The following is a 55097-nucleotide window of genomic DNA, read 5'->3' as shown; positions in this document are numbered from 1 at the left end:
CGCGACCGGAGCAGGTACCGGCCGCCCACCCGGCGGCCGGCGCCCGGCTCCCCCACGGCCGTCCCCGGACCCACGGCCGTCCCCGGGCCCATCACCGGCCCCGGCCCAGCGGCCGCCCCCGGACCCGCCGCCATCCCCGGCCCCCCGACCGGTCCCGTCCCGCCGGGTGCCACGTCGGCGGCCGCGCCGGGCGCGACGGCCATCGCGGCCGGGTCCTGGGTCACCGGCGGCGCCGCCGGGTCCGCGTACGGGTTCGGCCAGGCCGGGGCCGGCGGCCGCAGGTCGTAACTGGTGGGCTGCTGCGCCCTTCCCCCGTCGTTGGTCATGCCCCCATCATCGGCCACGCGCGCCGGGCCCCGTAATCGCCTGTGTTTTACCCCCCGGCACCCTCTCGGGGGCACCCCCGCCCTCCCCGGCGCACCCTCACCGTCCTCCCTCCGCCCGGGGACCACGCGCCCCCGAGCCCCGCGCCCCACCCGCCCCTACCGTCCCGAACAGGGGTTCCGCCCGGCCGGACCGCCGTATTAGCGTGAGGGGCCGGGCGCGGGACGCGGGCCTGGAACGACGGAACGGCCGCCACCGGCCGGAAGCCGGCGAGCAGTTCACGAGCGCGACGGAACACACGAGTACAACGGACCGACGGAACGACGGAAAAAACCGCAAAGGACCCAGCCGTGCCCCACCCGCAAGCCGTGCCTCCCCCGCAACCCGTGCCCCATCCGGCCGGAAGACTGCTCGCCGTCAGCGACCTCCACATCGCCCACGCCGAGAACCGCGCCCTCACCGAGACCCTGCGTCCCACCCACGACGACGACTGGCTGATCGTCGCCGGCGACGTCGCCGAGCGGTACGACGACGTCGAGTGGGCGCTGCGGCTGCTCGCCGGCCGCTTCGCCAAGGTGATCTGGGCACCCGGCAACCACGAGCTGTGGACCCCGCCCAAGGACCCCTGCGACCTGCGCGGCGAGAAGCGCTACCTGCGCCTGGTGGAGCTCTGCCGCGAACTCGGCGTCGCCACGCCCGAGGACCCCTACCCGGTGTGGGAGGGCGACGGCGGCCCGGTGGCCGTCGCGCCGCTGTTCACCCTCTACGACTACACCTTCCGCGTGCCCGGCGCCGCCACCAAGGAGGAGTCGCTGCGCCGGGCCTACGAGGCGGGCGTCGTCTGCACCGACGAGCACTTCCTGCACCCCGACCCGTACGCCACCCGCGACGACTGGTGCCGGGCGCGCGTCGCCTATACCGAGCGCCGGCTGGCGGAGCTCGACCCGGGCATGCGGACGGTCCTCGTCAGCCACTGGCCGCTGGTCCGCGAACCCACCCGGATCCTGCGCTACCCGGACTTCGCCCAGTGGTGCGGCACCGAGCTCACCGCCGACTGGCACGTCCGCTTCCGGGCCGCCGCCGCGGTCTACGGGCACCTGCACATCCCGCGCGTGACCCGGTACGACGGCGTCCGCTTCGAGGAGGTGTCGGTCGGCTACCCGCGCGAATGGCGGCCCCGGCCGCCCCGCGAGCCGCTCCGGCAGATCCTGCCCCAGCCCGTGGACGAGCCGGGAGCCGTCTGGTGATCGCCGCACTTCTGCCCTCCTGGGCCGTCACCGAACACGCCTTCACCGACGCCCCGGACGACCCGGTGAGCCTCCTCTTCCCCGAGGAGGCCGCCCATGTCGCCCGCGCCGTCCCCAAGCGCTTGCACGAGTTCGCCACCGTCCGGGTGTGCGCCCGCGCCGCCCTCGGCCGGCTGGGCCTCCCGCCCGGTCCGCTGCTGCCCGGCAAGCGGGGCGCGCCGGCCTGGCCGGACGGGGTGGTCGGGAGCATGACGCACTGTCAGGGCTTCCGGGGCGCCGCGGTCGCGCGGGCCGCCGACGCCGCGTCGCTCGGGATAGACGCCGAGCCGAACGGGCCGCTCCCGGACGGCGTCCTCGGCATGGTCTCGCTGCCGTCCGAGCGCGAGTGGCTCGCCGGCCTGGCGGCCCGCCGGCCGGACGTGCACTGGGAACGGCTGCTGTTCAGCGCCAAGGAGAGCGTCTTCAAGGCGTGGTACCCGCTGACCGGCCTGGAGCTGGACTTCGACGAGGCCGAGCTGGCCGTCGATCCGGACGCCGGGACGTTCACGGCCCGGCTGCTGGTGCCGGGACCGGTGGTCGGCGGCCGCCGGCTGGACGGCTTCGAGGGGCGCTGGGCGGCGGGCGAGGGCCTCGTCGTCACGGCCATCGCCGTCCCGGCACCGGCCGGTGCCGCGGCGGGAGGGACCACAGAGGAAAGCAGGGACGACCGGACCACCGTCCCCTAAAACAGCGTGGCGCCCGCCGACCGTGTCGGGGGCGCCACGAACGGGCGCCGGCCCCGCGGGCCCTCCGCCGTGCGGAGCGGAGACCCGGCGCGGACGCGCCCGATGTCGTCGGGTGCGGTGCGTCAGTCGGCGACGCAGACGTTGCCGCTGGTCGGGTTGAGCAGCCCGACGATGTCGATGGTGTTGCCACAGAGGTTGATGGGGAGGTGGATCGGGACCTGGATGACGTTGCCCGAGACGACACCCGGGGAGCCGACGGCCGCCCCCTTGGCGTTCGAGTCGGCGAGGGCGGTGCCGGAGACGCCGGCCAGCGCCGTGCCCACGGTGGCGGTGAGGGCCGCTGCCTTGGCGATTCGTGACATGGGGTGACACCTTCGTTCGGTCTGACAGGGTCGAGCTCACGGCCGCTGACGGCCGGGAGCCCGGATCAACGTCCGATCACCCCGAAGGTTTCGATTCGTGCGGCGGACGGGTGACCGGCCGCCGAACGGCCCCGCCGGGCCCCGGAAGGTGCCATGACGTCCGTGCGACGTCTGTACAGCCGCGCCCCGTACCGCGTACAACGCGTACAAGGGACGGACGGACGACCGGTGGGGAGGGGCGGGCCATGCGCGGGATCGCGATCGTCGGGGCGGGTCAGGCCGGACTGCATCTGGCGCTGGGGCTGCAGGGGGCCGGGGGCGGCTCTTCCGGTTACCGGGTGCTCCTGGTGTCCGACCGGACGCCCGGCGAGATCCGCGCCGGACGGGTCGTCTCGACACAGCAGATGTTCGCCCCGGCGCGGGCCCTGGAACGGGCGGCGGGGCTGAACCTGTGGGACGGCGAGGCGCCCTGGATCACCGGCGCCGGGCTGACCACCGCCGGCCCGGCGGGCACGGTCCTCCGCGCGTTCGGCGCCGCGCTGGACGAGCCGGCGCAGTCGGTGGACCTGCGGCTGAAGACCGCCCGCTGGCTGGAGCTGTTCGAGGAGCGCGGCGGGCGCGTCGAGTACCGCCCGGTGACCGCCGACGACCTGCCGGACCTCGCCGCCGCCCACGACCTGACCGTGCTCGCCTCCGGCCGCGGCGGGCTCGGGTCCGTCCTCGGCCGCGACCCCCGGCACAGCCCCCACGACCGGCCGCGGCGCGCCCTCGCCGTCGTCTACCTGCACGGCGTCCACCCACACCCGGAGGCGCCCGGCCGGCTGCGGATGACGTCCGTGCGGGGCGTCGGCGAGTTGTTCGTGATACCGGCCCTCACCCTCTCCGGCCCCTGCTCGATCCTGATGTGGGAGGCCGTGCCGGACGGCCCGTTCGACCGCTGGCGGGACTCGCCGGGCCCGGCGGAGCTCCTCGCCCGTTCGCTGGAGCTGATGCGGGAGTACGTCCCGTGGGAGTACGAGCTGTGCGCGGACGCCGAGCCGACGGACGCCGGTGCCGCCCTGACCGGGGCGGTCACCCCCGTCGTCCGGCACCCGGTGGCGGAAGTGGCCCCCGGGACACACGTGTTGGGCATGGCGGACGCCGTGGTGCTCAACGACCCGCTGGCCGGGCAGGGCTGCAACAGCGCGGCCCGCTGCGCCGACCGGTACCTGCGGGCGATCGTCGAGCGCGGCGACCGGCCGTTCGACCACGCCTGGATGTACGGGACGTTCGCGTCCTGGTGGGAGCACGCCCGGCACGCCGTCGCCTTCAGCGACCTGCTGCTCGGCCCGCCCCCGGACCATGTGCGGCGCGTCGCGCTCGCGGCGGCGGACCACCCGGAGGTCGCCCACCGCTACGTCAACGGCTTCGCCGACCCGGCCGGCTACCGCGACTGGCTGCTGGACGCCGACCGGGCGGACGCGTACCTGACGGCGGTCACGGGCCGGCCGGCCGCAGACTGACGGATGGGATCCGACGGGCGGTCCCCGGCGGGTGCGGCCTCACGGGCACGGCCCGGCGGGTGGCCGCTCGGCCCGTGCGTTAGCGTGACCGGGTGAGCACGACACCGGCCGCCCCGGCCACCGCACGGCACCGGCCCGCCCAGGGGCCCGTCGTAGCCGCGGTGTCCGTCGGCGGCGGGCTGGGCGCGGCGGCCCGCTACGGGGCCGGTCTGCTGTGGCCGACGCCGGACGGCGCCTTCCCCTGGACGACCTTCCTGGTCAACGCGACCGGCTGCGCCCTGATCGGCGTCCTGCTGGCGACTATCGCCGAGCGGGGTTCCCCCCACCGGCTGCTGCGCCCCTTCCTCGGCACCGGCGTGCTCGGCGGGTACACGACGTTCTCCACCTACGCCGTCGACGTCCGGCACTTCCTGGCGGACGGCCGGACGGCGACCGGGCTGCTGTACCTGGCCGCGACGCCGCTCGCCGCGCTGGCCGCGGTGTGGGCCGCGTCCGCCGTGACGCGCCGGCTGGTGCGGGGAGGCCGACGGTGATCCCGCGCGGCCCGGCGCTCCGGCTGACGGTGTACCTCGGCGAGTCCGACACCGCGCACGGCCGGCCGCTCGCCTCCGAGCTCGTGCACCGCGCCCACCGGGCCGGGCTGGCGGGCGCCAGCGTGTTCCGGGGCGTCGAGGGCTACGGTGCCTCGTCCCGCGTGCACACCGCGCGGCTGCTGTCGCTGAGCGAGGACCTGCCGGTGGCGGTGGTGATCGTGGACGTGCCGGAGCGGGTACGGGCGTTCCTGCCCGTCGTCGACGAGCTGCTGGACGAGGGGTCCGGCGGGCTCGTCACCCTGGACGAGGTCGAGGTCCACCGGGGGTGAACTGGCTGTTCGTCGTCGCCGGCGCCATGGTCGGCGCTCCGCTGCGCTACCTCGCCGACCGGGCCGTCCAGGCGCGGCACGACTCGGTGTTCCCCTGGGGGACGTTCACGGTCAACGTCGTCGGCTGCCTCGTGCTGGGGGTGCTGACGGCCGTCGCCCCGCAGGACGTCCGGCTGGGGCTGGGCACCGGGCTGTGCGGGGCACTGACCACGTACTCCACGTTCTCGTACGAGACGCTGCGGCTGGCGGAGGACGGGGCGCGGGGGCTGGCGGTGCTGAACGTGCTCGGGAGCGTGGCGGTGGGGCTGGGGGCGGCGTACGCGGGGGTGTGGCTCGGCGGGGCGGTCTAGCGCGGGCTGTTCTCACGGTTCCCGCCCGGCGCCGCCTGTTCATGAGTCCCGGCGCGGGCCTGTTCATGATTCCCGCCCGGCGCGGTCTCCTCACGACTCACGCCTCCCCCAAGTGCTCCAGCAGCACCCCCCACAACTCCCGTGCCGCGCGCGGCGGGGGCGCGTCCTTGCGGTGGGCCACCGCGACCGTCCGCCGCATCCGGTCGCCGTCGAACGGGGTGACGCGCAGCCCCGAGCGGGCGGCGACCATGCCGGGGACGACGGCGACGCCGAGCCCGGCGCGGACGAAGCCCAGGACGGCGTCCATCTCGCCGCCCTCCACCGTGAACGACGGCTCGAAACCGGCCGCCCGGCAGGCCGCGATGGTCATCTCCCGCAGGTCGTAGCCCCGCCGGAACATGACCATCGGCAGTCCGCGCAGGTCCTCCACCCGCATCCGGGCCCGGCGGACCGGTGGCGGGGCGGACGGGGAGGAGACGACGACCAGGTCCTCGTGGAGCAGCTCGGTGGTGGTCAGGGCGGGGGCGCCGACGCCCAGCGGGGTGATGATCACGGCCAGGTCGAGGGCGCCGGCGGCCAGGTCGCGGACCAGGTCGCGGGAGCCGCCCTCGTCGATGAACAGCTCGATCCCCGGGTAGCGCGCGTGGTAGGCGCGCAGCACGTCCGGGACCAGGCTGGCGCACAGGCTCGGCGGCGCGCCGAGCCGTACCCGGCCGCGCCGGAGCTGGGCGACCTCCTGGACCTCGCGCCGCGCGGTGTCGGTGTCGGCGAGGATGCGCCGGGCGAGGGGCAGCAGCGCCTCGCCCGCGTCGGTCAGCGTGATGTTGCCGCGCGCCCGGTGGAACAGGTCGGCACCCAGCTCCCGTTCCAGCGCCCGGATCTGCTGGGAGAGCGACGGCTGGGCGACGTGGAGGGTCTCTGCGGCGCGGGTGAAGTGACGTACTTCGGCCACCGTCGCGAAGTAGCGGAGCTGCTGGAGTTGCACGCCGACCAGGATAGATAGGCGTTCTCTATGGAAACCAGGCCCGTCATGTCTTGGACGCATGAATCTTGCCGACCTACTGTCGGCGGCATGGCACTGGCGTCCCGGACGGCGCGATCCCCGTCCCCCACCGAGCCCCCCTCCGAGCCCCCTTCGAAGCCCGCCGCCGGGCGGTCCCCGTCCTTCCTGGGCCTCCTGTGGCGCTCGACCGTCGGCAAGAAGGCGGTCATGGCGACCACCGGACTGATCATGCTGGCGTACCTGGTCGCCCACATGCTGGGTAACCTGAAGGTCTTCTTCGGGCCCGGGGAGTTCAACCACTACGGGCACTGGATCCGCACCATCGGCGAGCCCTTCCTGCACCGCACCTGGTTCCTGTGGCTGACGCGGGTGGTGCTCACGGCGTCCGTGGTGCTGCACGGCGTGGCCGCCTACCAGTTGAGCCGCCGGGACCTGGCCGCCCGCCCGGCGAAGTACGAGCGGAAGCGGGCCCGGGCGAGCTACGCCACCCGCACCATGCGCTGGGGCGGGGTGATCCTCGGTTTGTTCATCGTCTGGCACATCCTCGACCTCACCACCCTCACGGTGAACCCCAACGCCGAGGAGGGGCACCCGTACCAGAACCTGGTGGCGTCCTTCGACCGCTGGTACGTGAGCGCCTTCTACATCGCCGCGATGCTCGCCCTCGGCCTGCACATCCGGCACGGCTTCTGGAGCGCGGCCCAGACGCTGGGCGCCAACTCCCCGCGCCGGGACCGGGCGTTCAAGGTGATCGCCAACGGGCTGGCCGTCCTGCTGACCCTCGGCTTCCTCGCCGTCCCGATCGGCGTGCTGACAGGAATCGTGAGCTGACATGTCCCACCACGACGGCCACGACGGCCATGACGACCACGACGACCACGACGACCACGACGTCCGTTGGACGACCGGCGACCCGATCGCCGACACCAAGGCCCCCGACGGCCCGATCGCCGAGCGCTGGGACCGCCGCCGGTTCGAGGCCAAGCTCGTCAACCCGGCCAACCGCCGCAAGCAGACCGTCATCGTCGTCGGCACCGGCCTGGCGGGCGGCGCGGCCGGCGCCACCCTCGCCGAACAGGGCTACCACGTCGTCCAGTTCTGCTACCAGGACTCGCCGCGCCGGGCGCACTCCATCGCCGCCCAGGGCGGCATCAACGCGGCGAAGAACTACCGCAACGACGGCGACTCCGTCCACCGCCTCTTCTACGACACCGTCAAGGGCGGCGACTTCCGGGCCCGCGAGTCCAACGTGCACCGGCTCGCCCAGGTCTCCGTCGAGATCATCGACCAGTGCGTGGCCCAGGGCGTGCCGTTCGCCCGCGAGTACGGCGGGCTGCTCGACACCCGCTCGTTCGGCGGCGTCCAGGTGTCGCGGACGTTCTACGCCCGCGGCCAGACGGGCCAGCAGCTGCTGCTCGGCGCGTACCAGGCGCTGTCGCGGCAGATCGCGGCCGGGAACGTCGAGATGCACCCGCGCACGGAGATGCTCGACCTGATCGTCGTGGACGGGCGGGCGCGCGGCATCGTCGCCCGTGACCTGATCACGGGGGCCGTCCGGACGTACGTCGCCGACGCCGTGGTGCTGGCCACCGGCGGCTACGGCAACGTCTTCTACCTCTCGACGAACGCCAAGAACTCCAACGCCACGGCCATCTGGCGGGCGCACCGGCGCGGCGCGTACTTCGCCAACCCCTGCTTCACCCAGATCCACCCCACCTGCATCCCGCGCTCCGGCGACCACCAGTCCAAGCTGACGCTGATGAGCGAGTCGCTGCGCAACGACGGCCGCATCTGGGTGCCGAAGGCGCAGGGCGACACGCGCCCGCCGGCGGAGATCCCGGAGGACGAGCGCGACTACTACCTGGAGCGGATCTACCCGTCCTTCGGCAACCTCGTCCCGCGCGACATCGCCTCGCGCGCCGCGAAGAACGTCTGCGACGAGGGGCGCGGCGTCGGCCCCGGCGGGCAGGGCGTCTATCTGGACTTCGCGGACGCGATCCGGCGGATGGGCCGGAAGGCGGTGGAGGCGAAGTACGGCAACCTCTTCGAGATGTACGAGCGGATCACCGCCGAGGACCCGTACGAGGTGCCGATGCGCATCTACCCGGCGATCCACTACACGATGGGCGGTCTGTGGGTCGACTACGACCTCCAGACGACCGTTCCGGGCCTGTTCGCGATCGGCGAGGCCAACTTCTCGGACCACGGCGCCAACCGGCTCGGCGCGTCCGCCCTGATGCAGGGCCTGGCCGACGGCTACTTCGTCCTGCCGTCGACGATCAACGACTACCTGGCCCGGCACCCGCACACCCCCGTCCCGGAGGACCACCCGGCGGTGACGGAGGCGGTCGGCGAGGCCACCGACCGCCTCGCCCGCCTCCTGTCCGTCGACGGCGACCGGACGCCCGACTCGTTCCACCGCGAGCTGGGCGAACTGCTGTGGGACGAGTGCGGCATGGCGCGGACGGAGAGCGGCCTGCGCAAGGCGCTGGACCGCATCCCGTCGCTGCGGGAGGAGTTCTGGCGCCGGATCAAGGTCCCCGGGACGGGCGAGGAGCTCAACCAGTCCCTGGAGAAGGCGAACCGGATCGTCGACTACCTGGAACTGGCCGAGCTGATGTGCCTGGACGCGCTGCACCGCGCCGAGTCCTGCGGCGGCCACTTCCGGGAGGAGAGCCAGACGCCGGAGGGCGAGGCGGCGCGCAAGGACGACGAGTTCTCGTACGCGGCCGCCTGGGAGTTCACCGGCACGGGTGCCCCGCCGGTGCTCCACAAGGAAGACCTGACCTTCGAGTACGTCCACCCCACCCAGCGGAGCTACGCGTGAACCTCACCCTGCGCATCTGGCGCCAGCGCGACCCCGGCTCGCCCGGCGCCATGACCACCTACGAGGTCAGGGGCATCAGCGAGGACATGTCCTTCCTGGAGATGCTCGACCACCTCAACGAGGAGCTGATCCTCGCCGGCGACGAGCCCGTCGCCTTCGACCACGACTGCCGCGAGGGCATCTGCGGCGCCTGCGGCATGGTCATCAACGGCCAGGCCCACGGCCCGGAGCGCACCACGACCTGCCAGCTCCACATGCGCCACTTCACGGACGGCGACACCATCGACGTCGAGCCGTGGCGGGCCGCGGCGTTCCCGGTCGTGAAGGACCTGGTCGTCGACCGCTCGGCGTTCGACCGCATCATCGGCGCCGGCGGCTACGTCTCCGTCCCCACCGGCTCCGCCCCCGAGGCCCACGCCACCCCGGTCCCCAAGCCGGCCGCCGACCTCGCCTTCGAACACGCCGAGTGCATAGGCTGCGGCGCCTGCGTAGCCGCCTGCCCCAACGGCTCCGCCATGCTCTTCACCTCCGCGAAGGTCGTCCACCTCAACGTCCTCCCCCAGGGCGGCCCGGAGCGGGAGTCCCGCGTCCTCGACATGATCGGCACCATGGACACCGAGGGCTTCGGCGGCTGCACCAACACCGGCGAATGCGCCACGGCCTGCCCGAAGGGCATCCCCCTGACGGCGATCGGGCGCATGAACCGGGAGTACTTGCGGGCTTCGGTGAAGGGGCGGGGCAAGTAGGAAGGTGCCACGAGCAGGGCTGAATGCCGAACGATCACCATACGGTGAGCGCCCGTACCGCACTCACGGCACCTCGGGAACGGGGTCCGCGAGCTGCGTTTCGGGCTCGGCGGCAACGCCCTGCGAGTGACATACTGGCTGGCTCCTGAACGCCGCATCGTGCTGCTGACCGTTTTCCGCAAGGAGCGGATGCGGGAGGACGTCGAGGTCAAACGAGCGCTGATCGCCCAGCAACGGTGTGCGGCAGAGCACCCACCGGCTCACGAGGACTACCACCGCCAGACCGCCGAGGAGGAGCGATGAACCACACACGCTGGCGGCTCGCCCGCGAGACCGAGATGCGCCACGGGCACAGTGAGCCCCCCGCCGTGATCGCCGAACGCGAGCAGATCCGGCTGGCCATGGCGCTCGGCCAACTGGTGTACGACCGCAGGACCGCGCTGGGCCTGAGCGAGGACGATCTCGCCGCACGGCTCGGTACGACGGCGGAGGAGGTCGAACACATCGAGGTCGGCGGCGTTCTCCCGATGACGTCGGACCTGCTGCTCAGGCTTGCCGCCGCTCTGGATGTCACGGTGGACGTGCATCTCGCTCCGACGGGCAGCGAGGTCACCTTCGAGACCGACGCCGCGTAGACCGACGCCGCACAGGAAGCCGAGCCTCGTCATGCAACGCGTTGCGCGGGCTCCGAACCGGGTGCGTTCGTCTCTTCGGGCGGCGGGCGGGGGCGCTTAGCATGGGGCGTATGAGTGAGCAGCTGCCGGCCTCCGGCGATGACGGGTCCGTGCGCGCCTCGCACGCCGAGCGGGACGCGGTCGTGGAGCGGTTGAACGAGGCGGCGGCCGAAGGGCGGCTGGACTTCGGCGAGTTGGACGAGCGGGTGGAGCGGGCGCTGAGTGCCCGGACGCATGGGGAGCTCGCCGCGCTCACCGCCGATCTGCCCGTCCGGCCGGGCGCGGATCCGGCCAAGCCGCTGACGCTCAAGGGCGGTATGCACGGCGCGAAGCGCGAGGGTTACTGGACGGTGCCCGCGCGGATCGTCGCCCACGGCGGCATGGGCGGCGTCGTCCTCGACTTCACCGCGGCCGAGTGCCGGCTGCCGGAGGTCGCGGTGGAGGCGGAAGGCGGCATGGGCGGTGTCGTGCTCGTCGTCCCCGAGGGCTGGGGTGTGAACACCGACGGCATGGAGGGCGGGGTCAGGGACAAGACCGCCACCACGCCCCGGCTCCCCGGCACTCCCCTGATCAGGATCAGCGGAACGCCGGGCATGGCGGGCGTCGTCGTCCGCCACCCCAAGCGGCGCGAACTGCGGCGGAGCAAGCGGCGCACGGAGCTTACGCAGGGCTGAGGTTGTCCAAGGCCAAGGTTGTCCAGGGCTGAGGCTCCTCCAAGGCTCAGGTCCTCCAAGCCATTGCCGGGCGACCGGTGGGCAACTCCGGGAACCCGGGTCCTTCCTCGCACGACTCCCTTGAAGTCAGCTGATCACCAAGGGGGTTTGGATGACTACGGCCATGCATTCGGCAGTACAGCCGTCGCGCCGCGGGGTGCTGGGGGCGGCGGCCACGGGCGCTCTCGCCGTGGGACTCGGTGGGGCGGGCGGCCCGGCCGCCGCCTCGCCGTACCGCGACGACCGGGTCGACCAGGGCGCTCGGGGTGACGGCCTACCGGTGGGCGGGAGCCCGCGCAGAACGGTCGCGATCCTGCTCTACGACGGCTTCACCGCGCTGGACGCGGTCGGCCCCTACGAGATGCTCTGCCGCCTGCCCGACGTCCGCGTCGTCACCGTCGCCCACCGCCCGGGCCCCGTGCGCACGGACACCGGGCAGCTCGCCCTGACCGCCGAGCGGGCCCTCGCGGACGTACGCCGCGCCGACGTCCTCCTCGTTCCCGGCGGCGGCAACCGCGGCACGATCGCCACCATGGAGGACCGGGCGGTCCTGAACTGGATCCGCCTACTGCACCGCCGTACGACGTGGACCACCTCCGTCTGCACCGGCTCCCTGATCCTCGGCTCCGCCGGGCTGCTGAAAGGGCTGCCCGCGACGACGTACTGGGCCTCCCGCCCCTACCTGGCGAAGCTCGGCGCCGTCTGGACGCCCGGCCGCTTCGTCGAGACGGGCCGGATCATCACGGCGGCCGGCGTCTCGGCCGGCCTCGACATGGGCCTCCACCTCGTCGCCCGCCTCTGCGACGACGTCACCGCCCGGGCGACGCAGCTCGCCGTCGAGTACGACCCGCACCCGCCGTTCGACTCCGGCAGCCCCGAGAAGGCGGACGAGACGACGCGGCGGCTCGCGCTCGAACTGATCGACGACGCGGCGGTACCGGCGGCCTGACAGGGCCTGACAGGGCCTAACCGCGTCATGGACGCCTCAGGGGCAGGTGTGACCCATGGGGCGACGGCCGATGACGGCGATGCCGTGGATCGGGTCCTTGCCCGCACAGAAGTTGACGTCAGGGCCGCCGTTACGGGTGGGGGTGCACGAGAGGCCGACCGGGGTATCCGGGTTCTGCAGGTGGACGCCGAGGGGCTGGAGGACGGACGCCACGTCGGCGTCCCGCGCGGTACCGACGCTCCGGCAGCGCATGGGCGTCGTGGAACCGTCGGCCGCGAGCGCTTGCCCGGCGGTGACGGGCGGGGACAGGACGAGAGCTGCGGCGGCCGAGAGACCGGCGAGGCAGTGGGCGGTCGTCTTCTTCACGTTCACGGGAGTCCTTCGAGCGGCGGCCGGTGGCCGGCGGTTGACGCGTTTCTCGTTCAACCGTTGCTCCGCCGGTATCGAACCAACCCGCCCGCGAACGGGAACCACCCGATGGAGGGCATCGGCGTCACCTCCCCGCATTTTCACCATAGAGCCGGGAGGGGGAGTTGCCGCAAGACCGGGTCAGCGCCGCAGAATCGGGCTCCCGGCCGTGTCCGTCGGCCGGAGCGTGTGCGAGCGACGGGGGTTGTTGCGATGCGCGTACTGCTGTCGACCATCGGGACGCGGGGCGAGGTCCAGCCGATGGTGGCCCTGGCCACCGCGCTCCGGACGCTCGGCGCGGAGGCGCGCCTGTGCGTGCCGCCGGACTTCGGGGAGTGGGTGGAGGGGCTCGGGTTCCCCGTGGTGCCCATCGGTCCCGCGTTGCGCGGCACCGCGTCCGGGAACGGTTTCCGGCCCACGCCCGAGCGGCTGCTAGAGCTGGCGGAGGGCACGGTCGTCACACAGTTCGCCACGCTGCCGGTTGCGGCCCGGGGCTGCGACGCCGTCGTGGCGGGCGGGGGCCTCCAGATCGCCGCCCGCTCGGTGGCGGAGGCGGCCGGCATCCGCTACGTCCACGTCTCGTACTGTCCGGTGACCCTCCCCTCCCCGCACCACGCCCCTCCCCCGCTGGCCCTCCAGGGCCGGCCTCTCGCCCCCGACGACGCCGACCACCGCGCCCTCTGGGCCGAGGACGCCGCCCACGTCAATGCCACCTTCCGCGCCGCCCTCAACTCCGGCCGGGCGACGGCGTTCGGCGCGTCCGGCCCGTTCGGCCTGCCGCCGGTCGATGACGTACGCGGCCACATGCTCGGCGACGTGCCGTGGCTCGCCGCCGATCCGGTGCTGGGGCCGTGGCCCGGCGGGGAGGTTCTGGGTACGACGAGCGCAAGGGGTGCGACGGGAGGGACGGGTGCGGCAGGTATGACGGGTACGGCGGGTCCGCCCTGGCAGCCGGGCGCCTGGCTGCTTCCCGACGGCACCCCGCTCTCCCCCTCCTTGGAGGACTTCCTCGCCGCCGGCGAACCACCCGTCTTCTTCGGCTTCGGCAGCGTCCGCGCCACCCCCGGCCTCCCCGAGGCGATGATCGGCGCGGCCCGCGCGGTCGGCCGGCGGGCGCTCGTGTCGCGCGGCTGGGCCGGGTTGTCCCTCGTGGACGACGCCGAGGACTGCTTCCTCGTCGGCGACGTCAACCAGCGCGCCCTGTTCCCCCGCGTCGCGGCCGCCGTCCACCACGGCGGCGCGGGGACGACCACGGCGGCCGCGTCGGCCGGGGTCCCGCAGGTCGTCGCCCCGCAGATGTACGACCAGCACTACTGGGCCCGCCGCGTCCACGAACTCGGCGTCGGCGCCGCACACCCGCCCACCCCGCCGACCGCCGACTCCCTGACCGCCGCCCTCCGGCACGCCCTCCACCCGGACACGGCCGCCCGCGCCCGTACCGTCGCCGCCACGATCCACACGGACGGCGCCCGGCGCGCGGCGGAACGTCTGGTGGCGGGGACGGGGTGAGGGGGGTGGAGTGAGGGGGCCGTGATGAGGGGGCGACGAACCTCACCGGGCTGCGTGGCAACGGCACGGACCGGTTCGTGAACGTGGGCCGCGACCGCACCGGTGGCGGCAGCCGGCCGATCGAGTGGCCGTACCGGCGGACCGGCGACGGGACGCGGGGCATCAACGACTCGTTCCACTTCCACCTACTTCCACCCGCGCTTCTGCGCGCGGAACCCGGCTCCCCGCGCACGGGGGCCGACGACCGCCGTCCCCGTGACGGACGCCGTCGGCCCCGACTCCGCCTGCCCGGGCACCTCCCGCCACAGCGCCGCGTACGCGGTGAACCGCCGTACGCCGCAACGGCAACAGGTCGCGACCCCGCTCCGGGCCACCACCCACTCTGCGGACGGGTGCCCGCATCCCGTCGCCATCACTAGTGCACCCACCGGTGGTGCCGCCCCATCGCCACGATCCACCCCTGCGCGGCGACCCGGTCGCCCTGCCGCGAGGCGGCGTAGTACGCCTCCCGAATCCGCCGGCACTCGACGCAAGGCGCGGGGCGGCGGGACGCGGGGGGCGGGGGCGGCGGGAGGGCGGCTTCGGGCATGGGGGTACCCCTTCCGGAGGTCGATCACCTGGTGTGCTCTCAGGGTTGCGCTCCGCGAGTACGCTCCGGAAGGGGAGCAACCATAACTCCGCAGGGGTTATGAACAAGAGGGGCATACAGGGCATGACCGCAGAAGACGACTCGCTACCGGACCCCACCTCGTCGATGCTCGCCTTCTTCGGCTCCGAGCTGAACCGGATCCGAAGGAAGGCGGGGAAGTCTCAGACCCAGGCCGCCGAAATGGCCCACACGACGCAGGCGATGATCAGCTACGTCGAGCGGGCCAAGCGGGTGCCGTCGGAGCCGCTGGCACGCGACCTCGATGCGGCGTTCGGGACGGACGGGCACTTCGAGCGGCTGCACCCGCTGGTGATCAAGTTCGCTTATCCGAGCTGGTTCCTGCCGTACGTGGAGATGGAACGCGAGGCCGTCTCGCTGAGCATTTTCAACAACCAGTTGATCCACGGACTGTTGCAGACCGAGGAGTACGCCAGGGCCGTGCTGGCCGGAGGGCGGCCGGATAGCCTGGAAGACCTGGTAGCGGCTCGTATGACCCGTCAAGACATCTTCGAAAAGGAGACGCCGCCGCACGCTTGGTTTGTTCTGGATGAATACGCACTCGCTCGGCCATACCCCGGCCCTGCGGCCATGAGAGAGCAGTTGCAACACTTGTTGACGGTCGGCGAGCGTCCCCGCACCGTCATCCAGATCATCCCCCGAAACGCTCCACCGCATCCTGGCGTGAACGGCTCGTTCAACATCCTGAGCTTCGAAACCGGCGCCGACGTCCTGCACGTCGATGGCATCACCCGAGGCCACATGACCGCAGACCCGGCTGAAGTACTCGTTGCCAGCCGTTCGTATGATCTGATCAGGGCGGTTGCGCTCTCGCCACGGGAATCCGCTGACGTGATCCGGACGCATCTGAAGGAGTTGAGCCCGTGATGTATACCCGCAAGTCCGTTGTGGATATGGCGATAGGCACCGATAGCCTCGTAGGCACGCCCTGGATCAAGTCCAGTTACAGCGGTACGCACGGCGGTGACTGCCTGGAGTGGGCTCCCGCCCATGCCCACACAGGCACCGTCCCCATAAGAGACAGCAAGACCCCTGACAGCCCAGCCCTCCTCCTCCCCGCCCCCGCGTGGACCGCGTTCCTGCGCATGGTCGCGACGCCGGGCAACTGACCGACATGCGGCGACGACTGCGACAACGGCGGCGCCGAACAAGCGCCGCCGCCGCGCAGCCGCAATGCCACGCGACTGCGCTCGGCTACCGAGCGCCTCCCATGAACGGATCAGGCAGGAACCACTGGTTCGCCCACTCCCATGAACTCCGCCTGCTTCAGCGAGGCGTTGTCGGCCGTGTTGCCAGGGCCTCCGGCGGTCCTGATGACCTCGCCGCCGCAGTGGGCGACGATCGAGCTGCCGCCACCGTCGGTTCATCACGCGACCGCTGTGGGGCGCCGCTCGCCACATGCACACTCACCAAAGCTTCCAGCGCTCCAAGCCTCCGCCTCGGAACCGCCCCTGCACAACCGGCCAGCCGTCCGGCCGGTGCGCGCGTCGGCATCGCGTGCCGCGGCTAGGACCCGCTCGTTCCCTGGCCGGTCCAGACGGCGAGGCCGCCTCCGGGGAGCGATACGAAGCGCCGCCCTGTCGGGCCCGTGATTTGCCACGCCTCGAAGGACGGATCGGACGGGCAGGTCAGGTGATGGCCGGTGTCGAAGACGAGACGCAGGGCGCCGGACTTGAACGCGACCGCCGACAGGACTTTCGCTCCGAAGAGATCCAGGGCCGCTGCCACGTCCTGCGTTCCCGGATTCAGCGGCACGGACGGGTTGGTACGGGCCGATCCGCGCGAAAGGCCGGCGGGTGTTTCCAGTGCGACTTCCCACTCCGAGTCGAGGGCCAGCACGAGCCGGAAGTCCACGCTGATCTTCGATACGGCCATGCCGCGAAGGTTTAGGACCCACCGGTCCGCGTATTCGGCAGGGTCCTCCTCAGTGCTCACTCATGCCGCTCTGCTTGATCGAACAGCCGGCAGCCATGGGATTTCCGGTGCCCGGACGACCGCCGGCCGGGTGCCCTCGCCCATGACGTAGCAGTACGCGGACCGCACCGGTCCGGTGACGCGCGAGGCGGGGAGTCGACGGTCCCACCCGAACGCCCGGCTGAGGAATCGATACGGCCGTTCCCGTAGGAGAGACATCACGCGTGCCGGTACGGCGAACGGGAAGCACTGCTCCGTCAGCCTCCCTTACGGAAGGCGAGCTCATGCTCCTCCCGAACGTCGGCCTTCTCCTCGCGGGTGTCGGTCACCTACTCGTTCTGGGCGTGGGCAACGTGCTGCACCTGGCCGGTGTCCACCTCCAGGAACACTCAACTCCTCAGGGACGAAGGCCCGTTTCTCAAGGAGCGGCTGCGTCCCCGAGGCGTGCCCGGGAAATCAGGTGCCCGGGGTCCCTCGGTCGGGTGGTTTGGAACCGGCCCTTCGCCATAACGTCGAGCCGACCGGAAGGATCGGTCTGCTGTCGCCGTCGCGAGGGGCATCCGGTCCGGCGGGATCAGCAAGACCAGCGGGATCAAGGGGGAGGGAATCATGATGGGAACGAAGCGGTCTGTCACTCCATGGGGCATGGCGCTGACCCTGGTCGCCTTCATGGCCGCTACCGCGGCACCGGCGGCTGCGCACAACCAGACACCCGACCGGGCCCGACCGGCTCAACGCATCACGCTCACGAACTCGGACAACGGCCGGTCCGTGACCGCGAGCACGGGTGACCGCATCGAAGTCCGGCTCACCGGCTACCCGGAAAACAAGCTCACCTGGACCTGGAGCACCCCGGCATCCAGCGACTCCGCCGTTCTCCGGCGCACCGCCGGCCGTATGGCACCGAACGGCGACGCGTCAGCGGCCTTCCACGCGGAACATCCCGGCACCGCCACCATCACCGCACAACGAAGCTGCCACCACGACGCAGACCATGTCTGTCCCATGGTGATCACGCCATGGAAGGCCACGGTCCAAGTGAAGTGACTCACGGGGGGGACGGCCTCCGGCGGCCGTCGGCCCGGCCGTCTGGCGCGGCACGGCATGGCATGGCACGAAGGGGGCCAACCCACAGGACACGACGATCAGCCCTTGGACGCCGGACGCCCCTTGCCCGTAGCCACGCTACGCCACCCGGTTCAGGGCCCTTACCGCCACGAAGGCGCCGAGCGAACCCGGCCGGAGCCGGAGGCCCGACGCCTCCCCCTGACTGACCTCACTCGACGGACGTCAGGAACCCGACCATCAGGTCCAGCCACTCCTGCGGGCGTTCGAAGAACGGCACGTGGCCGGTGGCGAGTTCGGCGAGGCGTGCGCCGGGAATGCCGTCGGCGAGCCGGCGGTGGTGGAAGGGAGTGACCAGGGCGTCCAGAGTGGTGGAAATGACGAGAGTGGGGACGGTGAGGCGCGGGAGGTCGGCGAGGACGTCGACGCGCTCGGCGAGGTCGAGGTGGTCGAGAGTGCCCGGGGGGACGGAGTCCCAGCCGGCCGCCAGCATGGCGTCGACGTCGTCCTGCGAGAACGCGTCCGCCGTGGGTGCGGCGAAGCCGAGGAGGGCGCCGAAGGCGGTGATGCCGGCCGGGTCGTCGGTCTTCTCGATCAGGTCGCGCCAGAGGCGGGTGGCAAGGGACAAGCGGGCGTTGGGGCGCGCGAAGCCGGCGGTGAGGACGAGGGCGGTGACGCGCTCGGGGTGCCGGGTGGCCGCCCGGACGGCGACGGGTGCACCCAGCGAGTAGCCGGTGATGGCGAACGTCTCCAGCCCTTCCGCGACGGCGGCTGCGACGAGTTCGTCGGCGAGGCCGTCGAGAGTGAGGGGCGCGCCGGAGCGCGGGCTGCCGCCCGTACCGGGGTAGTCGGGGCCGACGACGGTGAAGTGCTCGGCGAGACCGTCCATGATCGGGCCGTAGTTGGGCCGGATGCCGCCACCGGCGCCGTGGGCGAGGAGGAGGCCGGGGCCGCTGCCTCGGGTGGTGCGGGCGAGGGTGGGGGTGGGGAGTTCTGTGTGAGACATGACTTCTGCCCTCTCTGTGTGTGTGGTTCAGGACGTGGGGTGCGTCATCGGCCGGGTGAAGGCCGTGAGGGCGGCGGCGCCTGCGACGACGAGCCCGCCGAGCCAGGGGAGGTCACGAAGGCCCAGGCCGGAGCCGAGGGCCTGGCCGCCGAGCGCGGAGCCGGCGGCCGTGCCGAGGTTGAAGGCGGAGGCGGTGACGGCGGTGATCAAGGTGGGCGCTCCGGGGGCGGCGGCGAGGGCGCGTTCCTGGAGCAACGGGATGAGGACGGCGGTGACCAGCCCGAGAAGGGGCACGGTGAGCGCGGCGGTCGGGCGGGTGTGGCTGGTGAGGGTGAGGGATGCGAGGGCGGCTGCGAGGGCGATGAGGGTTGTGCGGAGAGCGCGTTCGGGTGCGCGGTCGGCGAGGCGTCCGCCCAAGACGTTGCCGAGCAGCGCACCCGCGCCGAAGGCGGCGAGGAGGAGGGTGACCGCGTTCGCGGAGAAGCCGCTCACGTCCCCGAGGAGCGGGGAAATGTAGGTGTGGACGGTGAAGAGGCCGGCCTGCGCGAGGACGGTGACCGCCAGGACGCGGGCCGGGCCGCGGCCGAGCAGCGCGCGGACCTCCGCGCTGGGCGCGGGGCGCGTCCCGGGGTCGGGGGGACGGACGAGGGCGGCCACCGCGAGCAGTACGAGCGCGCTGAGAATGGCGATCCCCCAGAACGTCGCCCGCCAGCCGTACCGGCCCCCGATCCAGGTGCCCAGCGGGGCGCCGAGGACGGTGGCGAGGTTCCATCCGGCGGCGACCATGGCGATCGCCCGGCCGCGGTGGGCGGCGGTTGTCGTCGAGACGGCGATGACCAGGGCGGTCGCGAAGGCGGTGCTGTGCGTGAGCGCGGTGACCACGCGGGCGGCGGCGAGCGTTCCGAGCCCGTCGGCCAGGGCGGCTGCCGCGTTGCCGGCGATGAACAGGACCAGCAGCCCGAGCAGCGCCCGCCGCCGGGGCAGCCGCAGCACGGCGACGGTGACGACCGGCCCGGCCACGGTGACGACCAGGGCGTACCAGGTGATCAATGAGCCGATGGCGGGGAGCGGTCGCCCCAAGTCGGCCGCCAGCCCGGGCAGCAGCCCGATCATGACCCACTCGCTGGTCCCTATGAGGAAGACGCAAGCGGTGAGGGTGGCGAGGACGGCGGCGGGGTGGGAGTGGCGGCTGGTGGGGGGCTGGGCTGGGGCTGGCGGTGCCGGAGTTGGGTGGTGGGCCGTCCCCGGTGGAGTGCTTGGGGCCATGTCGCGACGCTAAGGTCTGACATTGGTGTGAGAGTCAAGTGCGGGTGGAGGTGGCAGGGGACCTGTGTGTCGCCGACTTCATCGGGAACTGCGCATCGCGCGGTATGGCGGTTTCGTCGGATTCTGAGCAAGTGAGTAAAAAGCCGGGCCCGCCGGACTAAAACAACAGGTTGCGCCCTGTGGTCCCCGTGTACGCGGGGGTGGTCCCGCTGGCTGATCATCTTGTGTACCGATCACGGGGTGGTCCCCGTGTACGCGGGGGTGGTCCCCTGGTCTTTGGGATTATTCGGGCCGCCGCCGGATGGTCCCCGCGTACGCGGGGGTGGCCTCCCACCGCGCGAGGGCGCCCTCGGGCTGGAAGCGTGGTCCCCGCATGCACGGGGCCCGCAAGTCAGCGCCGCCGCCCGCCCCTCGGGCCCAGCAGGCAGGCAGCGGCGCCATGCGCGGGGGTGGGCGCGCGCCCACCCCCGCGCACCGCGACCGACTACTTCAGCGCCGCGTCAGCCGTGCTGCCGACGCCGGACGTGGCGGACTGGGCCGTGGAGTTGGCCGTGTCCTTCAGGGCGGTCACCGGGCCCGGCTCGGGGGCGGAAGGGGCGGAGGAGCCGGGGGGCGGCGGCTGCTCCTCCGACGAGGAGGAGCTGGACGAGCCGCCCTTGGGGTCGTACTTGTAGGTGTCGGTGACCTTGTGCTCCTTGGTGATCTGGCCCGGGGCCGGGGAGACGATCGCCACGGGCAGGGGGCCCAGGCCGTGGCCCTCGTGGTGGCGGCCGTGGTGGTCGTCCGCCATGGCCGTACCGGCCTGGCCCAGCACCATGCCACCGGCCAGCATGGCCAGCGCCACGCCAACCACGCGGTTGCGCATCGACATCTTCGGATCTCCTTGGGAGAGGGGGGACGGTGACGCCGCCCCCGAGACGGACGCGGCGCCGTGTGCACGGCGGGGCAATGCGGTGTTCCCGGGCCGGTCGTGGCCCGTGCCACCGGGGGTCGGATGAATGGCACGGACCACCGGCCGGGAAGGCCGCCCCTGCCGAGGCAGCAGAGAACTACCGGTGCGATCAGCAGCCCGTCAAAACATCCGACCGGAAAGCCGTGCTCGCTCGTCGAACCTCTCCACGCGTTACGGACGACCGTGCGCCGCACCGCTGTTGTCGGCGCCGCACCCCGTAGCCCGTACGTCACTTCAAACGTGTGACGCGCCCCCTGATGTGGTGGCCCGTACTCGTCCCGCCTGACGGCCGCCACCTGAACGGAGGACGACATCCCGCCATCCGTCCCACTCCCCGCAACAGCAGCGCCTGCACGTCACGGAGTTGACCGGGCTCCGGCGCGGCCCCCTCCCCGCTGGCGCCCCGGCCCCGTGGAAAGCGTCGGGGTGCGAGCGGGGAGACGTACGCGGCGAAGGAGCGTCACCGCGCCCCGAAGACCTGCGTCCACCGCGGGCCGCCCGGCGCGTTGTTGATGCCGACGCCTATCTCGTCGAACGAGCAGTTGAGTATGTTCGCCCGGTGCCCGGAGCTGTGCATCCAGGTGTCCATCACGGAGGCCGGGGTCTGCTGGCCGTACGCGATGTTCTCGCCGTACGTGCTCCACCGGTAGCCGACGGCGGTGATCCGGTCGCCGGGGCCCTTGCCGTCCGGGTTGGTGTGGTCGAAGAAGTTGCGGGCGGCCATGTCGTCGGAGTGGCCCTGGGCGGCCTGGGTGAGCAGCGAGTTGAGGCGTACGGGCGAGCAGCCGGCCTTGGCACGCTCGGCGTTGACGATGGCCGTCACCTGCTGCTGGAGCGAGCCGCCCACGTCACCCCTGGAGGGGGCGGGGGCCTTGGCGGCCGACTTGGTGGTCGTACGGGCGGAGTCGGACGTCCGCGAGCCCTGCTGCTGCGCTCCCGCCCCGGTCCCCGAGCCGGAGTCGGCGCCGGAGTCCGATGAAGATGAGGAGGGAGCGGCGGCGGAACGTTCCTGCGCTGACTTCCCCTCCTCGCCCTTCTTGCCCGCCTTGTCCTTGTCCCCCGCCTTCTCCTCGCCCTTGCCCTTCTTCTCCTTCTTGTCGTCCTTGCCGTCCTTGCCGTCCTTCGTGGCCTTCGCCGAGGCGGAGGGATGGGCGCTCGGGGAGGGGTCGGCGGTGGCCGCCCGGTCGCCGAGGGGGACTGCCGCGTCGCCGGTGGTGACGCGGGTGCTCGCTTCGGTGCCGGAGGACGAGTCGGAGAAGAACTCCGTTCCTCCGATGATCGCGCCGCCCGCCACGACCGCGAGCGCGGCCGCGCCGATGGCGACCCGCTTGCCCTTCGTGCCGTGCTTCGCCTTCGCCCTGGGGTTGTTCCGCTTCGCGTGGGTCACGCCGTGCTTGCCTTTCGTCGTTTTCACCGGGTTCGCCGGATTGCTGTGGAGCGCGGTGTTCGTGATGTCGTGAGTGGCCTGTGGTGCGTCGGGCCCGTGCCCGGCGAGGGGGTGCCCGCCGGCGTCCGGGCCGGACACGTCCCCGTACCCGCCCGGGTGCACCGCGGCCACCGCCTCCGTCCGCAGCACGGTGGCGCTGCCCCACCAGTCGAGGAGGGCCCCGGCGACGGGGACCAGACCGAAGCCGACCAGCAGCCCCTCGGCCGGGACGAGCGACGTCCACGCGCCGCCGCAGGCGCCGCACCCGCGCGCGTGGCGGGCGACGCGCTTGCGCCAGAGGGCGGAGGGGGTGCCGTCCCACGTCGCGACGAGCCCGTCGAGAGCCGGGCAGCGCGGCGAGGCGCCGAGGGCGCGGACGACGCCGCGGGCCGTGTCCAGCCGCTCCTTGATGCGTTGGACGCGGACGGCGGTGTGCTGCGGCGTGAGGCCGAGCGCGGCGGCGACCTCGGCGCGGGTCAGTTCCCCCGCGGCCTCCAGCCACCACAGGGAGAGCACCTCGCGCTCTCCCTCGTCCAGCCAGCGCGTGGCCTCGGCGACCTCCTTGCGCTGGCCTTCCAGGCCGAGCCGCTCGATGGTGACGGCGACGAAGTCGGCCGCCGGGTCGGGGACGTCGGCACCGGTCCCGGGGAGCCCGTCGAGGGGGGTCTCCGGGCGGCGCTCGCGCCAGTGGGTGCGGAGCTGGTTGGTGGTGATCGCCACCAGCCAGGAACGGAAACCGGCCGGGTCGCGCAGCCCTCCCAGCCGTTGATGACGCGCAGCATCGTCTCCTGCACGACGTCGTCGACGTCCGCGTGCCCGTTGAGGGCGCGGCCGACGATGTTGTAGACGAGCGGCAGGCAGGCGGCGACGAGTTCGTCCTGTGCCGCCGTGTCCCCGGTCCGCGCGGCCTCGACCAGCGCAGCGTTATCGGTTCCCACGCCTCACGCACCTCTCTCCGTTCGCATCCGACACCTGGGAGACGGAGTGCTCCCGGCCGGATAACAAAAATTGCAAGATTCTTGCATCACCGGGGAGGGGGGTGGGGCGGGCGGGGTCGTCCGGCGGATCGCGTCAGCGGTGACCGAGGACGTTGACCACCCGGCCGTTGGGGTCGCGGACGAAGAAGCGCCGCACGCCCCACTCCTCGTCCTGCAAGGCGTGGACGATCTCCGCGCCGCTGTCCCGCACGGCCGCGTAGGCCGCGTCCACGTCGTCCACCTCGATGCTCAAATCGGGAGCAACCGGGGCGGTCTTGTCGCGGGCCATGAAACTGACCTGCGCCGCGGCCGGGTTGGTGGGAGAGGCGAGTGTCATGATCCAGCCGTGGTTCATGACCTCCTCGAAGCCCAGCAGCCCGTAGAACTCCCGGTTCTCCTGGACGGACTCCGACTGGATGTTGGGCACGACACGACGAACGGCCATCGACGACTCCGGGTGGGGGTGGGCTGGTCTCTCCGAACTCCCAGAAGTACTACGGCTCGGCCGTCCCCGCACAGGGGGGAGCACGAGAAGTCCGGCGCGATGTATCCGAAATCGACACCACAGTGTGGGGCGCCCCCCCCACAACCCGTAACCCATGAGCCGTGACGCGAGCTCAGAGGCGCTTGTGGTCGTTGACCGCTCAAGAAGGCGTCAAAACGGATACGTTCGAGCCGCGAGTCATGCCGCCCACCTCTGGCCGTCCCTGGCGCCTCTGCCCTCCCCCTCGTTGCTCCGGCGGCTGAACGGCAGCCGCTAATTCGCATGCTGCGCAGTCGGCCCGGCTGCCATACTCCGCGCCCGTGACGACTGACACGTCCGGCCCGACCCTGACCACCGGCGAACGCGACACCGGGCTCAACGACCGGCTCACCGAGGAACTGATCGCCTTCAACACTGCCGCCACCGGGGTGGCCGACCGCGGTGCCTTCTCGGTCAAGGTCGCCGATGCGGCGGGCGGCCTGGTCGGCGGACTGGCCGCCTGGACCTGGGGCGGCCTGTGCGGCATCGAGCTCCTGTGGGTGCGCGACGACAGCCGCGAGAACGGGTGGGGCAGCCGGATCCTGCGGGCGGCCGAGGCCGAGGCACGGCGGCGGGGCTGTGATCGCGTCGCCGTGTCCTCCTTCACGTCCAGGCTCCCGGCTTCTACCGGCGCCACGGCTACGTCGAGACCGGCCGGACTCCCGGCATCCGAGGACATGCGGACGTGCACTTGTTCAAGCCGCTGACCACAACGGGTCTGGCCGGCCCGCCGTAAGCGCAACGGTCACCGCCGGGCAGGCCGCAGGGCGAGACGTTCCTTCGCTCCCGCCTCCCGTGCAGCCGGCGCCTCCCGTCCGCACAACGACGAAACGGGGGCGGACGGCCAAGCACCCGCCATGTAAACCGCCCACCGCTGCCGCCCCACCTGCCCCACCTGCCCCACCGTTCCACCCGCACCGCATCTCAGCCGCATGCCCGTCGGCCGGGCGGCGCCCATCACCGCCCCCATCCCAGCCCCCATCCCCGTCCTCGCCCCTACCGGCCGCCCTCCCCCACCGGCACCAGGAACTCCCGCAGCATTCCCGGCGTCACCGCGTTCGCGAACGCCGCCGCCTCCCCGGCCGCCATGTCGCGGATGCGGTACGCCTCCTCGCCGGCCGCGACGGCGGCCGTCGCCGTGACGACGCCGGCGCGGCGGGCGAACGGGGTGCGGGTGAAGGTCCAGGCGAGTACCGCGTCGCGGTCGAGGAGGACGGTGTCGCGGGTGAGGCTGCCGGAGCGGATGACGAGCCAGCGGCCGCGGAGGGCGTGGCCGAGGGCGCGGTAGGCGTCGGCGGCGAGGGCGCAGGCGACCGGGGTGGAGAGGAGCAGCCAGGCCGCCGCGCAGTACAGGAGCACCGGGGTGAGGAGGACGCCGAGGGCCGCGAGGACCGCCGTCGGCGGCAGGACGCACCACAGCAGGACGCGGACGACGCGGCGGCGGCGGGCGGCCGGGGGGTGGGGGCGCAGGCCGCCGGTGTCCACGTGTTCGCCGAGGACGCCGGCGCAGACGCGTTCGCCCTCGGAGCGGGGGGCGGGCGGGAGGAGGGTGCTGCGCTTGCGGTTCTCCTCGCGGTCGCCGAGTCCGCTCGCGACGGCGCGTACGGTCGCGCCGCCGCCGGTGCGGAGGAGCAGCGGTTCGCGGAGGACGACGCCGCGCAGGCGGGCGCGTTCGATGGAGACGGACCGGGTGGTGAGCAGGCCGTGGCGGACCCGGAGGGTGTCCGCGTCCGTCCGTTCCAGCCGGTACCGCCACCACGTCTCGGCGTAGAGGACGACGGACCCGATCGTGCCGAGGGCGGTGACAGTGAGGATGAGGAGGGGGACGGTGATCCAGAGGGCGCTGTTGCCGAACTCGCCAAACGCGCGCCGGACGAAGCCGATCCGCCACGGTTCGATGCCCATCCCGTCGAGTACCCGCCAGACCGCGCCGGCGGCCGCGAGGACGCCGCCGAACACCCAGAAGGTGAGCGGCGCGTACCGCAGCCAGCGGGGGTCGGCGGTGGACAGGACGGGGTCGTCGGCGTCCATCCGCCCTGACCGGGCGAGGAGTCCGGCGCGCAGCCGTTCCGCGTCGGCGCGGGACAGGGCGTCCAGCGACACCTGCCCGTGCCCGCCGGTGCCGGCCCGCAGGACGACGAGGCCGAGGACGCGCTGGACGGGGTGGGCGGTGAGGTCGACGTTGCGGACGCGGTGCAGGGGGACGGACTTGGTGCGCCGGGTGAGCAGGCCGGTGCGGAGTTCGAGCGCGTCCGCGGTGACGCGGTAGTGGGTACGAAGCCAGGAGAGGGAACCGAGGGCGGTGAGGGCCGCGAAGACGGCCGCGACGATCGCGAGGCTGATCCACACGCGGGCGCCGGGGTGGCCTCCGGTGGCGAGGACGGCGAGGACGAAGGAGCCGAGGGGGGCGCCCAGCCAGGAGCAGTGGGCGATGAGGGTGCGGGGGGCGAGGCGGTGCCAGGTGTCGGTGGAGGTGGTGGGAGTGGTGGGGCCAGTGGAGGCGATGGGAGGGTGCTCGTCGGGGGTGCGACCGGGCGGGGTGCGGCCGTCGGATGCCGGGCCGCGGTACGCCGACACGCCGGGCACGGGGCCGCCGGGCGTCGGGCCACTGGACGTCGGACCACCGGGTGCCGGACCACCGGGTGCCGGACCACCGGGCGTCGGACCGTCCGACGCACCGACGCCGAACAGGTGGCCGCCGTATGGGCGGTCGTCGGACGGCAGCCCGGCGTATGGCAGTCCGTCATATGGACGGCCATCGTACGGGCGGCCGTCGTACGGGCGATTGGCGTACGGCGGCCCCGCGTACGGGTGCTCGCCGTGTGGGCCGTCGTCGTACAGCGAACCGGCGTACGGCGCCCCGGCGTACGGACGGTCGTCCGGCAGCGCGTCGGGCTCCTCCCGCCACGGCCGCCGGTCGTGGCGGCCTGCCGTGCCGGTCATGCCGCGTCCTCCCGTACGTACCGGGCGGCCCGGCCGACGTGCTCGGCCATGCGCCGGGCGTCGGTCTCCGCCAGCCCGGAGATCTTCACTGCGCCGGCCGTGGAAGCGGTGGTGACGACGACGGTGGCGAGTCCGTAGCGGCGCTGGAGCGGCCCGATCGTCGTGTCGACGGTCTGCACGCGCGAGAGCGGCGCGATGCGGCTGCGCTGCCAGAACCAGCCGTTCGTCGTGTAGACGGCCGCCTCGCCGACCTCCCAGGCGTGGATCCGGTAGCGCCAGGCCGGCATGGCCAGCTGGTAACCGAGCGCGGGCGCGGCCAGCGCGACCGCGACGAGGGGCGCGAGCCAGGGCAGGGCGCCGGGGAAGAGGAGCGCGGACAGCACGAGCAGGGCCGCCGCTGTCAGGAGCAGCGGGCCGCTGACGGTCAGCAGTGCCTGCACCGCCCACCAACGCCGGGCCCGGGGGTCGACGCGGTGGCGGGGCGGCCGGAGGGTGACGGGCGCCCCGCCGCCTGTGCCGGTGGTGTGCATGGAGTGCCCCCTGGGGACCCGGATCTTTCCAGGTCAGTTGTATTGCTTCCGTCGTCGGTAAGGTATGGCAATACGACCGACTTGTAAAACGGAGGTGACCGTCGCGGTGCCGAAGCGCGTGGACCACGAGGAACGGCGACGCCTGATCGCCGAAGCGCTGTGGCGCATCGCGAGCTCGCGTGGCCTGGAGGGCGCGAGCCTGCGGGACGTCGCCGCCGAGGCGGGCATCTCGCTGGGGCAGTTGCAGCACTACTTCTCGGGGAAGGACGAGATGCTCGCCTTCGCCCTGGAGCACATCAGCGCTCTCGCGGAGGCGCGCATCCGCGACCGCCTCCTCGCCCTGTCGGACGCCTCCGCCGCCCCTTCCTCCCCGTCCTCCCCACCCTCCCCCCGCACGGTCCTGCGCGAGTGCGCCGCCGGCATGCTGCCCTTGGACGACGAAGCCCGCACCGGCCTCCTCGTCGGCATCGCCTACTTCGTCCGCGCCCTCTCCGACGAGCGCATGCGCCGCCACGCACAGGAGGGGCAGCCGAAGCTGCGCGCCTTCCTCGCCGATCAGTTCCGGGAGGCGGCGGCGCGGGGGGAGACCGTGGCGGGGCTGGATCCGGAGCTCGAGGCGATGCTGCTCATCGCTCTGACGGATGGGCTGACGAGTTCGGCGTTGCTGGAGGTCATCACGCCGGAGGAGGCGCTGGGGTTCGTGGAGCGGCACTTGGAGCGGTTGTTCGTGCGGTAGCGGTGGCGCGTTCGCGCTGTGAGGGGGGCGCCCCGGCCCCGCCCTTTCACCGTTTCTCGCGGGGGCGGTGCCCCCGCACCCCCGGGCCGGAATCCCGGCGGCCGGCGGATCGTTCACCCTCCGTGCCCACCAACACGCATCACCTCACCTACGAGGACATCGAGGCCGCCGGCGACCGCCTCACCGGACACGTCCGACCCGTGACCCTCGCCCCGACGGAACCGGACGTGTGGCTGGCGCTGGAATTCCTGCAGCACACCGGCTCGTTCAAGGCCCGCGGCGCCCTGAACTTCCTCCAGGCCCACCTCGACGCCGGTACCCTCCCCGACGCGGGCGTCACCATCGCCTCCGGCGGCAACGCGGGCTTGGCGTGCGCCTGGGCCGCCCGACGGCAGGGCGTGCGCGCGACGGTCTTCCTGCCCGTCACCGCGCCGGCGGTGAAGGTCGCCAGACTGCGCGGTTACGGCGCCGACGTGCGGCTGGTCGGCGACGAGTACGCCGAAGCGGCCGCCGCCTGCGAGGAGTTCGCCGCGACGACCGGGGCGCTCGCCTCGCACGCCTACGACCACCCGCTGATCGCCGCCGGAGCCGGCACCCTCCTTGAGGAGATCCACCGCCAGGTCCCCGACCTGGACACCGTGGTGGTCGCGGTGGGCGGCGGCGGCCTGTTCACCGGCGTCGCCACCGCGGCCCGGCAGCACGGCATCCGCACGGTCGCCGTGGAACCGGAGCACTCCCGCGCCTTCAACGCGGCCCTGGCGGCGGGGCACCCGGTCGACGTCCCCGTCGACTCCGTAGCCGCCGACGCCCTCGGCGCCCGCCGCGCCACCCCCTTGGCCCTGCACGCGGCCGGCCGGGGCGACGTCCACTCGGTACTCGTACCGGACACCGACATCACCCGCGCCCGCCAGGAGTTGTGGGACGCCCACCGCCTCGCCGTGGAACACGCCGGCGCTACGGCACCGGCGGCACTCCTGGCCGGGGAGGCGGACTCCACCGCTTACGGCTACCGGCCGGGGGAGGGCGAGAAGGTGTGCGTGGTCCTGTGCGGCGCGAACACGGACCCCACTACGCTCGGGGCGCCCGCGAGCTGACCACTACCGCGGGGGTTCAGCCAACTGACTCAGCAGGTGGTCACCGTGCTGTTTAAGGCGACTACCGCGTAACTTAAGTGGCGTCAGAGGAGGGGTGAGGGTGGCGGCGACACTGCCGACTACAGCCTCTGAGAGGCTGATACGCGCAGCAAATTCGCTTTGCCCGTTTCCGTGAAAGTGAGTAAAAACGCGGCTCCCCGCGCATAAACCCGCAGGTCGCGCCCTGTGGTCCCCGCGCACGCGGGGGTGGTCCCTCGCCCGTCTCGCGGAGAGCGTCGTGTAGCCGGTGGTCCCCGCGCACGCGGGGGTGGTCCCGGCCGCCCGATCGAGCCGTTCAAGGTCGGGGTGTGGTCCCCGCGCACGCGGGGGTGGTCCCCTGCCGGAAACGGCGCCCTGGGGCGTCGTCGTGTGGTCCCCGCGCACGCGGGGGTGGTCCCTTCGCGCCCGACTCCAGCGGCACCCGGCGCAGGTGGTCCCCGCACACGCAGGGATGGTCCCGCGGTCCTCGTCGTGCCACCCCAGACAGAACCGCGCTCCCCGCGCCCGCAGGGGCAGCCGTACATAGCCGTACATCCCCAGCACGGAAGCCGCTCCCAACGCCCGCCCGGCGCCCCCAAGCACAGGCCCTGGGCCCCGCATCGCAAGCGAGACAGCACAGCACTGCGGCCACCCGGCCACGCAGCCCGCAGGCCCCGGGCCAGGGGGTGGCGCGGGGCCCAGTGGCGTCACATCTCGGGGTGTACGCGATGCACGATGGCCGCCCACAGAGCTCGCGCGCTGAGTGCGGTGACGATGCGTTTGGCCATCTCCGTGCAGAGTGCCGCCGAGCGGGTCGACTTCTTGTCGCCCATACCTTCCACCTCCCTATCGGTAGAGGCGTCAGCGAGGCGTTGATGCGGCCTCGCCGGCGCCCACCCCCTCAGGTGGAAAGCGGTCACCCAGGCTACGGGTGCGGCACCGGGCCGGGAAGGAGGTCGGCCGGGAGAGCCCCGCGAAGGGTGCCCGAAGGAGCGGCCGGCCGGCGTCTCGTCGCCGGCGAGCCCGAAAGGCCCCCTCACCCCACCCTCCGAGCCGCCCGGTTCCTCCCCCCAGGCCCCGGCGACAGCGCCGCCGCCAACTCGTCCAGGGCATCCGTCAGAAGCTCCGCGCCCCGCACCGTCACCCCCGTGTCCCCCTCCGCCGCGGCCCAAGCCGCCGCCCGCAGCCTCAGCGGCGTCCAGTCCAGGGGCCGGCGTTCGCGCAGGGCCTCCACCGCGTCCGGGAGCAGTTCGCGCAGTGTCGTCGCGAAAGCGGCCGCCCCCGGGGACGGCGGAGCGTCGGGCTCCGGCAGGTGGGCTTCCATGAGCATGGTGACGCGGCCCATCGTCGCCAGGGCGGATTCCGCCGCGCGTTCGGCGCTGCGGGAGAGGCCGCGGTGGCGGACGGGTTCTTTTTGGGCGCGTTCGGCCGTGTCCTCCCATTCGCGCCTCGCCGCGCGCGCGTCGAGCAGGGCCTCGCGGACGTGGCGGGGGCTGCGGCCGGCCGGTTCCGCGTGGGCGGTGAGGACGGCGAGGGTGTACTCGCCGTTGGCGCGCAGCCATTCGGCGAGGCGGTCGCGGAGGCGGCGGGTCTCCCAGACGGGGAACAGGGCGTACGCCGCCAGCGCCAGCAGCCCGCCCAGCAGCGTCAGGGCCACGCGCGCCTGGACCGTCTGCGACCACCCCTCCCCCACCACCCCCAGCAGGAACACCACATACCCGCCGACACACGCCGACGCGACGATGTACCCCGTCCCCGTGAACAGGTACAGCAGGCCGACGCAGACCACCGCCAGTCCCGCGCACACGTACACGCCGGGGTGGAGCAGAGCCGTGACGGCCGCGCCCGCCAGGACGCCGACCACGGTGCCGACGAAGCGGGCCACGCCCCGCGAGTACGTCTGCGCGAAGTCCGGGCGCATGATCATCACGGAGGCCATGGGGGCCCAGTAGCCGTGCCCCCACGGCAGCGCCGTGCCCAGGACGTACCCGACGCTCGCCACCGCCGACAGGCGGACCGCGTGCCGGCCGATCGGCGACGACCAGCGCGCCTCCCGCCGTACCGCCCGGACGGCGAGCGGGATCAGCCGCTGGACGGTCGGGCGGAGGAGGTGGCGGTACGGCTCCGTCGGGCGGTCCGCGGGCGGGGTGTCCGTCGCGCGGCGCGCCTGCCGGACCGGCTCGTCGCTGCCCTCGACCGCGTCGCCGAGCAGGGCGATCAGCCGGTACGCGGAACGGCGCGCCGCGCCCGTGAGCATCGGGCCGGACTCCGGCACCCGGAGCACGTCCAGCGCCTCGGGCGGCAGCCGGACCGGGCCGCCCCGGCGGACCGAGCGGGCGACCGCGTCGAGGACGGTCGCGGCGGCGCCCAGCAGGTCGCGGACGCGGTCGCGTTCCGGGCCCTCGGGCGGCGCGCCGACGACCGGGTCGGCGAGCGCCGCCAGCACCGGACGGAGTCGTTCCGCGAGCCCGCGCGGGCCGCCGAGCTGGCGCGGGCGGTTCCGGGCCTGACGGGGTGTGACCGCAGCGGCGCTGCGCGCCTCCATCAGCGGCTGCGGATCGAAGTGCGCCACCGGGTCGTGCCGCAGCCGGCGCGCGTAGTCCGCCTCGGCGGCCAGCGCGTCGGCGAGCGCGTCCCGTTGCCGCCCCCACGGTCTGATCGGGAACACCACGATGAGCAGCGCCTGCACCAGGCCGCCGACCGCGATCAGCCCGGCGTGCTCGGCCGCCCCGGCGACGGACGTCGGCAGGGTGACGGTGATCAGCATCACCGCGACCGTCTGCGTGGCCACCAGCCCCGACACCGGCCCGACCGCCCACGCCATCCCCGCCAGCAGCGTCCAGGCGGCCAGCAGCAGGAGGAACAGGACGTGGCTGTAGGCCGCCAGGTAACCCAGGAACGTGCTGGCGGCCAGCCCGACCGCCACCCCCAGCGCCAGCACCGGCCGCGGCCGCCAGCTCCGCTGGAACGTCGCGAGGCCGGCGGCGAAGGCGCCGAACGCGGAGGAGACGGCGAGAGCGGGGCTGCCGAAGGTGAGCATGAGGGCCATGACGATCGCCACACCCGCCGTGCTGCGGACGGCCAGGAGGGGTTCCGGGGCCGCCCGCTCGATCGTCAGGCCGGCGCGGGCCGTGTCCTTGAGGGCGCTCAACCAGGGCATGATCTTGAGCTTACGTTCCGGCGGAGAATTCGGAAGGGCGGGTTCCGGGGGTGCGTCCGCTCCCCCGCCGACGAGCGGTGATGCCCATGGCAGCCTTGGCACCCCCAGCCCCCGAACCGCCCTCAGCTCCCCCCGCCGCCCAGCGCCTCCTCCGGCAGCACCCGCAGGGCCCGCAGCGCGGCGCCCAAGTCGACGACCGCGCGCGGATCCTGCAGCGACCGGCCGGTCAGCTCCTCCAGCCTGCGCAGCCGGTAGCGCACCGTGTTCGGGTGGCAGTACAGCCGGCGCCCGGTCTCCGCCGCCGACCCGCCCGCCGCGAACCACCGCTCCAGCGTGTCGAGGAGCCGCTCGCGCTCGTCCGCCGGCAGGGCCAGCACCTCGTCGAACACGGTCCTCGCGATGTGCCCGGCCTCCGCCGGCGCCGCCGCGACCAGCATCGCGAGCGGATCGTCGTCGAAGTGGACGACCCCGGCCCCGGCCCTGGGCAGCGCGGCCAGCGCCAGCCGCGCGTACCGCAGGGCCTGCGGGGTGTCCCGGGGCGGGCGACGCGCCCGTGGACCGCTGTTGTCCGGCCGTCCGGTTCCGCGGCGGCACGCTTTGTCCGTGGCGACAACCCGTCGGAACACCGGTGGTTCCACCGATGCGCGGACACCCACCATGACCGCATGCTCCCCGCAGTCGGACGTCCCCGGCCGCCGTCGGCACCCGCCGCTCCCGGCGCCGGTCCCACCCTCGGAGGTACGCACATGAAGCGCAGCATCGTCGGCACCTTCGTCGCGGCGGCCACCGCGGCCGCTTCCCTCGCGGCCGGTGGCGCGGCCACCGCCGTCCAGCCGGCCGCGCACCGGGCGCCGGTCGTCTTCGTCCACGGCTACCTGGGGTCGGACCCCGTCTGGGCCCCCGCGAAGGCCGCGTTCCTCGCCAACGGCTACCGGAGCGACGAGCTCTTCGGCTTCGTCTACGACTACAACACGTCCAACGAGACCAGCGCCCGCGGCCTGGCCGCCTTCGTCGAGAAGGTGAAGAAGGACACCGGGGCGCCGAAGGTCGACATCGTGAACCACTCCATGGGCGGCATGGTCTCCATGTGGTACGTCAAGGAGCTCGGCGGCTCGACGAGCGTCGGGCACCTGGCCTCGCTCGCCGGCGCCCACCACGGCACGGACGTCGCGACGCTGTGCACCGTCATGTCGCCGTCCTGCGCGGAGATGAAACCCGGTTCGGCCTTCCTCAAGAGACTGGCCTCCGGCGACGAGACGCCCGGCGACACCCGGTACCGGACCTGGTACTCGCCCTGTGACGGCGTCATCAGTCCGTTCTTCAGCACCCGGCTGAAGGGCGCGGACAACACGCTGGTCCCCTGCGTCAACCACGTCGCGTTCCTCACGGACGGCGGGGTGCTGTCCCAGGTGGTCGCCTTCACGAAGGGGGAGTGAGACCACGCGCCGTGCTCCGGGGCCGGTCCCGCACGGACCCCACGGGAACCGGCCTCCGGAAAGCGAGCGCCTCGTCCTACTTGTGGCTGGGGAACCCCAGGTCCACCCCGCCGTCCTCCGGGTCCGGCCAGCGCGTCGTCACGACCTTGCCCCGCGTGTAGAAGTGGACGCCGTCGTTCCCGTAAATGTGGTGGTCCCCGAACAGGGAGTCCTTCCAGCCGCCGAACGAGTGGTAGCCCACCGGCACGGGGATCGGCACGTTCACGCCCACCATCCCCGCCTGCACCTCCAGCTGGAAGCGGCGGGCCGCGCCGCCGTCGCGGGTGAAGACGGCGGTGCCGTTGCCCCAGGGGGAGGCGTTGATCAGGGCCACCCCCTCCTCGTACGTCTCCGCGCGCAGCACGCACAGCACCGGGCCGAAGATCTCGTCGCGGTAGGCGTCCGACTCCGGCGACACCTTGTCGAGCAGCGACAGGCCGATCCAGTGGCCCTTCTCGTACCCCTCGACCGTGAAGCCGGTGCCGTCGAGGACGACCTCCGCGCCCTGCGCCGCCGCGCCCGTCACGTACGAGGCGACGCGGTCGCGGTGCTCGGCGGTGATCAGCGGGCCCATCTCGGACGTCGGGTCGGAACCCGGCCCGATCTTGATCTTCTCGGCGCGGTCGCGGATCTTCGCGACCAGCGCGTCGCCCGTGTCGCCGACCGCCACCACGGCCGAGACGGCCATGCAGCGCTCCCCCGCCGAGCCGTACGCGGCCGACACGGCGGCGTCCGCGGCGGCGTCCAGGTCGGCGTCGGGCAGGACGAGCATGTGGTTCTTGGCACCGCCGAGCGCCTGGACGCGCTTGCCGTGCGCGGAGGCGGTGGCGTGGATGTGCCGGGCGATCGGGGTCGAGCCGACGAACGAGACGGCGGCGACGTCCGGGTGCTCCAGCAGCCGCTCCACCGCCACCCGGTCGCCGTTGACGACGTTGAGGACACCCTCCGGGAGCCCCGCCTCCGCGGCCAGTTCCGCCAGCAGCAGGGCCGCCGACGGGTCCTTCTCGCTCGGCTTGAGCACGAACGTGTTCCCGCACGCGATCGCCAGCGGGAACATCCACATCGGCACCATCGCCGGGAAGTTGAACGGCGTGATGCCCGCCACCACCCCCAGCGGCTGCCGGATCGCCGCGACGTCCACCCGGCTGGACACCTGCGTGGACAGCTCGCCCTTGAGCTGGGTGGTGATGCCGCAGGCCAGTTCCACGATCTCCAGGCCGCGCGCGACCTCGCCCAGCGCGTCGGCGTGCACCTTGCCGTGCTCGGCGGTGATCAGCCGGGCCAGGTCCTCGCGGCGCGCGTCGAGCAGCGCGCGGTAGGCGAAGAGGACGGACGTGCGGGTGGCGAGCGAGGACGTCCCCCACGAGGCGTACGCGTCCTTCGCCGCCGCCACCGCGGCGTCCACCTCCTCCGCCGACGCCAGCGCCACCCGGGTGGTCACCTCGCCCGTCGCCGGGTCGGTGACCGGCCCGTACGCGCCCGACGCGCCCTCGACGGCCCGGCCGCCGATCCAGTGGCCGACGGTCTTCGTTTCCGACGTCATCTCCACGTCCCCTTCTTCGTCTTCGGGCGTTCCTCGACGGGGCCTGCGAACAGCCTCCCGCGCACGCGCCTCACAGATGGCGGCGGCGCCCCGCGGCCCCCCGCTCGTACTCCTCCAGGGCCCGAACGGCGGCCGGGCGGGTCGCGGTGCGGGCGACGGGCACATCCCACCACGCCTGGGCGGGCGGCGCGCCCGGCACACTGTCGGGCGTCGCGGTCTCCACGTGGACACATGTGGGCCGCGTCGCCGCCCGCGCCGCCGCCAGCGCCTCCGGCAGCTCGCCGGCGGTCCGGACGCGGAGGACGTCCAGGCCGAGGGAGGCGGCGTTGGCGGCGAGGTCCACCGGGAGCGGTTCGCCGGTGTACGTGCCGTCGGGCGCCAGCCGCCGGTACGCCGTGCCGAACCCCTCGGCACCCACCGCCTCCGACAGGCCCCCGATCGACGCGTAGCCGTGGTTCTGGAGGATCACCACCTTGATGTCCAGCCCCTCCTGCACCGCCGTCACCAGCTCCGTCGGCATCATCAGGTACGTGCCGTCGCCCACCAGCGCCCACACCGGGCCGCGGCCCGCCAGCCGGACGCCGATCGCGGCCGGGATCTCGTAGCCCATGCAGGAGTAGCCGTACTCGACGTGGTAGTCGCCGCCGCGCGAGCGCCACAGCTTGTGCAGGTCGCCGGGGAGCGAGCCGGCCGCGTTGACGAGCACGTCGGACCCGTCGGCGATCCGGTCGAGCGCGCCGAGGACCTGCGCCTGCGTCGGACGGGCGGACGGGTCGGGGTGCGGCGCGAAGGCCCGTTCCACCGCCCGGTCCCATGCCTCCCTCCCCCCGGCGTACTCCCGTGCGTACTCCTCCGGCACCCGGTATCCGTCCAACTCCCCGGCCAGCGCCTCCAGCCCGGCCCGCGCGTCGGCGGCCACGGCGAGGCCGGCGAGCTTGTGGGCGTCGGCGGAGGAGAGGTTGAGGTTGACGAAGCGGACGCCGGGGGCGGCGAAGAGGGTGGACGAGGCGGTGGTGAAGTCCGTGTAGCGGGTGCCGACGCCGACGACCACGTCCGCCGTCCGGGCCAGCGCGTCGGCGACGGCCGTACCCGTGTGCCCGATCCCGCCGACGTCGGTGGGCGTCGCGTGGTGCACGGCGCCCTTGCCGGACTGGGTGAAGGCCATCGGGATGCCGGTGGCCTCGGAGAGCGAGCGCAGCGCCGCCTCCGCGCCGCTGTGCCGGACCCCGCCGCCGCAGACCAGCAGCGGCCGGCGGGCCGACCGGACGACGGCCGCCGCCTCGGCCACGGCCGCCGGGTCGGGGGCCGGGCGGCGGACGTGCCAGACGCGGTCGGCGAAGAACTCCTCCGGCCAGTCGTACGCCTCCGCCTGCACGTCCTGCGGCAGGGCGAGGGTCACGGCGCCCGTCTCCACCGGGTCAGCGAGGACGCGCATCGCCTGGAGCGCGGCCGGAACGAGCGCCTCCGGGCGGGTGATCCGGTCGAACCACCGCGACACCGGCCGCAGGCAGTCGTTGACGGACACGTCCCCGGCACCCGGGTGTTCGAGCTGCTGGAGGACGGGATCGGCCGGGCGGGTCGCGAACGTGTCGCCGGGGAGCAGCAGGACGGGCAGGTGGTTGACGGTGGCGAGGGCGGCGCCGGTGACGAGGTTGGTGGCGCCGGGGCCGATGGAGGTGGTGACGGCGTGCGTGGACAGCCGGTCGGCGGTCCGGGCGTACCCGACGGCCGCGTGGACCATGGCCTGTTCGTTGCGCCCCTGGTGGAACGGCATGCGGTCGCGGCCGGTCTCCAGCAGCGCCTGCCCGACGCCGGCGACGTTGCCGTGCCCGAAGATGCCCCAGCAGGCGGCGATCAGGCGGCGGCGCGCGCCGTCCCGTTCGGTGTACTGGTGGGCCAGGAACTCCACGAGGGCTTGGGCGACGGTCAGCCGTCGGGTCCCTGAAGTCTTCATCGGGCGTCTCCCGCCGGGTAGAACGGCAACCGGGGGTCGGCCGGCTGCCGGGGCCAGGTGGCGCGGATCCAGGCGTGGTCGGGATGGTCGCGGATCAGCCACTCCCGGGGGCCGGGACCCGCCATGACGTTGAGGTAGTACATCGGGTGGCCGGGCGCGGCGACGGACGGGCCGTGCCAGCCGTCGGGGATCAGCACCGCGTCGCCGGTGCGGACCTCCGCGAGGACATCGGTTCCCCCGGTGCGGGAGGGCGACACCCGCTGGTAGCCGAGACCGGGTTCGCCGCCGGGGCCCGGGGCGATCTCGAAGTAGTAGATCTCCTCCAGCCGGGACTCCTCCCCCGGCCGGTCCTCGTCGTGCTTGTGCGGCGGGTACGAGGACCAGTTGCCGCCGGGGGTGAGGACCTCGACGGCGATCAGCCGGTCGCAGGCGAACACCTCCGCCGCCGCGAAGTTGTTGACCTGCCGCGAACAGCCGCCCGCGCCGCGCAGTTCGACGGGAACGGCCGGGGCGGGCCCGTACCGGGCCGGGAAGCGGTGCTCGCACCGCGCCCCGGCGAGCGCGAACCGCCCGCCGGCGGGCGCCGTGACGGTGACGCGCGCGTCCCGCGGGACGTACGCGAAGTCGGTGACGGCGGTGAACACACTGTCCCGCCCGCGCAGCGTGAACGTCCCCCCGTCGAGGACGCGGACCGTACAGCCGCCCGTGAGCGGCAGCACGACCCACTCGCTGTCGGCGGTGGCGAAGGCGTGGGCGCCGCCGGGCGGGAGGGTGAGGATCCGCAGCGAGGAGCGGTCCCAGCCGGCGCGGGCGGGATCGACGTCCAGGCAGTAGGGGCCGCGGGCGGCGCTGCCGGCGGGGAGGTGGGTCATGGGCGCGGGCTCCTGCGGGGTCGGAGGCGGGGGTCTGGGGACGCGGGGCCGGGGACGGGAGAGGGCGGACCGAGGCAGGCCCGGGCGCTCCCGGCCTCCCTTCTCTCCTTCCCCTCCCTTCCCCTGGCCGCGGAGGGGAACGCGTGGGACGCCGGGCGCGTGGGTTCGCCCCTGCCCCTCCCCCGGAGGGGGCACCCCCATCCACCGTTTCGTGCAGGGGCTGCGCCCCCGCACCCCCGCAACCGCGCGGTTGTCTCAATCGCCGGACAAGCTGGGCTCTGCCCCCGCACCCTCCTCACCCGCATCCGACCAGCCTCGCCACCCGGTCCACCGCCCCCGCCACATCACCGTCCGGCGGATAGAGCAGCGCCCGTCCCGCCACCATCCCCCGTACCCCCGGCAACGCGAGCACCGCGCCCCACCGTTCGTACGCCCGCTCGGCGTCGTCGGGGCGGGCGCCCGCGTCGCCGCCGAGGAGGACGACGGGGAGGGTGGTGGCCCGCAGCACGTGCGCCATGGCGTCGGCGTCGTCGGTGACGGGGACCTTGAGCCAGGTGTAGGCGGAGGTGGCGCCGAGGCCGGAGGCGATGGTGAGGGAGGTGGTGACGGCCTCGGCGGTGAGGTCGGCGCGGAGCGGGCCGCCGGCGTCGCGGCGGCACAGGAACGGTTCGACGAAGACCGGCAGCCGGTGCGCGGCCATGGCGTCGACGGCCCGGGCGGCGGACTCCAGGGTGCGCAGCGAGCCGGGGTCGTCCGGGTCGATGCGGAGCAGCAGCTTCCCGGCGTCGAAGCCGCGTTGGGCGAGGTCCTCGGCGCTCGGACCGGTGAAACGGTCGTCGAGTTCGAAGGAGGCGCCGAAGAGGCCGCCGCGGTTCATGGACCCCATGACGACCTTGCCGTCCAGGGCGCCGAGCAACAGCAGGTCGTCGAGGATGTCGGAGCTGGCGAGCACGCCGTCCACACCCGGCCGGGAGAGCGCGACGCAGAGACGTTCCAGCAGATCGGCGCGGTCGGCCATGGCGAGGCGGCGGCCGCCGACGGAGAGGGCACCGCGCGCGGTGTGGTCGGCGGCGACGACCAGCAGCCGGCCGGACGGCCCGAGCAACGGGCGGCGCGGGCGGCGCGCGGCGGCTTCGGCGATGGCCTCGGGGTGGCGGCTGCGCACGGTGGTGAGGTCGGAGATGCGCACGCGCGGGGTCACGGCCGTTCGTCCCCTCGCGGGGCGGGCCGGGGAGCGTCGGGGAGGCGGGCGTGGGAGCGAGGGGCCTCGGGAAGAGGGGCCTCGTCCCGGGATCCCGCGGGTCCGGGCGGTTCGGCGCGGGAAGCCCCGGCCCGGGGAACCGGGGACCGGGCGGCCTCCGGACCCGCCACCCCGCCCCCGGCGGCCGCCGCCAGCAACTCCTCCACCTCCTCCGGCCGCGGCATCGCCGACGAGCAGGCGAGCCGGGAGGCGACGAGGGCGCCGGCCGCGTTGGCGAAGCGGAGGACGTCCGGCAGGGGGCGGCCGGAGAGGAGGCCGTGGCAGAGGGCGCCGCCGAACGCGTCGCCCGCGCCGAGGCCGTTGAGGACCTCGACCGGGACGGGCGGCACCTCGGCGCGGGTGCCGTCGCGGTGCAGGGCGAGGACGCCGTCGGGCCCCCGCTTCACGACGGCGAGTTCGGCGCCCGCGGCGAGCAACGCCCGCGCGGCGGCCTCGGATTCGCGTTCGCCGGTGGCGACCTCGCACTCGTCGAGGTTGCCGACCGCGACGGTCGCGTGCCGCAGGGCCGCCGCGTAGTGCGGGCGCGCGGCGGCGGCCGCGGCGGCGCCCGTCCGGCCGCCCGCGCCGGAGGCGCCGCCTTCGCCGCCCCAGAACAGCGGCCGCCAGTCGAGGTCGAAGACGGTGTGGCCGCGCCGCTCGCGGGCCGCGAGCGCGGCGAGGGTGGCGGACCGGCTGGGCTCCTCGCACAGGCCCGTTCCGGTGACCCAGAGGATCCGGGCGGCGCGGACCGCCGCCAGGTCCAGCTCCTCGGGCCGGATCTCCAGGTCGGGCGCCTTGGGCCGGCGGTAGAAGTACAGCGGGAAGTCGTCGGGCGGGAAGATCTCGCAGAAGGTGAGGGGGGTCGGGTAGGCGGGGACGGGTGTCACCCAACGGTCGTCGACGCCGAAGCCGCGGAGTTCGGTGTGCAGGTAGGCGCCGAAGGGATCGGCGCCGGTACGGCTGATCAGGGCCGTACGGCGGCCCAGCCGGGCGGCGGCGACGGCCACGTTGGCCGCCGAGCCGCCGAGGAACTTCCCGAAGGCGTCCACCTCCGCCAGCGGAACGCCGGCCCGGAGCGGATAGAGGTCCACGCCGAGCCGGCCCATGGCGATCAGGTCATGGGCCTGGGGGATCTGCGGTCCGTCCGGCTCGCTCATGGGGTCAGGTGTAACCGGGGCCGCCGAACACTGTCAAGGATTTGTCCTTACATATTGACGTCCTGCGCGGGCGCCTTGACGTTACGTCCGTATGTCCTGTCGAAGCCTTGACACCCCCTCACCGGCCCAGGAAGCTACGGACATCCCCACCGCCCGCTGGGAGGAGAGCCGCATGCTCGACCGGATCCGCGTCGGTTCGGCGCCCGACTCCTGGGGCGTCTGGTTCGCCGACGATCCCGCGCAGGTGCCCTGGCGGCGCTTCCTGGACGAGGTCGCCGACGCGGGCTACCGCTGGATCGAGCTCGGCCCGTACGGCTACCTCCCCACCGACCCGGCCCGGCTGCGCGACGAGACCGCCCGGCGCGGCCTGAGCGTCTCGGCCGGGACGGTCTTCACCGCCCTGCACCGCGGCCCGGCCGTCTGGGACGCGACGTGGGAGCAGGTTTCCCGGGTCGCCGCCCTGGCCCGCGACACCGGCGCCCGCCACCTCGTCGTCATCCCGTCCTTCTGGCGCGACGACCGCACCGCCGAACGCCTGGAGGATCCCGAACTGACGCCCGAGCAGTGGCGCCTGCTGGCCGCCGGCACGGAACGGCTCGCCCGCGAGGTCCGCGACGCGTACGGGCTGGAGATCGTCGTCCATCCGCACGCCGACACGCACATCGACACCGAGGAGCACGTCGCCCGCTTCCTCGACGCGACCGACCCGGAACTGGTGCGGCTGTGCCTGGACACCGGGCACTACGCGTACTGCGGCGGCGACAGCGTCCGGCTCATCGAGACGTACGGGGAGCGGATCGGCTACCTCCACCTGAAGCAGGTGGATCCCGGCGTGCTCGCCGACGTCGTCGCGCGGGGGACGGCGTTCGGGCCGGCGGTGCGGCAGGGGGTGATGTGCGAGCCCCCTCGCGGGGTGCCGGCGCTGCCGCCCGTCCTGGCCGCGGCTTCCCGGCTCGGCGTCGACCTGTTCGCCATCGTCGAGCAGGACATGTATCCGTGCCCGCCGGACGCGCCGTTGCCGATCGCACGGCGGACACGCGCATTCCTGCGCTCGTGCGGCGCGTAGCGCCGCGGTGTTTGAGCCCCGGTCCCTCCCCCATAAGGACCACCCCATGAGAAACCTCCGCATCGCCCTCCTGGGCGCAGGCCGCATCGGCGCCTTCCACGCCACCACCCTCGCCCACCACCTCGAAGGCGTCACCGACCTCCTGATCGCCGACGCCGACCCGTCCCGCGCCGCCGCCCTCGCCGCACGAGTCGGGGCGAAAGCGCTCGACTCACCGGAGGAGGCGTTCACGGCGGGCGGCGTCGACGCCGTCGTCATCGCCACGGCCACGGCCGCCCACGCCGACCTCATCACCCGCGCCGCCCGCGCCGGCCTCCCCGCCTTCTGCGAGAAGCCGATCGCCGTCGACCTCCCGGGCACGGCCCGCGCCCTGGCCGAGGCCGAACGAGCGGGCACTCTGCTCCAGATCGGCTTCCAGCGCCGCTTCGACGCCGGCTACCGCGCCGCCCGCGAGGCGCTGCGCGCCGGCCGCCTCGGCCGGGTGCACACCATCCGGGCCGTGACGTCCGACCCCGCGCCGCCGCCGGCGGAGTTCCTCCCCCTCTCCGGCGGCCTCTTCCGCGACTGCATGGTGCACGACTTCGACACCGTCCGGTGGCTGACGGGACGGGAGGTGACCGAGGTGTACGCCCGGGGCTCGGACGCGGGCGCGCCGGCCTTCCGGGAGCACGGCGACGTGGACACCGCCTGCGCGCTGCTCACCCTGGACGACGGCACGCTGGTGTCGGCCACGGCCACCCGCTACAACGGCGCGGGCTACGACGTCCGTACGGAGCTGTGCGGGGACCGCGACCAGTGGGCGGTGGGCCTGGACGCCCGGACGCCGCTCACCTCCGCCGAGCCGGCCGGGCCGGGGGCCCCGGAGCGCCCCTGGCCCGGGTTCCTCGAACGCTTCGAGAGCGCGTACCGCGCCGAGCTGGACGCCTTCGTGCGCGCCGTGCGCGGCGCGCTGGACAGCCCGTGCCCCGGCCGTGAGGGCCTGAACGCCCTGCTGATCGCCGAGGCGTGCGAGCTGTCCCGCCGGGAGAACCGGCCGGTGGGACCGGCCGAGCCGGCCGCGGCGGCCGGGCTCGGCTGACCGTACGGGCGCGCTGCCGCCCGAACGCCACGTCGCCACCGGGTTACGAGCGTCACGACCCGGTCAGTCTTCCTCCACAGTCGTTCCACAGCCCTGCCCGCCCGGCTCGCCCGGGCCGCTCCCCGGGCAAGGCTGCGTGATCGAGAACGGCAGCGTCGCGGACCCCCCGACGGAACCCCCTCCGTGGCCGCGGCGCATGGGAGAGGCGCGAGAGATGACCGACCGTCGACTCTGGTCCTACAAAGAGATCGCCGCACACATCGGGGTGCAGACCGATACGGTGCGGTCCTACCGCAAGCACGGTCTGCTGCCGTCGCCCGACCTCACCGAGGACGGGAAGCCGTACTGGTTCGCCGACACCATCCGGCTGTGGGTCGCCGAACGCCCCGGCAACCGGGCCCGGCGGGCGCGCCGGGGATGAAGCGCCCCGGAGCCCGTCCCGAAGCCTGGTGCTATACCCCGGGGGGGTACGATGGCGGCGCAGTCGCCAACCGGTCCACTTCACCGAGGAGCACAGCATGACGCACGGAACGACCGCCGGGACCACCACCGTCTACCAGGTGACCGGCATGACCTGCGGCCACTGCGAGAGCGCGGTCGGCAGCGAGCTCTCCGCGCTCGACGGGGTGACCTCCGTCAAGGCCGAGGCGTCCGCCGGCCGGGTCACCGTGGTCTCGGAAGGCCCGCTGGACGACGAGGCCGTCCGGGCCGCCGTGGACGAGGCGGGGTACGAGCTGGTCGGCCGCGCCTGATCCGCCCTCTTGAGCACACTCCTCTCGAGCACACCCCTCTTGAGGACGACTACGGCAAGGGCCCTGATTTCCGTTCAGGGCCCTTGCCCTTTTCCGTCCCCTTTGCCACCACCGACACCGCACGAAAACAAGAGACCTAGATCACAGCAATTCCGGGGTAACCATTCCGTGCGTGGATTGGTCTAACCAGGCAGTGCTGGATCGTCTTGGGGGACGGGCCGGCCACGCGTGGCCGGGACACGTACCCGGGGAGCTTTGAGCGGCCCTCCCGTCCGTACGTTGTCCCGGCAGATCGCGTCCGAGAGGCGGCGCACCCGGTGCGCCGCGGGAACGGTGAGCGCGCGGCGCGCATTCGGACTCCCGAGCGGATCCCGTGGGGGGAATCCGCTTCGGGGCGGAAAGCGCCCCGCTCCGACCCGTGGGGGGATCGGAGCCGGGGCGCTTTTCATTGATGCCATGTACAACTGTCCGCGTTGCCATGTACATGTGCTACGTACATCATTTTTATTAGGGGTAACCGCCGGTATCACCTTGACAGGCGGTGGCGTGCGACACGCCCCCCGTAGGCACCCATACGACCCCCGTACGCGAACGGCGCCCCCGCCGTCCCCCGAAGGGGAGGCGAGGGCGCCGTACGGGCGACCCGGGCGGGTCAGCGGGCCTCGACGGGCACGAAGTCGCGCTCGACGACGCCGGTGTAGATCTGGCGCGGGCGGCCGATGCGGGAACCCGGCTCCTTGATCATCTCGTGCCACTGGGCGATCCAGCCGGGCAGCCGGCCGAGCGCGAAGAGCACGGTGAACATCTCGGTCGGGAAGCCCATCGCCCGGTAGATGAGACCGGTGTAGAAGTCCACGTTGGGGTAGAGGTTGCGCGAGACGAAGTAGTCGTCGCTGAGCGCGTGCTCCTCCAGCTTGAGCGCGATCTCCAGCAGCTCGTCGTCCTTGCCCAGGGCGGAGAGGACGTCGTGCGCCGCGGCCTTGATGATCTTCGCCCGGGGGTCGAAGCTCTTGTAGACGCGGTGCCCGAAGCCCATCAGGCGGACGCCGTCCTCCTTGTTCTTCACCTTGCGGATGAAGGCGTCGACGTCGCCGCCGGAGTTCTTGATGGACTCCAGCATCTCCAGCACGGCCTGGTTGGCACCGCCGTGCAGGGGGCCCCACAGGGCGTTGATGCCCGCGGAGATGGACGCGAACAGGTTGGCCTGCGAGGAGCCCACCAGGCGCACGGTCGAGGTGGAGCAGTTCTGCTCGTGGTCGGCGTGCAGGATGAGCAGCTTGTCCAGGGCGCTCACCACGACCGGGTCCAGGTCGTACTCGGCGGCCGGCACCGAGAAGGTCATGCGCAGGAAGTTCTCGACGTAGCCGAGGTCGTTACGCGGGTAGACCACGGGGTGGCCGACGGACTTCTTGTACGCGTAGGCCGCGATCGTCGGCAGCTTGGCGAGGAGCCGGATCGTGGAGAGATCGCGCTGCTTCTCGTCGAAGGGGTTGTGGCTGTCCTGGTAGAACGTCGACAGGGCGCTGACCACGGACGACAGCATGGCCATCGGGTGGGCGTCGCGCGGGAAGCCGTCGTAGAACCGCTTGACGTCCTCGTGCAGCAGGGTGTGCCGGGTGATCTCGTCCTGGAAGCGCGACTGCTCGTCGGCGGTCGGCAGCTCGCCGTTGATCAGCAGGTACGCCGTCTCGAGGAACGTGCTGCGCTCGGCCAGCTGCTCGATGGGGTAGCCGCGGTAGCGCAGGATGCCCTGCTCGCCGTCCAGGTAGGTGATGGCGGACTTGTAGGCCGCCGTGTTGCCGTAACCGGAGTCCAGGGTCACCAGACCGGTCTGGGCGCGCAGCTTGCCGATGTCGAAGCCCTTGTCACCGACGGTGCTGTCGATCACCGGGTAGCTGTACTCGCCGTCCCCGTAACGCACTACTACAGAGTTGTCGCTCACGTCATCCCTCACCGACGTTGTGCCTCTTCTTCGAGGTGCCCTGACTACCCCTACCTTCCCCCATTTGGACGCGGTCCGTGCACTCGGGGTCGGCCATAGGGCCCAAGAGCGGCACTGAGTGCCGTCCAGCGTGCCATCCTGCCCCCTTCGCCCCGATTGGTAAACCGCTCAGAGACGAACACCACCTCCCACGGCGAGCCGGTGATCGAGAGCGGTGCAGCGCCGGCCCGCGCCGACCGTGCGGACGGCCTGCCCGAGGGCGCGCCGCGAGCCGACCAGGACGACCAGCCGTTTTGCCCGGGTTACCGCCGTATAGAGAAGGTTGCGCTGGAGCATCGTCCAGGCGCTCGTCGTCACCGGGATCACCACCGCCGGGTACTCGCTGCCCTGGGAGCGGTGGATCGTCACGGCGTAGGCGTGGGCGAGTTCGTCAAGTTCCGTGAAGTCGTAGCCGACCTCCTCGTCCTCGTCGGTGCGGACGGTGAGCCGCTGCTCGACCGGATCGAGACCGGTGACCACGCCGACCGTGCCGTTGAAGACGCCGTTCTCCCCCTTCTCGTAGTTGTTGCGGATCTGCGTCACCTTGTCGCCGACCCGGAAGACGCGCCCGCCGAAGCGGCGCTCGGGCAGGTCGGGGCGGGCGGGGGTGACGGCCTGCTGGAGGAGCGCGTTGAGGGCGGCGGCGCCGGCCGGGCCGCGGTGCATCGGGGCGAGCACCTGGACGTCCCGGCGCGGGTCGAGGCCGAATTTGGCGGGGATGCGGCGGGCGGCCACGTCCACGGTGAGCCGGCCGGCCTCCTCGGTGTCCTCCTCGGCGAAGAGGAAGAAGTCCGCGAGGCCCGTGGTGACGGGCGGGACGCCGGAGTTGATGCGGTGGGCGTTGGTGACCACGCCCGACTGCTGCGCCTGCCGGAAGATCCGGGTCAGGCGGACGGCGGGAACCGGGCTGCCCGGGGCCAGCAGGTCGCGCAGCACCTCGCCGGCGCCCACCGACGGGAGCTGGTCGACGTCCCCGACGAGCAGCAGGTGGGCGCCCGGGGCCACGGCCTTGGCCAGCTTGTTGGCCAGCAGCAGGTCGAGCATGGACGCCTCGTCGACGACGACCAGGTCGGCGTCGAGCGGCCGGTCCCGGTCGTACGCGGCGTCGCCGCCGGGCTTGAGCTCCAGCAGCCGGTGGACGGTGGACGCCTCGGCCCCGGTGAGCTCCGCCAGCCGCTTGGCGGCCCGGCCGGTGGGCGCGGCCAGGACCACCTTCGCCCGTTTGGCGCGGGCGAGTTCGACGACGGACCGGACGGTGAAGGACTTGCCGCAGCCGGGGCCGCCGGTGAGGACGGCGACCTTGCTGGTGAGCGCCAGCCGGACCGCCTCCCGCTGCTCCGGGGCGAGTTCGGCACCCGTCCGGCCGGCGAGCCAGGTCAGCGCGCGGTCCCAGTCGATGTCGCCGAAGGCGGCCAGCCGGTCGTCCTCGGCGCGCAGCAGCCTGGACACCTGCCCGGCGAGGGAGAGTTCGGCCCGGTGGAAGGGGACGAGGTAGACGGCGGTGACCGGCTGCCCGTCCTCCGGCCCCGGCACCGTCTCGCGCACCACGCCCTCCTCGTCGGCGGCGAGTTCGGCCAGGCACTCGATCACCAGACCGGTGTCCACCTGGAGGAGCTTCACCGCGTCGGCGATCAGCCGCTCCTCGGGGAGGAAGCAGTGCCCCTGGTCGGCGGACTGCGAAAGGGCGTACTGCAGGCCCGCCTTGACGCGCTCGGGGCTGTCGTGCGGGATGCCGACGGACTGGGCGATCCGGTCGGCGGTGAGGAAGCCGATGCCCCACACGTCGGCGGCCAGCCGGTACGGCTCCTTCTGGACGACGGAGATGGAGGCGTCGCCGTACTTCTTGTAGATGCGGACGGCGATGGAGGTGGAGACCTCGACGGTCTGGAGGAAGAGCATCACCTCCTTGATGGCCTTCTGCTCCTCCCAGGCGTCGGCGATCTTCTTCGTCCGCTTGGGGCCGAGGCCCGGGACCTCGATCAGCCGCCCGATCTCCTCCTCGATGATCCGGAGGGTGTCCGTGCCGAAGTGCTGCGTGATGCGGTCGGCGAAGACCGGGCCGATGCCTTTGACCAGGCCGGATCCCAGGTAGCGGCGGATGCCCTGGACGGTGGCGGGGAGCACCGTCGTGTAGTTCTCCACCGTGAACTGGCGGCCGTACTGCGGGTGGGAGCCCCAGCGGCCCTCCATCCGCAGCGACTCGCCCACCTGGGCGCCGAGGAGCGAGCCGACGACGGTGAGCAGGTCGCCGGCACCGCGGCCGGTGTCCACCCGGGCGACGGTGTAGCCGTTCTCCTCGTTGGCGTAGGTGATGCGTTCGAGCACCCCTTCGACCACTGCCGGTTGTGCCATGGGGTGACGGTACCGCCGGGGTCTGACAACGCCCGTCCCGCCCCGGCCCCGGGCGTGATTCGAGGGGCCCGGTCCCTGACCGAGCCCCTCGTTTCCCCCCGGCCGGCTTCCCCTTGATCCCCCCGGATACCTCCCCCGGGAAGCCGGATGCCACATACGACAGCCCTCGGGCCCGGGAGGTTGCGGCCCCTCCGAAGCGTTATCGATCCGTTACCCGAAGTGGCGGGAAGTCCGTTACGCACGGGGAAGCCGGTTCTCTGTGAAACTCGCTTTCTCCACTCTCGGTGTCCCCGGTCTCCCCCTCCCCGACGTCTCCCGGCTCGCCGCCGCGCACGGCTGGGACGGCGTCGAGCTCCGCGCCCATCCCGAGGAGCCCCTCCACCCCGGCAGCGGCCCGGCCGAACGGGCCGCCGCGGTACGGCGGTTCGCGGCGGACGGGGTGGAGATCACGGGGGTGGCCGGGTACGCCCGGGTGGCCGGGCCCGGCCCCGACGAGCCGGTGTTCGACGAGCTGGACGCGCTCGTCCGGCTCGCCGCCGACCTCGGAGCGCCGTTCGTCCGGGTGTTCCCGGGCGCCGGGGAGCAGCCGGCGGAGGAGGCGGAGGCCACGGCCGCGCGCCGGCTGGCCTGGGTCGCGCCGCTCGCCGCCGACCTGGGCGTCCGGGTGCTTCTGGAGACCCACGACTCGCACCCCCGCGCCCAGGACGCGGTCCGGGTGCTCGGCCCGGTCGGGCACCGGAACGTCGGCGCCCTCTGGGACCTCCTGCACACCTGGCGGAACGGCGAGCCCCCCGCCGTCACCCTGCCCGCCCTCGCCCCGCACCTCGGCTACGTCCAGGTCAAGGACGCCGCCTCGGCGGAGGACACCGCTCCGCTGCCGCTGGGCACGGGCGCGGTGCCGGTCGCCGCGTGCGTGGCGGAACTGGTCGCGGCCGGCTGGGACGGCTGGCTGTGCTGGGAGTACGAGAAGCTGTGGCACCCGGAGGCGCCGGACTTCGCGGGGCTCGCCGGGCCGGGACGGGAGTACCTGAGCGGCCTGCTCCGGCCCTGAGGGGACGTCTTCGGTCCCGACGGGACGTCTTCGGCCCTGGGGGGGACGCTTTCGGTCCTGACGGGACGCCTCCGGCTCTGGCGAGACGTCAGTCCGTCGCCACCGTCACGGCGATGCCCGCCAGCGCCGTCCCCGTGACGTACCGCTGCACCCGCAGCCAGCGGGGGCGGCGGCCGAGGAACGAGGCGACGGATCCGGCCGTGACGGCGATCAGGCCGTTGACGGTGAGCGCCACGGTGACCTGCGTGAGCCCGATCAGCAGGCTCTGCAGAGGGACGGACCCCCGATCCGGGTCGACGAACTGCGGCAGCACCGAGACGTAGAGGATCGCGATCTTCGGGTTGAGCAGATTGGTGACGAAGCCCATCGCGAAGAGGCGGCGGGCCGGGTCCGGGGGCAGCGGTTTGGGGTCGAACGCCGAGGTGCCGCCCGGCCGCAGGGCCTGCCACGCCAGCCAGGCGAGATAGCAGGCGCCGGCGAGCTTCACCGCCGTGTAGACGGCCGGGACCAGCGCGAAGAGGGCGGCGATCCCGGCGACCGCGGCCAGCAGGTACACGAGGAAGCCCGCGGCGACGCCCAGCAGCGAGATCAGCCCCGCGCGCCGCCCCTGGGTCACCGAACGGGACACCAGGTACATCATGTTGGGCCCCGGGGTGAGTACCATGCCCAGGGCCACCAGGGCCATGCCCGTCACCGCGTGCCAGGTGACCACGGGAAACTCCTTCTCGCGTAAGGGGGACAGGGGGTCACCGGGTGACGCTCGTACGGGCGGCGGCCGGTCCGCCCCCGCCCGTACGCACCACCCGGCGGAAGGCCGGCCGCCCGGCCCCCGCCAGGGAGGCCACCGCGATGCCGCCGACCAGCAGCACCGCCGCGCACCACCCCAGCGGGCTCACGTCCTCGTCGAGCAGCAGCGCGGCCGACGACATCCCGAAGACCGGCACGAGGAGCGAGAAGGGGGCCACGGCCGAGGCGTCGTAGGCGCGCAGCAGATGGCCCCAGAGGCCGAAGCCGAGCACCGTGCTGATCCAGGCGACGAACAGCAGCGCCCCGGCGCCGCTCCAGTCGAGGGAGCGCAGCGCCTCCGCGTCGGCGTGCGGGCCCTCCACGGCGAGGGAGAGCAGGAGCAGCGGCAGGACCGGGACGGCGCTCACCCAGACGATGAACCGGAAGGCGTCCGGTGCGGCGGCCTTGCGGGTGAGGATGTTGGAGACGCCCCAGAAGGCCGCCGCGGCGATGACGAGGGCGAAGCCGAGGAACGGCCCGGACAGCCCCTCGTCGACCGCCGCGACCACGATCCCGGCGACCGCCACGGCCAGGCCCACCGCCCGTGCCCCGCGCAGCCGTTCGCCCAGCGCGACGACGGCGAGGAGGGCGGTGAACACCGCCTGCGCCTGGAGGACCAGCGAGGACAGCCCGGCGGGCATCCCGGCGCGCATGCCGACGAACAGCAGCCCGAACTTGCCCACGCCCAGCGTCAGTCCGACCCCGATGATCCAGCGCCACTTCACCGGCGGCCGGCCGACGAGGAAGACCGCGGGCACGGCGGCGGCGAGGAAGCGCAGGGCGCCGAAGAGGAGCGGCGGGAAGTGGGCGAGTCCGACGTCGATGACGACGAAGTTGACGCCCCACAAGGCGGCGACGAAGACGGCGAGGAGGAGGTGGTGCGGACGCATGGGATCAGCATCACGGGCGCGGACCGTGCAGCACCAGTTCACCTTCCTTCACTATGGGATGGAGCAACGCTTCAACATGGAGCGATGCTTTCGACTTCGGAGGTGGGGAACGTGCTGGACCTCTCCCGGATGCGCGCCCTGCACGCCGTGTCCGTCCACGGCTCGGTGAGCGCGGCGGCGATCGCCCTGGGCTACACCCCGTCCGCCGTGTCCCAGGCCATCGCCAAGCTGGAGCGGGAGACCCGGACGCCCCTGCTGGAGCGGCGCGGCCGGGGCGTGGTCCTCACCGACGCCGCCGTACGGCTCGCGGACACCGCGCGGGAGCTGCTGGCGCTGGTCGAGCGGGCGGAGACCGAGCTGGACGAGCGCCGCGGACTGCCCACCGGGCGGCTGGCGGTCGCCGCGTTCCCCACGGCCGCCCGGGACCTGCTGCCGGGCGTCCTCGCGCGGCTGGCGCGAGAGCATCCGACGGTGGACGCCCGGATGTCGGAGGTGGACCCGCACCTGTCGGTGGGGCTGGTCGCGCAGGGGGCCATCGACCTGGCCGTCGCCCATGACTGGGACATCAACCCGCTGCCCGCGCCGGAGGGCATGGAGCGGGCGACGCTGGGCGAGGACCGGTGCGACGTGATCGTCCCCCGCGGCCACCGGCTGGCCGGCCGTGCGGTGATCAGGGCGACGGACCTGGTCCACGAACGCTGGATCTGCCAGCCGCCCGGCACCGTCTGCCACGACTGGCTGGTACGCACCCTGCGGGCGACCGGCCACGAGCCGGAACTCGCCCATCAGGTCGCCGAGTTCCAGACCCAACTGGCCCTGGTCGACGCCGGCCTGGGCATCGCCCTCGTCCCCCGGCTGGGCCGCGGGGCGCTGCCGACGGGCGTGGTGGCGCTGCGCCTCGACCCGGTGCCCGTACGACGGTTGTACGCGTACTGGCGGACCGGCGCGGCACGGCGTCCCGCGATCACCGAGACGGTCCGGCTGCTGCGCGCGGCGGCGGCCGGCGAGTAGCCCGGAACCGGGTGCCCGGCCGGGCCGTCCAAGGGCCGTGCCGCCGGCGAGTCCTCGCGGCGCGGTACCGGGGCCGTCGCACGCCGCGTCGCCCGGCCGCCCTCCCGCCGGCCGCGGCCGCGGCACGCCGCCGCCTGTGCGCGCCCTCCCGATGCACCGGCGGCGGCACCGCGGGCCTTCGGAACGCGACGGCGGGCGCCCCCTTCCCGGGAACGCCCGCCGCTCTGCGTACTCCTGCCTTACGGCCGCAGCGCGCTCTGCTTCTCGTTCTTCACGCGGTCCAGCTTGGCGTCGAACGGTGCGAGCGGCTTGGCGGCCTTCTCGTCCTTCTGGACGGCCTGGGGCGCCACGCCGGCCCACTTCAGGACCTCGGCCGTGGCCTTGGCCCGCTCGTCGGCCACCAACTGGGCGATGTTCGAACCGTGGTTGCCGCCCGGGGCGTAGAAGCGGTAGTCGTGCCGCGCCTCGGCGCCCTTGCCCAGGCGGAACGGTTCACCGCTCCACGGGTCGTTCTGCCCGTACACGAAGAGCATGTTCCGGCTGTCCTCGCGCACCCAGCGGTCGACGTCCGCCATCGCACCGGGGTGGAAGGTCATCGGGATGTCCCGGGGGACGTACGAGCGCGGCTGGTTGATGCCGGGGTACCGCAGCACGCCCTTGAGGTGCGGGTTCTTCACCGTGGGGGCGCCCAGCTGGGTGCCCGCCTGGTAGTAGTACGGGGTGAAGCGCTCCAGGCCCTGGTCCGTGTAGCCGTCGAAGCCCGAGATGTCGTCGATGAACTTGTACAGCTCGTCGGTGGACGCCTTGGTGGCCGGGACGGAGGCGCAGTCGCTCTGCAGGTGGTACTGCCAGAAGGACCACACCAGGTCCAGGACGACGTTCTCGTACGCCTTGTCGGCGCTGCCGACGACCTTGAACGTCTTGCCGTTCTCCTTCGCCCACTTCTCGTAGCGGGCGACGATCTCGTCCCGGCGGACGAGCGCCTCGCGCTGCACCGAGTTGAGCTGGGTGCGGCAGGCCTTGTCACCGACGTTCTGGAAGAACTTGTCGTACGCCGAATCTTCCTTGTCGTTGACGTCGTTGGGCGCGACGTAGGCGACCGTGCCGTTCATGTCGTTCGGGTAGAAGCGGCGGAAGTAGGTGGCCGTCATGCCGCCCTTGCTGCCGCCGGTGGCCAGCCAGTTCTTCCCGTAGACCGGCTTCAGCGCCTGGTACAGGCGGTGCTGGTCGCTCGCCGCCTGCCAGATGTCCAGCTTCGACCAGTCGGCGGGCTGCGGCCGGGACGGCGTGAAGAACCGGTACTCCATCGACACCTGGTTGCCGTCCACGATGCGCGTGGGCTCGCTGCGGCTCGGGTTCGTGGAGACGTTGTAGCCGGACGTGAAGAACACGGTCGGCCGGTCGGTGTCCTTGTGCAGCAGGGTGAAGCGCTGCTCGAAGGTCCCCTTGCCGGGGTTCCGGTGGTCCACCGGCTGCCGGTACGTCATCACGAGGTAGCGGTAGCCCTGATAGGGCTTCTCCTCGACGAACTTCATCCCGGGAATCTTCAGGATGCGGTCCTTGATGTCGGCCTGAGGGGCGGTGACGGTGCTCGCCGCCTCCGCCGTGGCGCTGCCGGCGCCGATCGCTCCTATGAGCATCGTCGCCGCCAGCAGCGATCTGAGAGCCTTGCGCATGCGCCCTCCCCTGGGTTCGCAAAGGTCGCGGTGAACTTATCCGGGGTGACATGCGTTGCGCCAGACCCTTTGTCCTCACAGTTCACAATGGCGTGGACCTTGCCCTTTACGGCCGCACGACCGGCACGGGCCGATCCGGCCCATCCAGCCACACGCGTTCGCCGCCGGCGTCCACGGTCAGCCCGAACCGCTCGAATCCGGGCCGCCCCTGGGCGTCCCACCAGCGGTAGGCCGTGCTCACCTCCTCCCACAGCTTCCGGGGCCCCGACTGGTACACCTCGAACTCCTGCCTCCCCGGCTCGAAGTCCACCGTCGCCCACGACGTGACGGCGGTGTCGCGCAGCCAGAGGGTGTAAGAGGCGTCGTCGTACGCCTCCATCCACGGGAACGCCCCGGGCACCTGCACACCGATCGCGAACATCACGTGCCAGTCGCCCACCGCTTCCGGAGACAGGTCCGTCACGCCGCGTTCGCCGTCCGCCGGCCACTTCCGGCCCCCGAGGTACTCCCGGACGTGCGTCCGCGCGATCCTCTGGGCACGGAGCCGCATGAACGCGGACGACCCGACGAACCGACCGGACGCCGTCCCGTCCCCCGCGACGGTGAGGCGGACCACCGCTTCCCCGCCGTAGACGGGCCCCCACGGAGCGACGATGACCCCGCCGGGTCTGGCCTGCGTGATCCACGGCCGGGGCAGGCTGCCGACGGAACACGTGGCGATCACCCGGTCGTACGGCGCCCGGCCGGGAAATCCCTCGGCTCCGTCCCCGACCACGGTGAGTGGCTCGTACCCCGCCGCGTGCAGCCGGGCTCGCGCTTCCCGCGCGCTGGTCTCGTCCACCTCCACGGTGACGACGTTCGCGGCGCCGACGCGGTGGGACAGTAGGGCGGCGTTCCAACCGGTCCCGGTGCCGATCTCCAGCACCCGGTGCCCTTCTTCCGCGTCCAGCGCGTCGAGCATCGAAAACACCATGGTGGGCATGGAGTTGGAGCTGGAAGGGACCTTGCCCTTGCCGGGCCCGGTGTACGCGCCCTCGTCCCACTGGGTGGTGATCGGCGCGTCCCGGTACACGGCGGCCCACCAGGCTCCGGGTTCCTCGGCACGGACCACGCGGTCGCTCTGCCGGTTCATGCCGGCGCGGCCGGGCCAGATGACGTCGGGCACGAACAGGTGCCGGGGCACCGCCTCGAAGGCGGGCAACCAATCGCTCGTCAGCGCTCCGGACGCGGTGAGCGCGGAGGCGAGCCCCTGCGGGCCCGCCTCCTCCGTTCCGTCGGCACTCACTCAGCTGCCATCCGCCGGATTCTTGCCGTCGTTGGTGTTGCCACCCTCGTCGGACCCGCCGCCGCCGTGCTTGTTGCCGCTGTCGCTGTCGTCCTGCGGGTTGCCGTCGACCATCGTCCGCCACCAGGGCACGGTTCCTCCTAGGGTGAGTGGTGCGGGTGGGGTGCCTCCCCACGCCTTCGTACGGTTACGCACCCGTCCGACCGGACGGGAACCTACGGGGGGCCTACGTGCCTCAGGGGCCCCAGTGTGCTGTGTACAAGTGCAGCCCGCGGACGGTCATCACCCGTTCGCCCTCGGCACGATCACCGGTACCGAGCGCCCGAACGAACTCGCCCTTCAACCGCTGGCACTCAGCTTGTTCTTTAACCTCCTGTGCGACATCCCGTGAGTTCCCCTGAGCGCCACTGAGTCGCTGACTTCGTGGCCGGGGCTTTCTCACCGTGGGTT

At 73.1% G+C, this 55097-nt stretch carries 54 protein-coding genes, 3 pseudogenes and 1 CRISPR repeat array (1 of these 58 running past the window's edge); of the genes and pseudogenes, 27 read left to right on the top strand and 30 right to left on the bottom strand.

Annotation, left to right across the window (positions count from 1 at the left end; all coding sequences use genetic code 11):
• Window positions 1–326 carry the beginning of a serine/threonine-protein kinase gene (locus tag ACH4PU_RS29505; protein WP_398278560.1) on the bottom strand. Its footprint begins 1468 nt before the window's first position, so 326 of the gene's 1794 nt are visible here — the first part of the coding sequence; the start codon lies at window positions 324–326; its stop codon lies off the left edge, out of view.
• A gap of 348 nt (window positions 327–674) precedes the next feature.
• Between ACH4PU_RS29505 and ACH4PU_RS29500 the strand changes: the two genes are divergently transcribed.
• Together ACH4PU_RS29500 and ACH4PU_RS29495 are read left to right on the top strand one after the other, a co-directional pair.
• Window positions 675–1571 (top strand): metallophosphoesterase family protein, encoded by an 897-nt coding sequence (locus ACH4PU_RS29500; protein WP_398278558.1) that lies wholly within the window; start codon window positions 675–677, stop codon window positions 1569–1571.
• Window positions 1568–2296: a 4'-phosphopantetheinyl transferase gene (locus tag ACH4PU_RS29495; protein ID WP_398278555.1), complete on the top strand. Its 729-nt coding sequence runs from the start codon at window positions 1568–1570 to the stop codon at window positions 2294–2296. The genes ACH4PU_RS29500 and ACH4PU_RS29495 overlap by 4 nt, the downstream gene beginning before the upstream one ends.
• A gap of 122 nt (window positions 2297–2418) precedes the next feature.
• On the opposite strand, the gene ACH4PU_RS29490 is transcribed toward ACH4PU_RS29495, so the two are convergent.
• Entirely contained in the window at window positions 2419–2658 is a 240-nt protein-coding gene (locus ACH4PU_RS29490) for a chaplin (protein WP_398278552.1), read from the bottom strand.
• A 245-nt stretch (window positions 2659–2903) separates the two neighbouring features.
• Here ACH4PU_RS29490 and ACH4PU_RS29485 point away from each other — a divergent pair, with 245 nt between their 5' ends.
• From ACH4PU_RS29485 to crcB, 4 genes are all read left to right on the top strand, one after another.
• Window positions 2904–4160: a styrene monooxygenase/indole monooxygenase family protein gene (locus ACH4PU_RS29485; RefSeq protein ID WP_398278549.1), complete on the top strand. Its 1257-nt coding sequence runs from the start codon at window positions 2904–2906 to the stop codon at window positions 4158–4160.
• A gap of 92 nt (window positions 4161–4252) precedes the next feature.
• Window positions 4253–4693 (top strand): fluoride efflux transporter FluC, encoded by a 441-nt coding sequence (locus ACH4PU_RS29480; RefSeq protein ID WP_398278546.1) that lies wholly within the window; start codon window positions 4253–4255, stop codon window positions 4691–4693.
• The gene (locus ACH4PU_RS29475) at window positions 4690–5022 is read left to right on the top strand and encodes a DUF190 domain-containing protein (RefSeq protein WP_004954959.1); all 333 of its coding nucleotides are present in this window, start codon (window positions 4690–4692) and stop codon (window positions 5020–5022) included. The genes ACH4PU_RS29480 and ACH4PU_RS29475 overlap by 4 nt, the downstream gene beginning before the upstream one ends.
• Window positions 5019–5372 carry a fluoride efflux transporter CrcB gene (gene crcB / locus ACH4PU_RS29470; RefSeq protein WP_398278542.1) on the top strand — a complete coding sequence of 118 codons (354 nt, stop codon included), beginning with the start codon at window positions 5019–5021 and terminating at the stop codon, window positions 5370–5372. The genes ACH4PU_RS29475 and crcB overlap by 4 nt, the downstream gene beginning before the upstream one ends.
• Before the next feature lie 97 nt (window positions 5373–5469).
• Here crcB and ACH4PU_RS29465 read toward each other — a convergent pair whose 3' ends face one another.
• Entirely contained in the window at window positions 5470–6357 is an 888-nt protein-coding gene (locus tag ACH4PU_RS29465) for a LysR substrate-binding domain-containing protein (protein WP_398278539.1), read from the bottom strand.
• A gap of 87 nt (window positions 6358–6444) precedes the next feature.
• On the opposite strand from ACH4PU_RS29465, the gene ACH4PU_RS29460 reads away from it, so the two are divergent.
• From ACH4PU_RS29460 to ACH4PU_RS29430, 7 genes and pseudogenes are all read left to right on the top strand, one after another.
• Window positions 6445–7206, top strand: a complete 762-nt coding sequence (locus ACH4PU_RS29460; protein WP_398278536.1) for a succinate dehydrogenase cytochrome b subunit — start codon at window positions 6445–6447, stop codon at window positions 7204–7206.
• Window position 7207: 1 nt separating this feature from the next.
• Complete coding sequence (locus tag ACH4PU_RS29455; protein ID WP_398278533.1) at window positions 7208–9202, top strand: fumarate reductase/succinate dehydrogenase flavoprotein subunit; 1995 nt, start codon at window positions 7208–7210, stop codon at window positions 9200–9202.
• A complete protein-coding gene (locus tag ACH4PU_RS29450) occupies window positions 9199–9948 on the top strand; it encodes a succinate dehydrogenase/fumarate reductase iron-sulfur subunit (RefSeq protein ID WP_398278530.1) in 750 nt (249 codons plus the stop codon). The genes ACH4PU_RS29455 and ACH4PU_RS29450 overlap by 4 nt, the downstream gene beginning before the upstream one ends.
• Before the next feature lie 66 nt (window positions 9949–10014).
• Window positions 10015–10251, top strand: a pseudogene (locus ACH4PU_RS29445) (type II toxin-antitoxin system RelE/ParE family toxin); the annotation flags it as partial.
• Window positions 10248–10583 carry a helix-turn-helix domain-containing protein gene (locus ACH4PU_RS29440; RefSeq protein ID WP_398278527.1) on the top strand — a complete coding sequence of 112 codons (336 nt, stop codon included), beginning with the start codon at window positions 10248–10250 and terminating at the stop codon, window positions 10581–10583. The pseudogene ACH4PU_RS29445 and the gene ACH4PU_RS29440, both read left to right, overlap by 4 nt.
• A gap of 110 nt (window positions 10584–10693) precedes the next feature.
• On the top strand, window positions 10694–11296 hold the full coding sequence (locus ACH4PU_RS29435; protein ID WP_398278524.1) for a DUF1707 domain-containing protein: 603 nt from the start codon (window positions 10694–10696) through the stop codon (window positions 11294–11296).
• A 151-nt stretch (window positions 11297–11447) separates the two neighbouring features.
• The gene (locus ACH4PU_RS29430) at window positions 11448–12284 is read left to right on the top strand and encodes a DJ-1/PfpI family protein (protein WP_398278521.1); all 837 of its coding nucleotides are present in this window, start codon (window positions 11448–11450) and stop codon (window positions 12282–12284) included.
• A gap of 36 nt (window positions 12285–12320) precedes the next feature.
• On the opposite strand, the gene ACH4PU_RS29425 is transcribed toward ACH4PU_RS29430, so the two are convergent.
• Window positions 12321–12650, bottom strand: a complete 330-nt coding sequence (locus tag ACH4PU_RS29425) for a hydrophobin family protein (RefSeq protein ID WP_398278517.1) — start codon at window positions 12648–12650, stop codon at window positions 12321–12323.
• Window positions 12651–12905: 255 nt separating this feature from the next.
• On the opposite strand from ACH4PU_RS29425, the gene ACH4PU_RS29420 reads away from it, so the two are divergent.
• A complete protein-coding gene (locus ACH4PU_RS29420) occupies window positions 12906–14201 on the top strand; it encodes a glycosyltransferase (protein WP_398278514.1) in 1296 nt (431 codons plus the stop codon).
• A gap of 185 nt (window positions 14202–14386) precedes the next feature.
• On the opposite strand, the gene ACH4PU_RS29415 is transcribed toward ACH4PU_RS29420, so the two are convergent.
• Together ACH4PU_RS29415 and ACH4PU_RS29410 are read right to left on the bottom strand one after the other, a co-directional pair.
• Window positions 14387–14614 (bottom strand): DUF6255 family natural product biosynthesis protein, encoded by a 228-nt coding sequence (locus ACH4PU_RS29415; protein ID WP_398278511.1) that lies wholly within the window; start codon window positions 14612–14614, stop codon window positions 14387–14389.
• 2 nt (window positions 14615–14616) lie between these two features.
• Window positions 14617–14790, bottom strand: a complete 174-nt coding sequence (locus ACH4PU_RS29410; protein ID WP_185944889.1) for a hypothetical protein — start codon at window positions 14788–14790, stop codon at window positions 14617–14619.
• Window positions 14791–14913: 123 nt separating this feature from the next.
• On the opposite strand from ACH4PU_RS29410, the gene ACH4PU_RS29405 reads away from it, so the two are divergent.
• Together ACH4PU_RS29405 and ACH4PU_RS29400 are read left to right on the top strand one after the other, a co-directional pair.
• Entirely contained in the window at window positions 14914–15735 is an 822-nt protein-coding gene (locus ACH4PU_RS29405) for a helix-turn-helix domain-containing protein (protein ID WP_398278507.1), read from the top strand.
• A complete protein-coding gene (locus ACH4PU_RS29400) occupies window positions 15735–15977 on the top strand; it encodes a DUF397 domain-containing protein (protein WP_398278722.1) in 243 nt (80 codons plus the stop codon). The genes ACH4PU_RS29405 and ACH4PU_RS29400 overlap by 1 nt, the downstream gene beginning before the upstream one ends.
• 397 nt (window positions 15978–16374) lie before the next feature.
• Here ACH4PU_RS29400 and ACH4PU_RS29395 read toward each other — a convergent pair whose 3' ends face one another.
• Window positions 16375–16803 (bottom strand): DUF6188 family protein, encoded by a 429-nt coding sequence (locus ACH4PU_RS29395; protein ID WP_398278504.1) that lies wholly within the window; start codon window positions 16801–16803, stop codon window positions 16375–16377.
• Between the two features lie 624 nt (window positions 16804–17427).
• Here ACH4PU_RS29395 and ACH4PU_RS29390 point away from each other — a divergent pair.
• Entirely contained in the window at window positions 17428–17829 is a 402-nt protein-coding gene (locus ACH4PU_RS29390; protein ID WP_398278501.1) for a hypothetical protein, read from the top strand.
• 229 nt (window positions 17830–18058) lie between these two features.
• On the opposite strand, the gene ACH4PU_RS29385 is transcribed toward ACH4PU_RS29390, so the two are convergent.
• From ACH4PU_RS29385 to ACH4PU_RS29360, 6 genes are all read right to left on the bottom strand, one after another.
• Window positions 18059–18853 carry an alpha/beta fold hydrolase gene (locus ACH4PU_RS29385; protein ID WP_398278498.1) on the bottom strand — a complete coding sequence of 265 codons (795 nt, stop codon included), beginning with the start codon at window positions 18851–18853 and terminating at the stop codon, window positions 18059–18061.
• 27 nt (window positions 18854–18880) lie between these two features.
• Window positions 18881–20119 (bottom strand): MFS transporter, encoded by a 1239-nt coding sequence (locus tag ACH4PU_RS29380; RefSeq protein ID WP_398278495.1) that lies wholly within the window; start codon window positions 20117–20119, stop codon window positions 18881–18883.
• Window positions 20120–20603: 484 nt separating this feature from the next.
• A complete protein-coding gene (locus ACH4PU_RS29375) occupies window positions 20604–20990 on the bottom strand; it encodes a hypothetical protein (RefSeq protein WP_398278492.1) in 387 nt (128 codons plus the stop codon).
• Between the two features lie 541 nt (window positions 20991–21531).
• Window positions 21532–23076 carry a CAP domain-containing protein gene (locus ACH4PU_RS29370; protein ID WP_398278719.1) on the bottom strand — a complete coding sequence of 515 codons (1545 nt, stop codon included), beginning with the start codon at window positions 23074–23076 and terminating at the stop codon, window positions 21532–21534.
• Complete coding sequence (locus tag ACH4PU_RS29365) at window positions 22974–23435, bottom strand: RNA polymerase sigma factor (protein ID WP_398278489.1); 462 nt, start codon at window positions 23433–23435, stop codon at window positions 22974–22976. The genes ACH4PU_RS29370 and ACH4PU_RS29365 overlap by 103 nt, the downstream gene beginning before the upstream one ends.
• 133 nt (window positions 23436–23568) lie before the next feature.
• Window positions 23569–23919, bottom strand: coding sequence for a VOC family protein (locus tag ACH4PU_RS29360; protein ID WP_398278486.1), 351 nt, complete (start codon window positions 23917–23919; stop codon window positions 23569–23571).
• 359 nt (window positions 23920–24278) lie between these two features.
• On the opposite strand from ACH4PU_RS29360, the gene ACH4PU_RS29355 reads away from it, so the two are divergent.
• Window positions 24279–24704 carry a GNAT family N-acetyltransferase gene (locus ACH4PU_RS29355; RefSeq protein ID WP_398278483.1) on the top strand — a complete coding sequence of 142 codons (426 nt, stop codon included), beginning with the start codon at window positions 24279–24281 and terminating at the stop codon, window positions 24702–24704.
• Window positions 24705–24993: 289 nt separating this feature from the next.
• On the opposite strand, the gene ACH4PU_RS29350 is transcribed toward ACH4PU_RS29355, so the two are convergent.
• Window positions 24994–26940, bottom strand: a complete 1947-nt coding sequence (locus ACH4PU_RS29350; protein WP_398278480.1) for a PH domain-containing protein — start codon at window positions 26938–26940, stop codon at window positions 24994–24996.
• Entirely contained in the window at window positions 26937–27470 is a 534-nt protein-coding gene (locus tag ACH4PU_RS29345) for a PH domain-containing protein (protein WP_398278477.1), read from the bottom strand. Before ACH4PU_RS29345 ends, ACH4PU_RS29350 begins: the two co-directional genes overlap by 4 nt.
• A 106-nt stretch (window positions 27471–27576) precedes the next feature.
• Here ACH4PU_RS29345 and ACH4PU_RS29340 point away from each other — a divergent pair, with 106 nt between their 5' ends.
• A complete protein-coding gene (locus ACH4PU_RS29340) occupies window positions 27577–28206 on the top strand; it encodes a TetR/AcrR family transcriptional regulator (protein ID WP_398278474.1) in 630 nt (209 codons plus the stop codon).
• 122 nt (window positions 28207–28328) lie between these two features.
• Window positions 28329–29300 (top strand): threonine/serine dehydratase, encoded by a 972-nt coding sequence (locus ACH4PU_RS29335; RefSeq protein ID WP_398278471.1) that lies wholly within the window; start codon window positions 28329–28331, stop codon window positions 29298–29300.
• Window positions 29301–29525: 225 nt separating this feature from the next.
• Window positions 29526–29798: direct repeats of the CRISPR family, unit length 29 nt; unit sequence GTGGTCCCCGCGCACGCGGGGGTGGTCCC.
• A 227-nt stretch (window positions 29799–30025) separates the two neighbouring features.
• Here ACH4PU_RS29335 and ACH4PU_RS29330 read toward each other — a convergent pair.
• The 3 genes and pseudogenes from ACH4PU_RS29330 to ACH4PU_RS29320 form a co-directional block, all read right to left on the bottom strand.
• The gene (locus ACH4PU_RS29330; protein ID WP_398278468.1) at window positions 30026–30151 is read right to left on the bottom strand and encodes a hypothetical protein; all 126 of its coding nucleotides are present in this window, start codon (window positions 30149–30151) and stop codon (window positions 30026–30028) included.
• Window positions 30152–30354: 203 nt separating this feature from the next.
• Window positions 30355–32478 (bottom strand): FUSC family protein, encoded by a 2124-nt coding sequence (locus tag ACH4PU_RS29325; RefSeq protein WP_398278465.1) that lies wholly within the window; start codon window positions 32476–32478, stop codon window positions 30355–30357.
• 122 nt (window positions 32479–32600) lie between these two features.
• Window positions 32601–33014, bottom strand: a pseudogene (locus ACH4PU_RS29320) (PucR family transcriptional regulator); the annotation flags it as partial.
• A gap of 210 nt (window positions 33015–33224) precedes the next feature.
• Between ACH4PU_RS29320 and ACH4PU_RS29315 the strand changes: the two are divergent.
• Window positions 33225–33914: an esterase/lipase family protein gene (locus ACH4PU_RS29315; RefSeq protein WP_398278462.1), complete on the top strand. Its 690-nt coding sequence runs from the start codon at window positions 33225–33227 to the stop codon at window positions 33912–33914.
• A 76-nt stretch (window positions 33915–33990) separates the two neighbouring features.
• On the opposite strand, the gene ACH4PU_RS29310 is transcribed toward ACH4PU_RS29315, so the two are convergent.
• From ACH4PU_RS29310 to iolC, 5 genes are all read right to left on the bottom strand, one after another.
• Window positions 33991–35496 (bottom strand): CoA-acylating methylmalonate-semialdehyde dehydrogenase, encoded by a 1506-nt coding sequence (locus tag ACH4PU_RS29310; RefSeq protein WP_398278460.1) that lies wholly within the window; start codon window positions 35494–35496, stop codon window positions 33991–33993.
• Window positions 35497–35566: 70 nt separating this feature from the next.
• Complete coding sequence (gene iolD, locus ACH4PU_RS29305; protein ID WP_398278457.1) at window positions 35567–37450, bottom strand: 3D-(3,5/4)-trihydroxycyclohexane-1,2-dione acylhydrolase (decyclizing); 1884 nt, start codon at window positions 37448–37450, stop codon at window positions 35567–35569.
• The gene (gene iolB / locus ACH4PU_RS29300; RefSeq protein WP_398278454.1) at window positions 37447–38322 is read right to left on the bottom strand and encodes a 5-deoxy-glucuronate isomerase; all 876 of its coding nucleotides are present in this window, start codon (window positions 38320–38322) and stop codon (window positions 37447–37449) included. The genes iolD and iolB overlap by 4 nt, the downstream gene beginning before the upstream one ends.
• Window positions 38323–38617: 295 nt before the next feature.
• Window positions 38618–39523, bottom strand: coding sequence for a deoxyribose-phosphate aldolase (locus ACH4PU_RS29295; RefSeq protein ID WP_398278451.1), 906 nt, complete (start codon window positions 39521–39523; stop codon window positions 38618–38620).
• Window positions 39520–40719 carry a 5-dehydro-2-deoxygluconokinase gene (gene iolC, locus ACH4PU_RS29290; RefSeq protein WP_398278448.1) on the bottom strand — a complete coding sequence of 400 codons (1200 nt, stop codon included), beginning with the start codon at window positions 40717–40719 and terminating at the stop codon, window positions 39520–39522. Before iolC ends, ACH4PU_RS29295 begins: the two co-directional genes overlap by 4 nt.
• A 172-nt stretch (window positions 40720–40891) precedes the next feature.
• Here iolC and ACH4PU_RS29285 point away from each other — a divergent pair, with 172 nt between their 5' ends.
• The 4 genes and pseudogenes from ACH4PU_RS29285 to ACH4PU_RS29270 all read left to right on the top strand — a co-directional run bounded on the left by ACH4PU_RS29285 (window position 40892) and on the right by ACH4PU_RS29270 (window position 43615).
• A complete protein-coding gene (locus ACH4PU_RS29285; RefSeq protein WP_398278445.1) occupies window positions 40892–41785 on the top strand; it encodes a sugar phosphate isomerase/epimerase family protein in 894 nt (297 codons plus the stop codon).
• Between the two features lie 46 nt (window positions 41786–41831).
• Window positions 41832–42863 carry a Gfo/Idh/MocA family oxidoreductase gene (locus tag ACH4PU_RS29280; RefSeq protein WP_398278442.1) on the top strand — a complete coding sequence of 344 codons (1032 nt, stop codon included), beginning with the start codon at window positions 41832–41834 and terminating at the stop codon, window positions 42861–42863.
• Between the two features lie 214 nt (window positions 42864–43077).
• Window positions 43078–43284, top strand: a complete 207-nt coding sequence (locus ACH4PU_RS29275) for an AlpA family transcriptional regulator (RefSeq protein WP_185946039.1) — start codon at window positions 43078–43080, stop codon at window positions 43282–43284.
• 51 nt (window positions 43285–43335) lie between these two features.
• Window positions 43336–43615: pseudogene (locus ACH4PU_RS29270) on the top strand (heavy-metal-associated domain-containing protein).
• Between the two features lie 652 nt (window positions 43616–44267).
• Here the strand turns inward: ACH4PU_RS29270 and ACH4PU_RS29265 are convergent.
• A complete protein-coding gene (locus tag ACH4PU_RS29265; protein ID WP_185946040.1) occupies window positions 44268–45557 on the bottom strand; it encodes a citrate synthase in 1290 nt (429 codons plus the stop codon).
• A gap of 168 nt (window positions 45558–45725) precedes the next feature.
• Window positions 45726–47948, bottom strand: coding sequence for an ATP-dependent RecD-like DNA helicase (locus ACH4PU_RS29260; protein WP_398278437.1), 2223 nt, complete (start codon window positions 47946–47948; stop codon window positions 45726–45728).
• A gap of 259 nt (window positions 47949–48207) precedes the next feature.
• On the opposite strand from ACH4PU_RS29260, the gene ACH4PU_RS29255 reads away from it, so the two are divergent.
• Window positions 48208–48999 (top strand): sugar phosphate isomerase/epimerase family protein, encoded by a 792-nt coding sequence (locus ACH4PU_RS29255; RefSeq protein WP_398278434.1) that lies wholly within the window; start codon window positions 48208–48210, stop codon window positions 48997–48999.
• Between the two features lie 88 nt (window positions 49000–49087).
• Here ACH4PU_RS29255 and ACH4PU_RS29250 read toward each other — a convergent pair whose 3' ends face one another.
• Both ACH4PU_RS29250 and ACH4PU_RS29245 read right to left on the bottom strand, forming a co-directional pair.
• The gene (locus tag ACH4PU_RS29250) at window positions 49088–49711 is read right to left on the bottom strand and encodes a LysE family translocator (protein WP_398278431.1); all 624 of its coding nucleotides are present in this window, start codon (window positions 49709–49711) and stop codon (window positions 49088–49090) included.
• Between the two features lie 34 nt (window positions 49712–49745).
• On the bottom strand, window positions 49746–50675 hold the full coding sequence (locus ACH4PU_RS29245) for an EamA family transporter (protein WP_398278428.1): 930 nt from the start codon (window positions 50673–50675) through the stop codon (window positions 49746–49748).
• 111 nt (window positions 50676–50786) lie between these two features.
• Here ACH4PU_RS29245 and ACH4PU_RS29240 point away from each other — a divergent pair, with 111 nt between their 5' ends.
• On the top strand, window positions 50787–51686 hold the full coding sequence (locus ACH4PU_RS29240) for a LysR family transcriptional regulator (RefSeq protein WP_398278716.1): 900 nt from the start codon (window positions 50787–50789) through the stop codon (window positions 51684–51686).
• A 239-nt stretch (window positions 51687–51925) separates the two neighbouring features.
• Here the strand turns inward: ACH4PU_RS29240 and ACH4PU_RS29235 are convergent, their stop codons facing one another.
• The 3 genes from ACH4PU_RS29235 to ACH4PU_RS29225 form a co-directional block, all read right to left on the bottom strand.
• Entirely contained in the window at window positions 51926–53362 is a 1437-nt protein-coding gene (locus tag ACH4PU_RS29235; RefSeq protein WP_398278425.1) for a S28 family serine protease, read from the bottom strand.
• Window positions 53363–53468: 106 nt separating this feature from the next.
• Window positions 53469–54647 (bottom strand): methyltransferase domain-containing protein, encoded by a 1179-nt coding sequence (locus tag ACH4PU_RS29230; protein ID WP_398278422.1) that lies wholly within the window; start codon window positions 54645–54647, stop codon window positions 53469–53471.
• A complete protein-coding gene (locus ACH4PU_RS29225; protein WP_398278419.1) occupies window positions 54648–54779 on the bottom strand; it encodes a hypothetical protein in 132 nt (43 codons plus the stop codon).
• Window positions 54780–55097: the final 318 nt, after the last annotated feature.

Source organism: Streptomyces sp. NPDC021100, assembly GCF_044333095.1.
Taxonomy (GTDB): domain Bacteria; phylum Actinomycetota; class Actinomycetes; order Streptomycetales; family Streptomycetaceae; genus Streptomyces.
This window is presented reverse-complemented; position numbering and strand designations above follow the sequence as displayed.

What these genes read in the sequence shown, in the direction of transcription:
- ACH4PU_RS29375 (WP_398278492.1), bottom strand. Translation starts at nt 20,990, where the DNA reads ATGTCGATGCGCAACCGCGTGGTTGGCGTGGCGCTGGCCATGCTGGCC.
- ACH4PU_RS29485 (WP_398278549.1), top strand. Translation starts at nt 2,904, where the DNA reads ATGCGCGGGATCGCGATCGTCGGGGCGGGTCAGGCCGGACTGCATCTG.
- ACH4PU_RS29260 (WP_398278437.1), bottom strand. Translation starts at nt 47,948, where the DNA reads ATGGCACAACCGGCAGTGGTCGAAGGGGTGCTCGAACGCATCACCTAC.
- ACH4PU_RS29350 (WP_398278480.1), bottom strand. Translation starts at nt 26,940, where the DNA reads ATGACCGGCACGGCAGGCCGCCACGACCGGCGGCCGTGGCGGGAGGAG.
- ACH4PU_RS29380 (WP_398278495.1), bottom strand. Translation starts at nt 20,119, where the DNA reads ATGGCCCCAAGCACTCCACCGGGGACGGCCCACCACCCAACTCCGGCA.
- iolC (WP_398278448.1), bottom strand. Translation starts at nt 40,719, where the DNA reads ATGAGCGAGCCGGACGGACCGCAGATCCCCCAGGCCCATGACCTGATC.
- ACH4PU_RS29405 (WP_398278507.1), top strand. Translation starts at nt 14,914, where the DNA reads ATGACCGCAGAAGACGACTCGCTACCGGACCCCACCTCGTCGATGCTC.
- ACH4PU_RS29390 (WP_398278501.1), top strand. Translation starts at nt 17,428, where the DNA reads ATGGCGCTGACCCTGGTCGCCTTCATGGCCGCTACCGCGGCACCGGCG.
- ACH4PU_RS29430 (WP_398278521.1), top strand. Translation starts at nt 11,448, where the DNA reads ATGACTACGGCCATGCATTCGGCAGTACAGCCGTCGCGCCGCGGGGTG.
- ACH4PU_RS29330 (WP_398278468.1), bottom strand. Translation starts at nt 30,151, where the DNA reads ATGGGCGACAAGAAGTCGACCCGCTCGGCGGCACTCTGCACGGAGATG.
- ACH4PU_RS29490 (WP_398278552.1), bottom strand. Translation starts at nt 2,658, where the DNA reads ATGTCACGAATCGCCAAGGCAGCGGCCCTCACCGCCACCGTGGGCACG.
- ACH4PU_RS29435 (WP_398278524.1), top strand. Translation starts at nt 10,694, where the DNA reads ATGAGTGAGCAGCTGCCGGCCTCCGGCGATGACGGGTCCGTGCGCGCC.
- ACH4PU_RS29280 (WP_398278442.1), top strand. Translation starts at nt 41,832, where the DNA reads ATGAGAAACCTCCGCATCGCCCTCCTGGGCGCAGGCCGCATCGGCGCC.
- ACH4PU_RS29415 (WP_398278511.1), bottom strand. Translation starts at nt 14,614, where the DNA reads ATGGCGACGGGATGCGGGCACCCGTCCGCAGAGTGGGTGGTGGCCCGG.
- iolD (WP_398278457.1), bottom strand. Translation starts at nt 37,450, where the DNA reads ATGAAGACTTCAGGGACCCGACGGCTGACCGTCGCCCAAGCCCTCGTG.
- ACH4PU_RS29420 (WP_398278514.1), top strand. Translation starts at nt 12,906, where the DNA reads ATGCGCGTACTGCTGTCGACCATCGGGACGCGGGGCGAGGTCCAGCCG.
- ACH4PU_RS29245 (WP_398278428.1), bottom strand. Translation starts at nt 50,675, where the DNA reads ATGCGTCCGCACCACCTCCTCCTCGCCGTCTTCGTCGCCGCCTTGTGG.
- ACH4PU_RS29455 (WP_398278533.1), top strand. Translation starts at nt 7,208, where the DNA reads ATGTCCCACCACGACGGCCACGACGGCCATGACGACCACGACGACCAC.
- ACH4PU_RS29285 (WP_398278445.1), top strand. Translation starts at nt 40,892, where the DNA reads ATGCTCGACCGGATCCGCGTCGGTTCGGCGCCCGACTCCTGGGGCGTC.
- ACH4PU_RS29440 (WP_398278527.1), top strand. Translation starts at nt 10,248, where the DNA reads ATGAACCACACACGCTGGCGGCTCGCCCGCGAGACCGAGATGCGCCAC.
- ACH4PU_RS29460 (WP_398278536.1), top strand. Translation starts at nt 6,445, where the DNA reads ATGGCACTGGCGTCCCGGACGGCGCGATCCCCGTCCCCCACCGAGCCC.
- iolB (WP_398278454.1), bottom strand. Translation starts at nt 38,322, where the DNA reads ATGACCCACCTCCCCGCCGGCAGCGCCGCCCGCGGCCCCTACTGCCTG.
- ACH4PU_RS29360 (WP_398278486.1), bottom strand. Translation starts at nt 23,919, where the DNA reads ATGGCCGTTCGTCGTGTCGTGCCCAACATCCAGTCGGAGTCCGTCCAG.
- ACH4PU_RS29410 (WP_185944889.1), bottom strand. Translation starts at nt 14,790, where the DNA reads ATGCCCGAAGCCGCCCTCCCGCCGCCCCCGCCCCCCGCGTCCCGCCGC.
- ACH4PU_RS29385 (WP_398278498.1), bottom strand. Translation starts at nt 18,853, where the DNA reads ATGTCTCACACAGAACTCCCCACCCCCACCCTCGCCCGCACCACCCGA.
- ACH4PU_RS29235 (WP_398278425.1), bottom strand. Translation starts at nt 53,362, where the DNA reads ATGCGCAAGGCTCTCAGATCGCTGCTGGCGGCGACGATGCTCATAGGA.
- ACH4PU_RS29315 (WP_398278462.1), top strand. Translation starts at nt 33,225, where the DNA reads ATGAAGCGCAGCATCGTCGGCACCTTCGTCGCGGCGGCCACCGCGGCC.
- ACH4PU_RS29345 (WP_398278477.1), bottom strand. Translation starts at nt 27,470, where the DNA reads ATGCACACCACCGGCACAGGCGGCGGGGCGCCCGTCACCCTCCGGCCG.
- ACH4PU_RS29325 (WP_398278465.1), bottom strand. Translation starts at nt 32,478, where the DNA reads ATGCCCTGGTTGAGCGCCCTCAAGGACACGGCCCGCGCCGGCCTGACG.
- ACH4PU_RS29400 (WP_398278722.1), top strand. Translation starts at nt 15,735, where the DNA reads ATGTATACCCGCAAGTCCGTTGTGGATATGGCGATAGGCACCGATAGC.
- ACH4PU_RS29275 (WP_185946039.1), top strand. Translation starts at nt 43,078, where the DNA reads ATGACCGACCGTCGACTCTGGTCCTACAAAGAGATCGCCGCACACATC.
- ACH4PU_RS29310 (WP_398278460.1), bottom strand. Translation starts at nt 35,496, where the DNA reads ATGACGTCGGAAACGAAGACCGTCGGCCACTGGATCGGCGGCCGGGCC.